Source organism: Bradyrhizobium sp. sGM-13 (assembly GCF_018398875.1).
In the GTDB taxonomy this organism is placed as follows: domain Bacteria; phylum Pseudomonadota; class Alphaproteobacteria; order Rhizobiales; family Xanthobacteraceae; genus Bradyrhizobium.
Map to the genome: position 1 here is coordinate 112475 of NZ_JAGWDK010000014.1, position 56209 is coordinate 168683.

General features: G+C 62.7%; 55 protein-coding genes and 1 tRNA gene (1 of these 56 only partly in view). 33 read left to right on the forward strand and 23 right to left on the reverse strand.

The annotated features are described in order from the left end of the window. Positions 1 to 181 precede the first annotated feature (181 nt). The 8 genes from KJQ96_RS22055 to KJQ96_RS22090 all read left to right on the forward strand — a co-directional run bounded on the left by KJQ96_RS22055 (position 182) and on the right by KJQ96_RS22090 (position 7687). The gene (locus KJQ96_RS22055; protein ID WP_213288634.1) at positions 182 to 1336 is read left to right on the forward strand and encodes a cysteine desulfurase family protein; all 1155 of its coding nucleotides are present in this window, start codon (positions 182 to 184) and stop codon (positions 1334 to 1336) included. Positions 1337 to 1424: 88 nt separating this feature from the next. Continuing rightward, complete coding sequence (sufB, locus tag KJQ96_RS22060) at positions 1425 to 2921, forward strand: Fe-S cluster assembly protein SufB (protein ID WP_028346272.1); 1497 nt, start codon at positions 1425 to 1427, stop codon at positions 2919 to 2921. 125 nt (positions 2922 to 3046) lie between these two features. Next, complete coding sequence (sufC, locus tag KJQ96_RS22065; protein ID WP_213288635.1) at positions 3047 to 3799, forward strand: Fe-S cluster assembly ATPase SufC; 753 nt, start codon at positions 3047 to 3049, stop codon at positions 3797 to 3799. A gap of 17 nt (positions 3800 to 3816) precedes the next feature. Further along, a complete protein-coding gene (sufD, locus tag KJQ96_RS22070; protein ID WP_213288636.1) occupies positions 3817 to 5142 on the forward strand; it encodes a Fe-S cluster assembly protein SufD in 1326 nt (441 codons plus the stop codon). Further along, a complete protein-coding gene (locus KJQ96_RS22075) occupies positions 5139 to 6386 on the forward strand; it encodes a cysteine desulfurase (RefSeq protein ID WP_213288637.1) in 1248 nt (415 codons plus the stop codon). Before sufD ends, KJQ96_RS22075 begins: the two co-directional genes overlap by 4 nt. Further along, on the forward strand, positions 6383 to 6754 hold the full coding sequence (locus KJQ96_RS22080; protein ID WP_028346267.1) for an SUF system Fe-S cluster assembly protein: 372 nt from the start codon (positions 6383 to 6385) through the stop codon (positions 6752 to 6754). The genes KJQ96_RS22075 and KJQ96_RS22080 overlap by 4 nt, the downstream gene beginning before the upstream one ends. A gap of 9 nt (positions 6755 to 6763) precedes the next feature. Continuing rightward, positions 6764 to 7177 (forward strand): VOC family protein, encoded by a 414-nt coding sequence (locus KJQ96_RS22085; protein WP_213288638.1) that lies wholly within the window; start codon positions 6764 to 6766, stop codon positions 7175 to 7177. A gap of 123 nt (positions 7178 to 7300) precedes the next feature. After that, entirely contained in the window at positions 7301 to 7687 is a 387-nt protein-coding gene (locus KJQ96_RS22090) for an iron-sulfur cluster assembly accessory protein (RefSeq protein ID WP_213288639.1), read from the forward strand. On the opposite strand, the gene KJQ96_RS22095 is transcribed toward KJQ96_RS22090, so the two are convergent. Beyond that, entirely contained in the window at positions 7617 to 8579 is a 963-nt protein-coding gene (locus KJQ96_RS22095; RefSeq protein WP_375293196.1) for an SIR2 family protein, read from the reverse strand. The genes KJQ96_RS22090 and KJQ96_RS22095 overlap by 71 nt on opposite strands. A gap of 82 nt (positions 8580 to 8661) precedes the next feature. Between KJQ96_RS22095 and KJQ96_RS22100 the strand changes: the two genes are divergently transcribed. Beyond that, complete coding sequence (locus KJQ96_RS22100; protein ID WP_213288640.1) at positions 8662 to 9090, forward strand: TfoX/Sxy family protein; 429 nt, start codon at positions 8662 to 8664, stop codon at positions 9088 to 9090. A 7-nt stretch (positions 9091 to 9097) separates the two neighbouring features. Here KJQ96_RS22100 and KJQ96_RS22105 read toward each other — a convergent pair whose 3' ends face one another. From KJQ96_RS22105 to KJQ96_RS22115, 3 genes are all read right to left on the reverse strand, one after another. Beyond that, complete coding sequence (locus KJQ96_RS22105; protein ID WP_213288641.1) at positions 9098 to 10165, reverse strand: GGDEF domain-containing protein; 1068 nt, start codon at positions 10163 to 10165, stop codon at positions 9098 to 9100. Between the two features lie 126 nt (positions 10166 to 10291). Then, positions 10292 to 11776: a DEAD/DEAH box helicase gene (locus tag KJQ96_RS22110; RefSeq protein WP_213288642.1), complete on the reverse strand. Its 1485-nt coding sequence runs from the start codon at positions 11774 to 11776 to the stop codon at positions 10292 to 10294. Positions 11777 to 11965: 189 nt separating this feature from the next. Beyond that, positions 11966 to 12166, reverse strand: a complete 201-nt coding sequence (locus KJQ96_RS22115; protein WP_213288643.1) for a hypothetical protein — start codon at positions 12164 to 12166, stop codon at positions 11966 to 11968. Here KJQ96_RS22115 and KJQ96_RS22120 point away from each other — a divergent pair. From KJQ96_RS22120 to KJQ96_RS22130, 3 genes are all read left to right on the forward strand, one after another. Then, a complete protein-coding gene (locus tag KJQ96_RS22120) occupies positions 12165 to 13661 on the forward strand; it encodes a caspase family protein (RefSeq protein WP_213288644.1) in 1497 nt (498 codons plus the stop codon). The two genes, KJQ96_RS22115 and KJQ96_RS22120, sit on opposite strands and share 2 nt — an antisense overlap. Positions 13662 to 13850: 189 nt before the next feature. Next, on the forward strand, positions 13851 to 15116 hold the full coding sequence (locus tag KJQ96_RS22125; protein ID WP_213288645.1) for an FAD-dependent oxidoreductase: 1266 nt from the start codon (positions 13851 to 13853) through the stop codon (positions 15114 to 15116). Between the two features lie 186 nt (positions 15117 to 15302). Then, positions 15303 to 16091, forward strand: coding sequence for an outer membrane protein (locus KJQ96_RS22130; RefSeq protein ID WP_213288646.1), 789 nt, complete (start codon positions 15303 to 15305; stop codon positions 16089 to 16091). Positions 16092 to 16182: 91 nt separating this feature from the next. Here the strand turns inward: KJQ96_RS22130 and KJQ96_RS22135 are convergent, their stop codons facing one another. From KJQ96_RS22135 to parE, 4 genes are all read right to left on the reverse strand, one after another. Further along, positions 16183 to 16953 (reverse strand): SDR family NAD(P)-dependent oxidoreductase, encoded by a 771-nt coding sequence (locus tag KJQ96_RS22135; RefSeq protein ID WP_213288647.1) that lies wholly within the window; start codon positions 16951 to 16953, stop codon positions 16183 to 16185. Positions 16954 to 17101: 148 nt separating this feature from the next. Then, the gene (locus KJQ96_RS22140) at positions 17102 to 17287 is read right to left on the reverse strand and encodes a hypothetical protein (protein ID WP_057844985.1); all 186 of its coding nucleotides are present in this window, start codon (positions 17285 to 17287) and stop codon (positions 17102 to 17104) included. A gap of 309 nt (positions 17288 to 17596) precedes the next feature. Next, positions 17597 to 18409: an outer membrane protein gene (locus KJQ96_RS22145; protein ID WP_213288648.1), complete on the reverse strand. Its 813-nt coding sequence runs from the start codon at positions 18407 to 18409 to the stop codon at positions 17597 to 17599. Positions 18410 to 18635: 226 nt separating this feature from the next. Further along, a complete protein-coding gene (gene parE / locus KJQ96_RS22150) occupies positions 18636 to 20690 on the reverse strand; it encodes a DNA topoisomerase IV subunit B (RefSeq protein ID WP_213288649.1) in 2055 nt (684 codons plus the stop codon). 366 nt (positions 20691 to 21056) lie between these two features. On the opposite strand from parE, the gene KJQ96_RS22155 reads away from it, so the two are divergent. From KJQ96_RS22155 to KJQ96_RS22180, 6 genes are all read left to right on the forward strand, one after another. Continuing rightward, a complete protein-coding gene (locus KJQ96_RS22155; protein ID WP_213288650.1) occupies positions 21057 to 21587 on the forward strand; it encodes a DedA family protein in 531 nt (176 codons plus the stop codon). A 193-nt stretch (positions 21588 to 21780) separates the two neighbouring features. Next, a complete protein-coding gene (locus KJQ96_RS22160) occupies positions 21781 to 22770 on the forward strand; it encodes an MBL fold metallo-hydrolase (RefSeq protein WP_213288651.1) in 990 nt (329 codons plus the stop codon). 319 nt (positions 22771 to 23089) lie between these two features. Next, entirely contained in the window at positions 23090 to 23776 is a 687-nt protein-coding gene (locus tag KJQ96_RS22165) for an FMN-binding negative transcriptional regulator (RefSeq protein WP_213288652.1), read from the forward strand. Beyond that, a complete protein-coding gene (gene argC, locus KJQ96_RS22170; RefSeq protein WP_213288653.1) occupies positions 23776 to 24825 on the forward strand; it encodes an N-acetyl-gamma-glutamyl-phosphate reductase in 1050 nt (349 codons plus the stop codon). Before KJQ96_RS22165 ends, argC begins: the two co-directional genes overlap by 1 nt. A gap of 14 nt (positions 24826 to 24839) precedes the next feature. Beyond that, positions 24840 to 25433 carry a bifunctional 2-polyprenyl-6-hydroxyphenol methylase/3-demethylubiquinol 3-O-methyltransferase UbiG gene (locus KJQ96_RS22175; protein WP_213288654.1) on the forward strand — a complete coding sequence of 198 codons (594 nt, stop codon included), beginning with the start codon at positions 24840 to 24842 and terminating at the stop codon, positions 25431 to 25433. Between the two features lie 171 nt (positions 25434 to 25604). Then, positions 25605 to 27020 (forward strand): outer membrane protein, encoded by a 1416-nt coding sequence (locus tag KJQ96_RS22180; protein ID WP_213288701.1) that lies wholly within the window; start codon positions 25605 to 25607, stop codon positions 27018 to 27020. Positions 27021 to 27137: 117 nt separating this feature from the next. On the opposite strand, the gene KJQ96_RS22185 is transcribed toward KJQ96_RS22180, so the two are convergent. The 3 genes from KJQ96_RS22185 to KJQ96_RS22195 form a co-directional block, all read right to left on the reverse strand. Then, complete coding sequence (locus KJQ96_RS22185; protein WP_213288655.1) at positions 27138 to 28010, reverse strand: ornithine carbamoyltransferase; 873 nt, start codon at positions 28008 to 28010, stop codon at positions 27138 to 27140. Positions 28011 to 28147: 137 nt separating this feature from the next. Then, a complete protein-coding gene (locus tag KJQ96_RS22190; RefSeq protein WP_213288702.1) occupies positions 28148 to 28546 on the reverse strand; it encodes an MAPEG family protein in 399 nt (132 codons plus the stop codon). Between the two features lie 73 nt (positions 28547 to 28619). Next, positions 28620 to 30425, reverse strand: a complete 1806-nt coding sequence (locus KJQ96_RS22195) for an alpha/beta hydrolase (RefSeq protein WP_213288656.1) — start codon at positions 30423 to 30425, stop codon at positions 28620 to 28622. Positions 30426 to 30716: 291 nt separating this feature from the next. Here KJQ96_RS22195 and KJQ96_RS22200 point away from each other — a divergent pair, with 291 nt between their 5' ends. The 5 genes from KJQ96_RS22200 (at position 30717) to KJQ96_RS22220 (ending at position 35703) form a co-directional block, all read left to right on the forward strand. Next, positions 30717 to 31010, forward strand: a complete 294-nt coding sequence (locus KJQ96_RS22200; protein WP_213288657.1) for a hypothetical protein — start codon at positions 30717 to 30719, stop codon at positions 31008 to 31010. A gap of 198 nt (positions 31011 to 31208) precedes the next feature. Next, a complete protein-coding gene (locus tag KJQ96_RS22205) occupies positions 31209 to 32429 on the forward strand; it encodes an LL-diaminopimelate aminotransferase (RefSeq protein WP_213288658.1) in 1221 nt (406 codons plus the stop codon). 27 nt (positions 32430 to 32456) lie between these two features. Beyond that, positions 32457 to 33776 carry a homoserine dehydrogenase gene (locus KJQ96_RS22210; RefSeq protein ID WP_213288659.1) on the forward strand — a complete coding sequence of 440 codons (1320 nt, stop codon included), beginning with the start codon at positions 32457 to 32459 and terminating at the stop codon, positions 33774 to 33776. 77 nt (positions 33777 to 33853) lie between these two features. Further along, entirely contained in the window at positions 33854 to 34855 is a 1002-nt protein-coding gene (gene glpX / locus KJQ96_RS22215) for a class II fructose-bisphosphatase (RefSeq protein ID WP_213288660.1), read from the forward strand. 128 nt (positions 34856 to 34983) lie between these two features. Beyond that, a complete protein-coding gene (locus tag KJQ96_RS22220) occupies positions 34984 to 35703 on the forward strand; it encodes a haloacid dehalogenase type II (protein ID WP_213288661.1) in 720 nt (239 codons plus the stop codon). Positions 35704 to 35720: 17 nt separating this feature from the next. Here KJQ96_RS22220 and KJQ96_RS22225 read toward each other — a convergent pair whose 3' ends face one another. After that, positions 35721 to 36815 carry a methyl-accepting chemotaxis protein gene (locus KJQ96_RS22225; RefSeq protein WP_213288662.1) on the reverse strand — a complete coding sequence of 365 codons (1095 nt, stop codon included), beginning with the start codon at positions 36813 to 36815 and terminating at the stop codon, positions 35721 to 35723. A gap of 224 nt (positions 36816 to 37039) precedes the next feature. Between KJQ96_RS22225 and recJ the strand changes: the two genes are divergently transcribed. Together recJ and KJQ96_RS22235 are read left to right on the forward strand one after the other, a co-directional pair. Then, the gene (gene recJ, locus KJQ96_RS22230; protein ID WP_213288663.1) at positions 37040 to 38881 is read left to right on the forward strand and encodes a single-stranded-DNA-specific exonuclease RecJ; all 1842 of its coding nucleotides are present in this window, start codon (positions 37040 to 37042) and stop codon (positions 38879 to 38881) included. 32 nt (positions 38882 to 38913) lie between these two features. Then, a complete protein-coding gene (locus KJQ96_RS22235; RefSeq protein ID WP_213288664.1) occupies positions 38914 to 39720 on the forward strand; it encodes a glucose 1-dehydrogenase in 807 nt (268 codons plus the stop codon). Between the two features lie 45 nt (positions 39721 to 39765). Here the strand turns inward: KJQ96_RS22235 and KJQ96_RS22240 are convergent, their stop codons facing one another. Continuing rightward, on the reverse strand, positions 39766 to 40662 hold the full coding sequence (locus KJQ96_RS22240) for a LysR substrate-binding domain-containing protein (protein ID WP_213288665.1): 897 nt from the start codon (positions 40660 to 40662) through the stop codon (positions 39766 to 39768). Between the two features lie 110 nt (positions 40663 to 40772). Here KJQ96_RS22240 and KJQ96_RS22245 point away from each other — a divergent pair, with 110 nt between their 5' ends. Further along, positions 40773 to 41462 carry an FMN-dependent NADH-azoreductase gene (locus KJQ96_RS22245; protein ID WP_213288666.1) on the forward strand — a complete coding sequence of 230 codons (690 nt, stop codon included), beginning with the start codon at positions 40773 to 40775 and terminating at the stop codon, positions 41460 to 41462. A 55-nt stretch (positions 41463 to 41517) separates the two neighbouring features. Here the strand turns inward: KJQ96_RS22245 and KJQ96_RS22250 are convergent, their stop codons facing one another. Further along, positions 41518 to 42750 (reverse strand): lytic murein transglycosylase, encoded by a 1233-nt coding sequence (locus KJQ96_RS22250; RefSeq protein ID WP_213288667.1) that lies wholly within the window; start codon positions 42748 to 42750, stop codon positions 41518 to 41520. 165 nt (positions 42751 to 42915) lie between these two features. Between KJQ96_RS22250 and KJQ96_RS22255 the strand changes: the two genes are divergently transcribed. Continuing rightward, complete coding sequence (locus KJQ96_RS22255) at positions 42916 to 43380, forward strand: carboxymuconolactone decarboxylase family protein (RefSeq protein ID WP_213288668.1); 465 nt, start codon at positions 42916 to 42918, stop codon at positions 43378 to 43380. A gap of 81 nt (positions 43381 to 43461) precedes the next feature. On the opposite strand, the gene KJQ96_RS22260 is transcribed toward KJQ96_RS22255, so the two are convergent. Both KJQ96_RS22260 and efp read right to left on the reverse strand, forming a co-directional pair. Next, positions 43462 to 44949, reverse strand: coding sequence for a M23 family metallopeptidase (locus tag KJQ96_RS22260; protein WP_309142449.1), 1488 nt, complete (start codon positions 44947 to 44949; stop codon positions 43462 to 43464). Positions 44950 to 45082: 133 nt separating this feature from the next. Further along, a complete protein-coding gene (gene efp / locus KJQ96_RS22265) occupies positions 45083 to 45649 on the reverse strand; it encodes an elongation factor P (RefSeq protein WP_171710882.1) in 567 nt (188 codons plus the stop codon). 470 nt (positions 45650 to 46119) lie between these two features. On the opposite strand from efp, the gene epmA reads away from it, so the two are divergent. Genes epmA through KJQ96_RS22285 form a run of 4 tightly spaced genes read left to right on the forward strand, consistent with a single transcriptional unit; the run spans position 46120 to position 48758 of the window. Continuing rightward, a complete protein-coding gene (epmA, locus tag KJQ96_RS22270) occupies positions 46120 to 47172 on the forward strand; it encodes an EF-P lysine aminoacylase EpmA (protein ID WP_213288670.1) in 1053 nt (350 codons plus the stop codon). After that, complete coding sequence (locus tag KJQ96_RS22275; protein ID WP_213288671.1) at positions 47169 to 48260, forward strand: lysine-2,3-aminomutase-like protein; 1092 nt, start codon at positions 47169 to 47171, stop codon at positions 48258 to 48260. The genes epmA and KJQ96_RS22275 overlap by 4 nt, the downstream gene beginning before the upstream one ends. Positions 48261 to 48267: 7 nt before the next feature. Continuing rightward, the gene (locus KJQ96_RS22280) at positions 48268 to 48480 is read left to right on the forward strand and encodes a hypothetical protein (protein WP_065744844.1); all 213 of its coding nucleotides are present in this window, start codon (positions 48268 to 48270) and stop codon (positions 48478 to 48480) included. A 26-nt stretch (positions 48481 to 48506) separates the two neighbouring features. Continuing rightward, the gene (locus KJQ96_RS22285) at positions 48507 to 48758 is read left to right on the forward strand and encodes a hypothetical protein (RefSeq protein ID WP_213288672.1); all 252 of its coding nucleotides are present in this window, start codon (positions 48507 to 48509) and stop codon (positions 48756 to 48758) included. A 164-nt stretch (positions 48759 to 48922) separates the two neighbouring features. On the opposite strand, the gene KJQ96_RS22290 is transcribed toward KJQ96_RS22285, so the two are convergent. The 6 genes from KJQ96_RS22290 to KJQ96_RS22315 form a co-directional block, all read right to left on the reverse strand. Beyond that, complete coding sequence (locus KJQ96_RS22290) at positions 48923 to 50011, reverse strand: 3-deoxy-7-phosphoheptulonate synthase (protein ID WP_213288673.1); 1089 nt, start codon at positions 50009 to 50011, stop codon at positions 48923 to 48925. Between the two features lie 222 nt (positions 50012 to 50233). After that, positions 50234 to 50812, reverse strand: coding sequence for an HdeD family acid-resistance protein (locus KJQ96_RS22295; RefSeq protein ID WP_249734351.1), 579 nt, complete (start codon positions 50810 to 50812; stop codon positions 50234 to 50236). 111 nt (positions 50813 to 50923) lie between these two features. Further along, positions 50924 to 51967: a PrsW family glutamic-type intramembrane protease gene (locus tag KJQ96_RS22300; RefSeq protein WP_213288674.1), complete on the reverse strand. Its 1044-nt coding sequence runs from the start codon at positions 51965 to 51967 to the stop codon at positions 50924 to 50926. 110 nt (positions 51968 to 52077) lie between these two features. Then, positions 52078 to 53292 (reverse strand): MFS transporter, encoded by a 1215-nt coding sequence (locus KJQ96_RS22305; protein ID WP_213288675.1) that lies wholly within the window; start codon positions 53290 to 53292, stop codon positions 52078 to 52080. A gap of 18 nt (positions 53293 to 53310) precedes the next feature. Further along, positions 53311 to 54543, reverse strand: a complete 1233-nt coding sequence (locus KJQ96_RS22310) for a Zn-dependent hydrolase (protein WP_213288676.1) — start codon at positions 54541 to 54543, stop codon at positions 53311 to 53313. 761 nt (positions 54544 to 55304) lie between these two features. After that, positions 55305 to 55379, reverse strand: a tRNA-Glu gene (locus KJQ96_RS22315). A gap of 257 nt (positions 55380 to 55636) precedes the next feature. On the opposite strand from KJQ96_RS22315, the gene KJQ96_RS22320 reads away from it, so the two are divergent. Beyond that, positions 55637 to 55891 (forward strand): PilZ domain-containing protein, encoded by a 255-nt coding sequence (locus KJQ96_RS22320; RefSeq protein WP_213288704.1) that lies wholly within the window; start codon positions 55637 to 55639, stop codon positions 55889 to 55891. 69 nt (positions 55892 to 55960) lie between these two features. Further along, positions 55961 to 56191, forward strand: coding sequence for a porin (locus KJQ96_RS22325; protein ID WP_249734353.1), 231 nt, complete (start codon positions 55961 to 55963; stop codon positions 56189 to 56191). Between the two features lie 12 nt (positions 56192 to 56203). On the opposite strand, the gene KJQ96_RS22330 is transcribed toward KJQ96_RS22325, so the two are convergent. Then, positions 56204 to 56209: the final stretch of a glutathione S-transferase family protein gene (locus tag KJQ96_RS22330; RefSeq protein WP_213288678.1), read on the reverse strand. It continues 654 nt past the right edge of the window; only the last 6 of its 660 coding nucleotides appear in the window; the start codon falls outside the window, past its right edge — the gene reads right to left on this strand; it ends in the stop codon at positions 56204 to 56206.

A 56209-nucleotide genomic window follows, 5' to 3' on the forward strand; every position in this document is an offset into this window, starting at 1 on the left:
CGGCCTTCTAGCATGAGGCGAGGGGCAAAAAGCAAGCATCTTGAACATCTCGAAGGCTGTTCAAGGCGTTAGCTTGCGATTGTACGAGACGGCACGATGCCCAATTGCCATAAGGCGCTTTGCGCGGGCACTGGGCCTGCCTCGTGCTGGCCGCCGAAGGTGTAGGTAATATTATACAGACATGACCAACCGGATCTATCTCGACTGGAATGCGACGACGCCGCTTCGCCCCGAAGCGAGGAAGGCGATGGCGGCCGCTTGGGACCTGGCCGGCAATCCGTCCTCGGTGCATGCCGAAGGGCGTCAGGCACGCCGGCTGGTCGAGGACGCGCGGGCTGCAGTCGCGGCGGCCGTCGGCGCCCGTCCGCAGGATGTGGTGTTTGCTTCCGGCGGCACCGAAGCCAATGCTATGGCGCTGGCGCCGGGATTGCGCAGGAGCAAGGGCTCGCCGGTCCAGCGACTGGTGGTGTCGGCCATCGAGCACCCCTCGGTGCTGTCAGGGGGACGGTTTCCGGCCGATACGATCGCGGCCATTAAGGTCTCCCGCACCGGCTTGGTCGACCTCACCCATCTGCGTGCGTTGCTTGCCGGAGGGCCGCCGGCGCTGGTGTCGGTGATGCTGGCCAACAACGAGACCGGCGCCATTCAACCGGTCAGCGAAGTCGCTGACATCGTGCATCAAGCGGGCGGGCTGCTGCATGTCGATGCGATCCAGGCACTCGGCAAAATGCCGTTCGATATCAAATCGATACGGGCCGACCTAATCACCCTGTCTGCGCACAAGATCGGCGGTCCCAAGGGCGTGGGGGCGCTGGTTCTGGCCGAGGCGGTGCAGGGGCTGGAGCCGCTGCTCCGCGGCGGTGGCCAGGAGCTGGGCCGCCGGGCAGGAACCGAGAATGTGGCTGGTATTGCAGCCTTCGGCGCTGCGACCAAGATAGCCACGGCCGAGCTGCCGGCTAGTGCCGCCAGACAGCAGGGCCTGCGTGAGCGCCTTGAGAAGGGGCTGAGCCAAACACCTGAAATCATTGTGTTTTCAGAGGATGCGCCGCGTCTACCTAATACGACGCTGTTTACTGTTCCCGGGCTTCGAGCCGAGACGGCGGTGATCGGCTTCGATCTCAGCGGTATTTCGGTCTCGTCCGGTTCCGCCTGTTCCTCGGGCAAGGTGCAACCGTCCCACGTTCTGGCCGCCATGGGGTTCGACGGCGAGCTGGCACAGGGAGCGGTGCGGCTCAGTCTGGGCTGGTCTACCACGGAGACAGACATTGATTTGGCCCTTCAGGCTTGGCGAAAGCTCGCCGATGCCTTACTTAGAGGGCGACGAAACACGGCTTGAAACGTTCTAAGTAAGTTTCGCCGGAACGTTTCGTCACCGATTTGCAATTGTTCCACCGCGGTCCTTGAAACCGCGAGCGGAGGATGGAATGCCAGCCGTACAAGAGACGGTCGAGCGCGTACGGCGCATCGACGTCGATCAATATCGATATGGTTTTGAGACGCTGATCGAGTCCGACAAGGCCCCCAAGGGTCTCTCGGAAGACACCGTCCGCTTCATTTCCGCGAAGAAGAACGAGCCGGCCTGGATGCTGGAATGGCGTCTGGAGGCCTATCGCCGCTGGCTGACCATGACCGAGCCGACCTGGGCGCGCGTCAACTATCCCAAGATCGACTACCAGGACATCTATTACTACGCGGCGCCGAAGCCGAAGAAGACGCTATCGTCGATCGACGAAATCGATCCCGAAATCCTCAAGACCTACGAGAAGCTCGGCATTCCCTTGCGCGAAGTCGCCATTCTCGAAGGCGTCGAGCCCCCGCCCGGCGGCGAGCCGTCGGCCAACCGCAAGATCGCGGTCGACGCGGTGTTCGATTCGGTTTCGGTGGCGACCACCTTTCAGAAGGAGCTGAAGGCTGCCGGCGTGATCTTCATGCCGATCTCGGAGGCGATCCGCGAACACCCCGAGTTGGTGAAGAAGTATCTCGGCACGGTCGTGCCGACCTCGGACAATTATTTCGCGACGCTGAACTCGGCGGTGTTCTCGGACGGCTCGTTCGTCTACGTGCCGCCGGGCGTACGCTGTCCGATGGAGCTGTCGACCTACTTCCGCATCAACGAGCGCAACACCGGCCAGTTCGAGCGCACGCTGATCATCGCCGACAAGGGCTCCTACGTCAGCTATCTCGAAGGCTGCACCGCACCGCAGCGCGACGAGAACCAGTTGCATGCGGCGGTCGTTGAACTCGTCGCGCTCGACGACGCCGAGATCAAATATTCGACGGTGCAGAACTGGTACCCCGGTAATTCCGAAGGTCTAGGCGGCATCTACAATTTCGTCACCAAGCGTGGCGACTGCCGCGGCAACCATTCGAAGATTTCCTGGACCCAGGTCGAAACCGGTTCGGCGATCACCTGGAAATATCCGAGCTGCATCCTGCGCGGCGACAATTCGCGCGGCGAGTTCTATTCGATCGCGATCTCGAACGGTCACCAGCAGGTCGATTCTGGCACCAAGATGCTCCATCTCGGCAAGAACACGTCGAGCCGCATCATCTCCAAGGGCATCGCGGCGGGCGTCTCGCAGAACACCTATCGCGGCCTCGTCACCGCCCATCGCAAGGCGACGGGCGCACGCAATTATACGGCCTGCGACTCGCTTCTGATCGGCGACAAATGCGGTGCGCATACCGTGCCTTACGTCGAGGCGAAGAACTCGTCGGCGACCTTCGAGCACGAAGCGACGACGTCAAAGATCTCCGAGGACGTGCTGTTCTATTGCACCCAGCGCGGGCTCTCGCAGGAGGAAGCGGTTGGTCTCGTGGTCAACGGTTTCGTGAAGGACGTGCTGCAGCAACTGCCGATGGAGTTCGCAGTTGAGGCGCAGAAGCTGATCTCGATCTCGCTCGAAGGATCGGTGGGATAGCGACCTCATCCTGAGGAGGCCGCGTAGCGGCCGTCTCGAAGGATGAGCGGAAAGATTGTGGCCACGTCCTTCGAGACGCGCCTGGCGGCGCTCCTCAGGACGAGCGGTGAAAACGGAAAAAAGACATGTCATTGCTTGAAGTGAAAGACCTGAAGGTCCGCGTCGAGGATAACGAAATTCTCCACGGGCTGACGCTGACCGTGAACCCGGGCGAAGTCCACGCGATCATGGGACCGAACGGCTCCGGCAAATCCACGCTGTCGCACGTCATCGCCGGCAAGCCGGGTTACGAAGTCACCGATGGCCAGATCCTGTTCAAGGGCGAGGACCTGTTGGAGATGGAGCCCGACGAGCGCGCCGCCAAGGGCGTGTTCCTGGCGTTCCAGTATCCGGTCGAAATCCCCGGCGTCGCCACCATGAACTTTCTGCGCACCGCGCTGAACGCACAGCGCAAGGAGCGCGGCGAAAGCGAATTCTCCACGCCGGACTTCCTGAAGAAGGTCCGCGAGGTCGCAAAGTCGCTCAACATCCCGCAGGACATGCTCAAGCGCGGCGTGAATGTCGGCTTCTCCGGCGGCGAGAAGAAGCGCAACGAGATTTTGCAGATGGCGCTGTTCGAGCCTGCCGTCTGCATCCTCGATGAAATGGATTCCGGCCTCGACATCGACGCGCTGAGGATCGCGGCCGATGGCGTCAACGCGCTGCGTTCGCCCGATCGCGCCATGGTCGTCATCACTCACTACCAGCGGCTGCTCAACTATATCGTGCCTGATTTCGTGCACGTGATGTCGAAGGGCCGCGTCGTGAAGAGCGGCGGCAAGGATCTGGCGCTGGAGCTCGAGGCTTCCGGCTATACCCAGTTCGAAGACGCGGCCTGACGGGAAGCGGATTTGTGATGAATGTAGTTCTGGCAAAAAACGAGACCGGACGCGCGCTGAGCGACAGCTTTGCGCTGGCGCGCGATCGGCTGCCGGGCGGCGGCAAAGTCGCCGAGGCGCGGAATACCGCCTTCGAGGCCTATGAGCGCGTCGGCCTGCCGCACCGACGGCTCGAGGAATGGAAATACACCGATCTGCGCGCGCTGATGCGCGAAGTGCTGCCGCTGGCGGCAGCACCGGATGCGGCCGCGCTAAAGCAGGCTGCTGCCGCCGTGAAGCTGCAGGCGATCAAGGGTGCCCGCCGGCTGGTGCTGGTGGACGGCGTGTTCGCGCCGAAGCTCTCCGAATTGGAGGGGCTGGAGAAGGGCGTTACCGTCCGCACTTTGCGCGACGTGCTGGAAACCGGGGACGCCGCGCTGCAGACGCAGTTGTTCACGCCCGACAATGCCAATCCGATGGTCGCGCTCAACAGCGCGATGATGACCGACGGCGTGGTGATCGAGATCGCCGATGGTATCGTGCTGAAGCAGCCGCTGCAGGTCATTCATGTCGCGAGCGGCGCCACGCCGGCTGCAATGTTTACCCGTTCGCTGCTGCGTCTCGGCAAGGATACCGGCGCGACGCTGGTCGAGAGCTACATCGCGGCCGAGGGTGCGAAGGCCTATCAGGCGCATGACTCCCTGATCGTCGCAATCGGCGATAATTCGCGGCTCGACCATGTTCGACTGGTCGAGGATGGCCGCGACGCGTTCAACATCTCCTCCGCCGTCATCACGCTAGGCGCCCACGCGCATTTCAACACCTTTGGCATGACCTCCGGCGCCGCCGTCAGCCGCTATCAGGCGACGATTGCGTTCGCCGGTGAAGGATCCCGCGTCGAGACCAACGGCGTCAATCTGCTCAACGGGCGCCAGCACGCCGACACCACGTTGTTCATGGATCACGCGGTGCCGCATTGCGCCAGCCGCGAAGTGTTCCGCGCCGTGGTCGATGACCGTGGCCATTCGGTGTTCCAGGGCCGCATCATCGTGCGTCCCGATGCCCAGAAGACCGACGCCAAGATGATGACGCGGGCACTGCTTTTGTCCGACGACGCCGAGGCCGACAACAAGCCGGAGCTCGAGATTTTCGCCGACGACGTCACCTGCGGCCATGGCGCCACGACCGGCGCGCTCGACGAGAGCCTGCTGTTCTACCTGCGTGCCCGCGGCCTTTCCGAGAAGGAGGCCCAGGCGCTGCTGATCCAGGCCTTTGTTGGTGAGGCCATCGAATCCATCGTCAACGACGATCTGCGCGAGCTCGCAATCGCCGCCGCGCAGCGTTGGCTGGAGGCACGGGCATGACCCAGCATCCAGCGGTCAAGAATGGCGCCTATGACGTGGCCCGCGTGCGGGAGGATTTCCCTGCGCTGGCGATGAAGGTCTATGGCAAGCCGCTGGTCTACTTCGACAACGCCGCCTCCGCGCAGAAGCCGACCGCCGTGCTCGATCGCATGACGGAAGCCTACAGAAGCGAATACGCTAACGTACATCGTGGCCTGCACTACCTCGCCAATGCCGCGACGGAAGCCTACGAGGGCGGCCGCGCCAAGGTGGCGAAATTCATTAACGCAGGGCGTAGTGAAGAAATTATCTTCACCCGCAACGTCACCGAGGCCATCAATCTGGTGGCATCTTCCTGGGGCGAGCCTAACATCAAGCAGGGCGACGAGATCGTGCTCTCGATCATGGAGCATCACTCCAACATTGTGCCCTGGCACTTTTTGCGCGAGCGCCATGGCGCCGTGATCAAATGGGCGCCGGTCGACGACGACGGCAATTTCCTGATCGAGGAGTTCGAGAAGCTGCTGACGCCGCGCACCAAGCTCGTCGCCATCACTCAGATGTCGAACGCGCTTGGCACCTTCGTCCCGGTCAAGGAAGTCGTGAAGCTCGCCCATGACCGCGGCATTCTGGTGCTGGTCGACGGCGCGCAAGGCGCTGTGCATTTGCCGATCGACGTGCAGGACCTCGATTGCGATTTCTATGCCTTCACCGGCCACAAGATCTATGGCCCGACCGGGATTGGCGCGCTGTACGCCAAACATGAGCACCTGGTCGCGATGCGGCCCTATAATGGCGGCGGCGAGATGATCCGCGAGGTGGCAAAGGACTGGGTCACCTATGGCGATCCGCCGCACAAGTTCGAAGCCGGGACGCCGCCGATCGTCGAGGCGATCGGGCTGGGCGCTGCGATCGATTACGTCAACTCGATCGGCAAGGAGCGCATCGCCGCCCACGAGCACGATCTTTTGAACTACGCCCAGGAGCGGCTGCGCGAAATCAATTCGCTGCGTCTGATCGGCACCGCGCGCGGCAAGGGGCCGGTGATCTCCTTCGAGATGAAGGGCGCCCATCCCCACGACGTCGCAACCGTGATCGACCGGCAGGGAATCGCGGTGCGCGCCGGTACCCATTGCGTGATGCCGCTTTTGGAGCGGTTCAATGTCACAGCCACCTGCCGGGCGTCGTTCGGAATGTATAATACCCGGGAAGAAGTCGACCATCTGGCACAGGCGCTGATCAAGGCGCAGGATTTGTTCGCATGAGTGACACGGCCGAAGTCAAAACCGCCAACATGGAAACCAACTCGGCGCTGCCGCCGGAGGAGACGGAGCGGCTGGGCACCGAAATCGTTGCCGCGCTGAAGACGGTGTTCGACCCGGAAATTCCGGCTGACATCTACGAACTCGGCCTGATCTACAAGGTCGACCTCAAGGACGACCGCAGCGTCGATGTGACGATGACGCTGACTACGCCGAACTGTCCCGCGGCCGGCGAACTGCCGACCATGGTGGAGAACGCGATCGCCAGCGTGCCTGGCGTCGGCGTCGTCAATGTCAATCTGGTGTGGGATCCGGCCTGGACGCCGGACCGGATGTCCGACGAGGCGCGCCTCGTCCTCAACATGTGGTGAAGGGACCTATTGCCCAAGCTATCCGGCGTCATTGAGACTGCCCTCTACGTCGATGATCTCGACCGCGCCCGCGCGTTCTACGAGGAGGTGCTGGGTCTGGAAGCGCTGACGGCGGATCCGCGGTTCGTTGCTTTCGATGTAGGTGGACAAAGCGTGCTGCTGCTGTTTCGCCGCGGCTCGACGCCTGAGACGATCCAACTCCCCGGCGGCACCATTCCGCCGCATGATGGCAGCGGCCCCATCCATATGGCTTTTGCCATTCCGGCGGCTGAGCTGCCGGTGTGGGAAGAGGCACTCGACAAGCACAACGTCGCGATCGAAGGCAGGACGGACTGGCCGCGCGGCGGGAAAAGCATCTACTTCCGCGACCCGGACAACCATCTGCTGGAACTGGCGACGCCGGGAATTTGGAAGATTTACTAGCGGGCAGCATTTCGTGGGGTTCTGATCGAGTTCATGACGAGAGACCTTCACAGTGGGAATTTCGTTGTTATTTTAATGCCATGATAGTTCGTCGCCGCGATGCGACGCCGGAGATCGACCGCTATGGATACCATCGTCCAGTCCAAGCCGAAGCCGCGGCCGCGCCCGCAGGTGATGAAGCTGACCGAGGCCGCCGCCGCGCGGATTACGGAGCTGACCAAGCGCGCCGATTCCGAGATCGTCGGCTTGCGCGTTGGCATCAAAAACGGCGGCTGCGCCGGGCAATCCTATACGGTGGAATACGCCCACGAGATCCGCCCGACCGACGAAGTAGTCGAGGACAAGGGCGTCAAGATCCTGGTCGATCCAAAGGCGGTCCTGTTCCTGCTCGGCACCGAGATGGACTACAAGGCCGACAAGCTCCAGGCGCAGTTCATCTTCAACAACCCGAACCAGGTTTCCGCCTGTGGCTGCGGCGAGTCGGTTCAACTGACCCCGGCGAAGGGTTGATTTCCTTTGTTGCCGGGTCAGTAGCTGGTCCGGGCAACGTGCGTATCCTCGCCTGAACGTCGCGAAGCAGTGCGACCAGCGCATCGTCCACAGGCGTGTCTCCCTCCGGCGCGAGCAACGTCATCCCCCACCGCGCCAGCAGCGCTTCCTGCACGGGGTTAGGCGAGGGCATAAACACGAACGAGCGCGGACGGTCTTCCTTGCGGCCGGACTTCTCCCAGATCTCCCAGATCCGGTGCAGCAGCAGGCGGATGTTCGGGTCCGACATGCTGTAGCCGATGAATAGGATCGTCCGTCCGAGCGCGTCGGCGCGGAATTTGATGTCGAGCGGTGAATCGAACGATAGGCGATTGAAAAAGTCGGTCTCCGTCAGGACGAGCGAATCATCGTCGTCGAAGTCGCCGTGAAACTTGATGATCTGAGTGACGCCTTCCGGCGCGTCGGCGATCTCCTTGGCGTTGGTGATCTTCGCGTACGGTTTGTGGTGAACGTCGAAGGCGGTTTCAAGGTTGCGGTCATAGTTGGTGGTGTAGATGGCCGGGAAATCGAGCTCGACGATCAGCCGATGCAGTTCCGAAGTGGCCACGCGATCGCAAGCAACTTTCCAGTTTCGGTCCAGCCAACTGCGCAGCGGGCCGATGCTGCCCTGCTTCAGGCGGTAGTATTCGGCAAGCATCTGGTAGCCCTCGTGCATGTCGTCCATCGTGCTACGATCGAGCTCCAGCTCATCGAGCAGATGATCGATCAGCGTCTGCCATGAGGGCAGCCCGACCGACATCGAGACGCCAGCGCCAACGAACAGGATGGCGTGCCGCTCCTTGATCGCGCGTGCCAGGACATCGCGGGGGGCCAACCGCGCCGCTGCACCGCTCTTCGAGTACTTCATGCTCATTCAATTGGCTTCGGTATGTTCCGTTCCAAGTGCTTCTGCTATCACTGGCCGGAACTGCTCCGTCCGCCGCTGCAGGATTGGCATGGATCGCGATTTCCTGATCGACCTGTTTGCCGATTTCGGCCCCGTCACCAGCCGCCGGATGTTTTCTGGCTACGGTATCTCCGCCGACGGCATCAATTTCGCGCTCGCGCTACGCGCCGGGCTCTATTTCCGCGCCGATGAACAGACCATTCCGGACTTCGAAGCGGAAGGCTCGACGCCGTTTCAGTATCAGACGCGAGCCAAGACGGTCACCGTAAACTCGTACTGGCAATTGCCGGCGCGGCTATTCGATGATTCCGAGGAACTGGCCGCATGGGCGAGGGCAGCGCTGGCCGCGGCGCAGCGCGCAGCTCTGCGCAAGCGACCGAAGGCGCGCAGGGCAGCGAAGGCAAAGGTTTCGCGAAAGGCGGGCAAGCCGGCTGCGAAGCGGAAAGCCACGGGCACGCGGAAGGCGCGGCGCAAATAGCGAGAGCCTAGGCGACCTGGCTGCGGGTTTCGGCGGCGTATTCGGGGTCGAGTTCGCAGACCACACGGTTGCGGCCGTTGCGCTTGGCGGCGTAGAGGCAGGCATCGGCGCGCTCGATCAGCGAATCGGTGTCGTCGTCCGGCTTTAGCATGGAGACGCCGACCGAGATGGTGACGCGGCCGAGAATTTCGCCGGTCGATTTCTTCTTCAATTCCTTGGCCATGACGGCGCGGCGGACGTGGTCGGCGACCGTCAGCGCCTGACGCAGACCGGTATTCGGCAATACCACCGCGAACTCCTCGCCGCCATAGCGGGCGGTGATGTCCTGGCCCTTGATGGTTTGCTTCAGCGACATCGCTACCAGCCGCAGCACCTGATCGCCGGTAAGATGGCCATAGGAATCGTTGAATGATTTGAAATGGTCGATGTCGAACATCATCAGCGACAGCGGTTCGCCGCTCGCCAGCGCCGTCCGCACCGCCATCTCGATCGAGCGGTCGAAATATTTGCGATTACCCAATCCGGTCAGCGGATCGGTCAAGCTCTCGGCGCGGATCGCTTCGAGGCTGTGCTGTAGATTGCTGATCTCGGTCCTGGACAGCGTGAGGCGGCTCTCCAGCGCCTTGTTGGTCTCGCGCATCTCGCGCGTCGATTTCACCAGGCCGTCGACGATCGCCTTGATCTGATCGCGGCTTTTGGCGTTCCTGAGTTTTTCGGTCGCGCCGCTCAGCTTGGCGTCATAGCTCTCCGACATGGAGAGCGCCTCGGTAATGAGGGTCATCACGTCGTCGATCTCGCCGATCACACGCGCGCCGACCTTGTCGATGCGGTCGGAGGCCTTGATGTGGGAGAGATAGGTTTCGTAGATCTGTTCGAGATCGGACTCGCTCAGCTTGCCGTTGCGCGCCAGCGTCTCGTTGATGATCTTGTTGAGGGGAGCATTGTATCCGGTCGCGTAGACGTACCAGATTTCATAGTTGCGTGGGACGGCGGTCTGCCTGAGGGATTTGATCTGGCCCAACGCGACTTCGGCAAACGCCATCGTGCGTTCGTGCTCGTCCAGCAGCTTGACCACTGATCCGTTCCCAATAGCGAGCAGCGCCGGTCGTCGCCGTGCAGCAATGATTAAATTATCGCCGCAGGTTAACGGAGGAGGATGAACGGCCGGTAAACGGTTCCGGCCGCAGGAAATCGACGCTTGTCAGATGCGGGCGCGAATGGGCCGCAACAGGAATGCAGGAAGGTGCGAGTGATCGGCCGGCTCCGATTCGACCTCGCGATTAGCGCGCCGCGGTTCGGGTCGCCCGATCGAGGGTACGCGCGAAGGCTGCGCAGGAGCGGGCGGCGAGAAGGCGGCGGCCTCCGGCTGCGGCCTCGCACTGCGGCCCGTGCCCTTGGCCTGCCGCGGTTCACGATCGGCGCGCTTGTCGCTGCGCTTGTCAGGATCCCTGGCGTGTCGCGGCTCGCGTTCGCGCCGCGGCTTGCGCCCGCCGCGCGAGCCTTCCCGCGCGCGATGTTCGCGCGGCTGATCGGACTCCTCGGATGAGTCCGAATGTACCGCGTAGTCACCTTCGGCGGGGGGAATGGTTTGCCCGATCAGTCGTTCGATTGCAGCGATCGATTTACTGTCGAGCGGAGTCACGATCGAGATCGCGGTACCGGCGCGCCCGGCGCGTCCGGTGCGGCCAATGCGGTGCACGTAGTCGTCGGCGTGATGCGGCACGTCGAAATTGAAAACGTGGCTGACTGCGGGAATGTCGAGGCCGCGCGCGGCGACGTCGGAGGCCACCAGCAGCGGAATCTCGCCCTTGCGGAATTGATCGAGCGCCGCGGTGCGTGCTGATTGGTCCATGTCGCCGTGCAGGGCGCCGACACTGAAGCCGTGCTTCTGCAGCGATTTGTGAACGACGGCGACCTCGCGCTTGCGATTGCAGAAGATGATTGCGTTGTTGAGGTCCTTGGCGTCGCGCAACAGGCGGCGAAGCAGCTCGCGCTTCTCGTGCGGCTCACGGCCGCCGCGAACCTGGAACTGCGATACGCCGGCTGCCGTGGTTGCCGGCTTCGAGACTTCGATCCGCTCCGGATTGTGCAGGAAGGTTTCGGTGATGCGGCTGATTTCCGGCGGCATCGTCGCGGTGAAGAACAGCGTCTGGCGCGTGAACGGCACCAGCTTACAGATGCGTTCGATATCGGGGATGAAGCCCATGTCCAGCATGCGGTCGGCTTCGTCGATGACCAGCAGTTCGACGCCGGTGAGCAGGAGGCCGCCGCGCTCGGTGTGGTCGAGCAGCCGCCCCGGGGTTGCGATCAGGACGTCGACGCCGCGGGTCAGCTTGGAGTCCTGGTCGCCGAACGAGACGCCGCCGATCAAAAGCGCGACGTTGAGTTTCTGGCCGGCGCCGTATTTGTCGAAATTCTCTTTCACTTGCGCCGCAAGTTCGCGGGTCGGTTCGAGGATCAGGGTGCGGGGCATTCGTGCCCGGGCGCGGCCCTTTTCCAGAAGTGTGAGCATGGGCAGAACGAAGGCGGCGGTTTTGCCGGTGCCGGTCTGGGCGATGCCGAGGACGTCGCGGCGGGCCAGAACGGGGGGGATCGCCTGTTCCTGGATGGGAGTAGGGGTGGTGTAACCGGTAGCCGCAACTGCGGCGAGGACCTTATCGGAAAGACCGAGATGGGAAAAAGACATTGAGCCTCTAGTCGACACCGCCGTTCGGAATCGAAGGTAACAAAGGCTGTCGCGTTTTGCCCCGAAACGGCGCGCTTTTGAAAAGCTGGGGGCTCTGACTTACGCAGACGAGCGGCTAACCTAAGGAATCGCGTTTCGATCCAAGGCCGCGTTGAGCGCGAACATAGGGTCGAAATGGCCAAAGTCAATCTAGGAACCGGCATTGAAGCCCAGAAAGCTTAATGTTTTCGCACAAATAACGGCAAGAACCGTCATTTGGCCGTCAAATTGAGCCATCTCATTCCCATCGAACGAAGCCGTTGAACCATGGGCAATCGCCTGCCGACTATGGCATTGAAACAGCTTCGCACGGGCCAAATCAGGACGAATCGTGCGCAGGGGGAATTCCATGAAAGGCTGGCTTCTCAGACTGCTTGCGGTGACAAGTCTTGCAACTTGCATCACGGCCTATGCCGTGCCTGCGCAGGCGGAAAAGCGCGTCGCGCTGGTGGTCGGTAACAACGACTACCGGAACGTGCCCAAGCTGCAGAAGGCAGTCAACGACGCCCGCACCATGGGCGATACGCTGAAGCAGCTCGGCTTCACGGTGATGGTGGCGGAAAACCAGAACCGGCAGGCGTTCAGCCAGACGTTGCTGGCGTTCGACAAGGCGGTCGACGCCGGGGATACGGCATTCTTCTTCTATGCCGGCCACGGTTTTGAAATCGCGGGCCAGAATTTCCTGCTGCCAACCGACGTGCCGGCGGCGACCGAAGGCCAGGAAGAACTCGTGCGCGACGCCTCGATCCTCGCCGACCGCATCATCGAGCGGCTGCAGAACCGGAAGGTACGCACTGCCATTCTGGTGTTCGATGCCTGCCGCAACAATCCGTTCGAGCGCGCCGGCACGCGTGCGGTTGCCGGCGGCGGCGGTCTCGCGCCGATGACGCAATTGCCGGAAGGCGTGTTCTCGATCTTCTCGGCGGGGCCACGGCAGACCGCGCTCGACCGGCTTTCCAATGACGACGCCAATCCCAATTCGGTGTTCACGCGAACCTTCGCCAAGGAGATCACGCAGCCCGGCGCGAACCTCGTTCAAGTTGCGCAACGCACGCGGCGCGCGGTCAGCGAACTGGCAGAGACCGTGCGCCACAAGCAGATCCCGGTTTACTTCGACCAGATGGTCGACGACGTTTTCCTGAATGGTTTGGCGAAGGCCCAGCCCGAGGCGGCGACGCCCGCCGAACCGCTGCAAAAGCTTGCAGCTTTGCCTCCGGTACAGCGCCTGCAGCCGCAGAACGATTCCGTCAACGCGCCGATCGCGATGTTCTCGCGCCACAATGGCGGCTGGACCGTGGTGTTCTCGATCGCCGATCCGACGCTCGGCATTTCCTGGCGGATCGGCGACAGCGGCGATTTCCGCGAGACCGGCTTCATGGATACGCTCGATCCGCGGACCCGCAAGCGGATGCCCAACCCGTCGGTCGAGCTGCCGGCCGATGCACCGGCGGCCGTCATCCAGGTGCGCTATGTCGACACCAATGGCGAGTTGCAGGGGCCGTTTCCGATCAGGTTCGATCCCGAAGCCGCACTGATCCGCGACCAGCGCAAGATCCTCGATATGACCGCGACGAGCTGGCTGTCGTTCCGCGAGTACAACGGGCTTCTGGTCTACTATACGCACCTGGTGTCGTACCGCTGCGCGATCCGCGAAGTGCGCCTCGGCATCGACAGTGCGGTGCCCGACAAGGTGCTGAAAATGCCGCCTTGCGACACTCGCGATCCCATCGCCATTCCGCGCGACGCGCAGCCTTATTTGAAGCTCGCGCCGGCGACCAGATCGGTTTCGGTGGAATTGACCTATCGCGACGGCAGCGTCTCCGAGATCAAGAGTTTTAGGCGGTAGCATACACGGCCTCGATTGCATCACAGGCACGTCGGAGCAGCTCTCCTCCGTCGTCCCTGCGAACGCAGGGACCCATAACCACAAATGCACGTTGTTTGAAGGAAGCCGTTATCGATCCAGCACGACAACGACCGCCGCGGCGTATGGGTCCCTGCGTTCGCAGGGACGACGGTTGCCGATGCCTGGCAGATGATCGATGCTGCCCCTCGACGGGAAAATCGGCGACAGGAGCGAGCGGTGAAAGTACGTTGCTGCATCGTCGGCGGCGGGCCGGCCGGAATGATGCTCGGATATCTGTTGGGCCGCGCCGGAATCCATGTCGTGGTGCTGGAGAAGCACGCCGACTTCTTTCGCGATTTTCGCGGCGACACCGTGCATCCCTCGACGCTGCAGGTGATGGACGAACTCGGGCTGATCGACGGCTTCCTGAACCTGCCGCACCAGCGCTTGCAGAAGATGCAAGGCATGTTCGGCGGAGAAACGGTGCGGATCGCCGATCTGAGCAGGCTTCGCGTCAAATATCCCTTCATCGCCTTCATGCCGCAGTGGGACTTTCTCAATTTCCTGCGCGAAAGCGGCAAGCGGTTCGACTCGCTCAAGGTGATGATGTCGACGGAAGCGATCGATCTCATTCGAGACGGCGAGCGCGTCACAGGCGTGAAGGCGAAGACGCCGGATGGCATCATCGACATCGAGGCCGACCTGACCATTGCCTGCGACGGGCGTCATTCGCTGGTGCGCGAACGCGCTGGCCTTGAGGTCGAGGAAATCGGCGCGCCGATGGATGTCTTGTGGTTTCGCGCCGGCAAGCGGGAGAACGAAAACGAGAGCCTGTTTGCCCGGGTCGATCCCGGCAAGATGATGGTGACCTTCGACCGCGGCGACTATTGGCAATGCGCGTTCGTCATTCCCAAGGGACAGTACGACGCGGTCAAGGCGAGGGGACTGCCCGCGCTGCTCGACGACATCGGGCGCATGGCGCCGATCCTGAAACCGGGACTTGCCGAGGTGAAGAGCTGGGACGATGTCAAGCTGTTGACGGTTGCGGTCAACCGGCTGAAGCGCTGGACGCGGCCGGGGCTATTGTGCATCGGCGACGCCGCGCATGCGATGTCGCCGATCGGCGGCGTCGGCGTCAACCTCGCGGTTCAGGATGCCGTGGCGACGGCGAATCTGCTAGCGTCGAAGCTGGTAAGCGGCTGCCCGTCCGAAGACGAACTCGACGCGGTGCGCCGGAGGCGCGAATTCCCGGTGCGGATGACGCAGCGGATGCAGGTCGTCGTGCAGAACAACATCGTGAACGCTGCGCTGAAGCCGGGCAATCAGCCGCTGAAGGTCCCGCTGGTCATGCGGCTGGTCACCGCAGTGCCCTGGCTGCAGGGCGTCACGGCGCGGTTAGTGGGGCTTGGCGTGCGCCCCGAGCATGTGCATTCGCCATGCAGCGCCGGCAATTGAGCTGCGGCCCTGCCGAAACAACCCAAAAGTTGTGTTTTGGTATCCTCAACCGGAGATAACATTGCGCGTAACTGTAGCAATCGGGTGACAGCCAAAGGGCTGGAATCCGGGTAATTTGGGTCATGATTTCGATTTGATGCTCACCCGCTGCTCATCCGCGCAGTGCTCACTAAAGGGGCGAATGCAATGAAGAAACTGGTACTTGCTGCTTCCATCCTTGCCGCCAGCGCGGCGAGCGCGTTTGCCGCAGACATGCCGGCGCGCATCGCGAAGGCGCCCGTGGTGCCCCCGGTCGTTACCTATGACTGGTCCGGCATCTATGTCGGTGGCGCGGTTGGCGGCGCCTGGCACGACACCGCCGGAAATTTCTTCAATGTTCCGCCCTTCCTCTGGGGCACCGGTAACAGCGACACCGCTTTGATCTACGGCGGCTTTGCCGGAATCCAGAAGCAGTGGGGCAACTTCGTCCTCGGTATCGAAGGCGGCTTTAATGCCCTCGACAACGGCTTTAACACCACCAGCAGCGCCGGCTTGATCGGTGAGCGCTGCGGGATAGGTGCCGGCTTTTCCTGCCAAAGCCGCATCAATGACATCTGGTATATCGGCGGGCGGGTCGGTTATGCTTGGAATCGCTTCATGGTGTATGGCCAGGGCGGCTACGCGCAGGCTGACATCGACACCCAGATCCTCCTCAACGGAACCGGCTTTACGTCGGACCATGCCGGCGCTTCGCATGGCGGCTGGTATGCCGGCGTTGGTGGCGAATACGCGGTTCTCGACAATCTGATCATCGGCATCGACTACAAGCACTACGAGTTCGACAGCAAGCAGCACAATTGTAATCTGGCGTTGGTCACCTGCACTCCTGGAGGTGTGACCTTCCGCAACGTCGATGCGGATGTCGACGCTGTGATGGCTCGGTTGAGCTACAAGTTCAACCCGTGGCCGACCGGGCCGGTCGTCGCCAGGTACTGATCCAAGTACTGAAATCCAGAGATGATGGAAAAGCCCCGGCCTTGGCCGGGGCTTTTTTCGTGCAGGCGGAGGATCCGGCAAGTCCTTTTGGCTACCCCATGACGGAATACCCGCCATCGATAGGAATCGCCGTGCCGGTGACAAAGTCGGAGGCAGGCGAGGCGAGGAAGACGGCGATTCCCGCAAAGTCGTCAATTCCGCCCCAGCGCGCCGCCGGCGTGCGCGCCAGCACCCGATCGTGCAGGCCGTCGATCTCCTGGCGAGCGCGCTTGGTGAGATCAGTGTCGATCCAGCCCGGCAGCACGGCGTTGGCCTGGATGTTGTCGGCTGCCCAGGCGCAGGCGCAGGAACGGGTGAACTGCACGATGCCGCCCTTGCTTGCGGCATAGGCTGGCGTGAAGCTGGCGCCGAAGATCGACATCATCGAGCCGATATTGATGATCTTGCCGCCGCCGGCCGCTTTCATCGCCGGATAGACCGCCTGCGAGCACAGGAAGGCGCTGGTGAGGTTGGTTTGGATCACGCTGTTCCACTCGGCGATATCAAGCGCATGCGGCGGCTTGCGGATATTGATACCGGCATTGTTGACCAGGATATCGATGCGGCCGAGATCGCGGACGACGCGCTCGGCCATCGTGGTGACCGCCGCCTTGTCGGTGACATCAGCCGCCACCGCAATCGCTCTGGCGCCGCCTTGCGTAAGATCCGCGACCGCGTCGGCCGACTTGGCTTCGTTGCGGCCCACCACGGCGATCGCCGCGCCGGCCTCTGCGAGGCCCCGGGCCATGCCGAGCCCGATGCCGCCATTGCCGCCGGTGACGATAGCTACCTTGCCGGAGAGGTCGAAGAGTTTTGTGGTCATTGTTGTTGTCCAGTTTCTGTAGGATGGTTGGAGCCAACGGATCGCGCGAATGCGCGCCCGATGACAGCTCCGCGATATCCATCATCAATCACAACGCGTAAAGTCGATGGGTATCGCTGCGCTCCACCGATACTACGCATCTACGAGCCTAGCGGTTGCCTAGCCAGATCAGGATCAGGCCGATGGCGGCAAGCACTGCGCCATATCCTGCCCATTGCAGTTGATTAATCATGAAGCTCGATGGCGGCCAGCGAATGGCACCTGTGCCTTGACCGATCCACAACAGGCCGATGGCAAGCGCCAGAAAGCCGATGATCGAAAGCGATCTGGCCATGGATCCTCCTGCTGCCGTTTCGGCCTCTGGACGCCCCGCGGACATAGTCGGCCCCGGCAGGAAATCGTTGCCGGTGGAGCGGCCGTAGCTTCCGATCGAATACAAAGCCAGCGGGCTTCGCAAGGCTGGAAGTCGCGGCGTCGCCATCTCGACGGTCATCATGCATGGACCGCCGGACGGTCATTCTCACGCTTGCCCTGGCGATCGCCGCCGCCCTCATTCGAGACCGGTCGGGGTGGCGCGGCACCCCGCAGACGCAAAAAAGCCCCGGACGATGCCGGGGCTTTTGAGCTGTCGAGTTGGCAGAGATCAGTACCTAGCGGCAACCGGAGGGCCACCCCAGTTGAAGCGATAGACCAGCGAGGTGCTGATGGTCTGCGTCCAGGGCTTGAAGGTAATTGCAGTGCCGGTCGGACCGCCGCCGGCTGCAGGCGTGAACGTCGTCGGCAGGGCAATGCGATCATAGAATGCAGAGCGATACTCTGTCTTCATGAACCAGCCGGGAGCCGAGATACCGAAAAGGTCCAGATTGTTTTCGACGCCGCCGCCGATAAACCATCCATTGCGATCGAAGGAAGGCGTAGTGGTGAGGCCGACGCCGCCGAGGCCAGCCACGAGACTGCTCTGAGTCGTACCGGACCACTCCGAACCAGAGTAGCCAGCATTGACGTAAGACAGCACATTGGGGGCAACGAGATAGCCCAGCCGCACACCGGCGGCATAGCTCGTCTCAAGTTTCATACGACCTTCGGTGCCACCGATGAAGAGGAAGGGATCGCTGACTGAGCCCCGGATATCTCCGAATTGCGCGTCGCCGAAAATACCGGCCACCCACCGGCCGCCGAACTGCCAGTCATAGCCGCCACCGACCGTTCCGAACCAGCCGCTGCCGCCATGCCGCTGGTCGCGGGTGAGGGCTGCTCCACCGGGGAAGGTCTGCACGTTGCTATCGGCGCTCCACAGTCCGCCGCCGCCACCACCGAAGATATAAAAGCCGGTCCAGTTGTATGCGGCAGCCACCGGAGCCGGGGCCTTGGCATAGGGACGGGCCCCGAGGTCAGCCGCAACGGCCGATCCAGTCATTGCCGCCACGGCAGTCAGAGCGAGCAGTACCTTTTTCATTTTCAAGTCCCTTACCCTAGGTGCGCCACCGCTCTAGAGGTGCGCGAGCGCCGATTCCCAAAATCCAGTAGCGTGACTATACGCAGTTCCGGCCAAATTGCTGTTGCGGGGGAAGCACACTGGGGCGAAAAGGGATGACCGGCAAAAGCCCGAAAAACGGGCAAGTTCCGGCAATAACCGGCCAAATAGGCCGAAGATCGCCGGAAAATCGCCTCTTCTGATGAGATCAGACGTCCAGCAGCTCGTCGCTGGCGAATTCCGCCTTGTCCGAGATGAAGGCGAATCTGGCCTCGGCCTTGGTTCCCATCAGCCGCTCGACGGAATCAGCCGTGCCTTCGCGATCGTCGGCCAGCAGCACTACGCGGAGCAGCGTGCGCTTAGCCGGGTCCATGGTGGTTTCCTTGAGCTGCGCCGGCATCATCTCGCCGAGGCCTTTGAAGCGGTTCACCTCGACCTTGGCGTTGGCGTTGAACTCGCTCTTCAGCAGCGCGTCCTTATGTGCATCGTTGCGGGCATAGACCGACTTGCTGCCGTGGGTCAGTTTGTAGAGCGGCGGCACCGCCAGGTAGAGATGGCCTTCGTCGATCAGCCGCGGCGTCTGGCGGTAGAAGAAGGTGATCAGAAGCGACGCGATATGCGCGCCGTCGACGTCGGCATCCGTCATGATGATGATGCGGGAATAGCGCAGATCCTCTTCACGATAATGAGCGCCGGTGCCGCAGCCGATCGCCTGCATCAGGTCCGAAAGCTGCGCGTTCGCCGTCAGCTTGTCCTTGCCGGCAGAGGCGACGTTGAGGATCTTTCCGCGTAGGGGAAGCACGGCCTGGGTCTTGCGGTCGCGCGCCTGTTTGGCGCTGCCGCCGGCCGAGTCGCCTTCAACGATGAAGAGTTCGGAGCCTTCTGTCGCGGTGTTGGTGCAATCGGCGAGCTTACCGGGAAGCCGCAGCTTCTTCACCGCCGTCTTGCGCGAGGTTTCCTTTTCGGCGCGTCGGCGCAGCCGCTCGTCGGCGCGCTCGATGACGAAATCAAGCAGCTTATTGGCCTGCAGCGGATTGCCCGACAGCCAGTGATCGAACGGATCCTTGATCGCCTGTTCGACGATCTTCTGGGCCTCTGCGGTGGCGAGACGATCCTTGGTCTGGCCCTGGAATTCGGGTTCGCGCACGAACACGGACAGCATCACGGCAGCTCCTACCATGACGTCTTCCGACGTGACGGGCGCGGCGCGCTTGCCCTGGCCGATACGTTCGGCATGATCTTTCAGGCCGCGCAGCATCGCGCTGCGCAGGCCGGACTCGTGGGTGCCGCCATCCGGCGTCGGCACGGTGTTGCAGTAGGAGGAGAGGAAGCCGTCGGCATCCGCGGTCCACGCCACCGCCCACTCGCAAGCGCCATGGGCGCCGTTGCGGCCCGACTTGCCGGAGAAGATATCCGGGTGCACCAGCGTATCGGCGTGAATCGCGGCGGCGAGATAGTCCTTCAGGCCGCCCGGGAAATGGAAGCTGTCCTCGGCCGGCACGTCTTCGACGCCCTTCAGCAGCGCGGGATCGCAGCGCCAGCGGATCTCGACGCCGCCGAACAGATAGGCTTTCGAGCGCGTCATCTTGAACAGGCGCTGCGGCTTGAAAGCCGCCTTGGCGCCGAAGATGTCGGTGTCCGGCTTGAAGCGGATGCGGGTGCCGCGGCGGTTGTTGATCTTGCCGAGATCCTCGAGCTTGCCCTTGGGGTGGCCGCGCTCAAAACTCATCCGGTAGAGCTTTTGACTGCGCGCGACTTCGACCTCGAGCCGCGAGGAGAGGGCGTTGACCACGGAGACGCCGACGCCGTGCAGGCCGCCCGAGGTCTCGTAAACCTTGGAGTCGAACTTGCCGCCGGAATGCAGCGTGCACATGATGACTTCGAGCGCCGACTTCTTCGGAAACTTCGGATGCGGATCGACCGGGATGCCGCGGCCGTTATCGGTGACGGTCAGAAAGCCATCTGCGCTCAGTTCCACCTCGATGAACGAAGCATGCCCTGCCAGCGCCTCGTCCATGGCATTGTCGATGACTTCGGCGAACAGGTGGTGCAGCGCCTTTTCGTCCGTGCCGCCGATGTACATGCCGGGGCGGCGGCGCACCGGTTCCAAGCCTTCCAGCACCTCGATGTCGGCCGCGGTATAGCCAGCCTCGGCGCTGGTTCCGCGCGAGGCGGCCTTGGGGGCCGCGCGGCTTTTCCCTTCCGCGGCGAACAGATCGTTGGCGGATTTGGCTTTTGTAGCTGATTTCAATGACTTGGACATGGCTCTTTAGGTGTTGCGCGCGATCTCGCGCGAGCGAATCGGTCGCTGTGACTATGCCACGGATGGGCTGAAAAGGTGACGGCGGGGCTAGCGCGTGCGCTTCTTCCCTGCTGTTGCACCGGATTGCAAGGCCGTACCAGTCTCGCGCCGCTCTGAACAGAGGACCGCAACACCCTCGGCTATGGCCCGGACAGACAGGGTTTTTCGCGGGCATTGATCGCGGTTGCGGCAGCCGGCACGGGGCAATCACATCCCGTGCCAGCCCTTGTGACTTGAAGTCACGCAAGCGGCTAGCTTAGTTGTCGCATAACCTTGAATCAGACGAAAGTTCAAGGGTGTGAACGGGGCGGGGAAGGCACTCAATACATGGAAGACTATGTGCGCGCCCTCGCTGATTTCGTGCGCGACAACCAGGCGTGGGCGGCACCGATTGTCCTGGTGCTGGCATTCGGCGAATCGCTTGCCTTCGTCTCGCTGCTGGTGCCGGCCTGGGGGGCGCTGGTCGCGATCGGCGCGCTGATCGGCGTCAGCGGCATCAGCTTTTGGCCGGTCTGGCTCGCCGGCGGCATCGGCGCGGCGCTCGGCGACTGGGTCTCTTACTGGATCGGCTTCAAATACAAGGAACACGTCGCAGAGATGTGGCCGCTGTCGCGCTATCCGGGAATCCTGCTGCGCGGCGAGGACTTCGTTAAGAAATGGGGCGTGCCTTCGATCTTCATCGGCCGGTTCTTCGGACCGCTGCGCGCCTCGGTGCCGCTCGCAGCCGGCATTTTCGAGATGTCATATTGGCCCTTTCAGATCGCCAATTTTGTCTCGGCCCTGGTCTGGTCGGCCGTTCTGCTGCTGGTAGGCGACGTCATGGGGAAGATCGCCGAATGGCTTTGGCGGGTGGTGTAGCATCGAACGGAATAAGCGGATGACGGGGGTGTTAGCCCCAGCATCGATAGACAACAGCCCCTTCGCATTGCCGTCGTGTCGTCGCGCTATCGCAGAAGTGCGGATAGGTCCAGCGGCGACCGCCCAAGGGCACGCATCAAAGCGGGGTGAATCCCGCGCTCGTATCCATCATCTCACTGGGGAGAACATCACCATGGAACTGACACGTCGTCACGCACTCACTGGCGCCGCGGCGCTCGCCGCCACACCGCTCTTGCCGCAGGCGTCCGCCAGGGCGGCCGCCCCCGTGGCGGACAAGCAGGCGCCGAGCTTCTATCGCTACAAGGTGGGCGATGCCCAGGTGACGGCCATTTCTGACGGCGTCAACAATTTCGCGCTGCCCGACACGTTCGTGCTCAACGCCAAGAAGGACGAAGTCAACGCGGCGCTCGAAAAGGCCTTCATGCCGAAGGACAAGATGTCGATCCGGTTCGCGCCGCTGGTCATCAATACCGGTGGCAAGCTCGTGGTGGTCGATACCGGTAACGGCGCCGCAGCCTTTGCATCGAGCAAGGGCAATGTCGGCCAGTTCGGCGCCAACATGGTTGCCGCGGGCTTCGACCCCAAGGCAGTCGACATCGTCGTGATCTCGCACTTCCATGGTGACCACATAAACGGCCTTTTGACCGCGGAGAACGCGCCGACTTTCCCCAATGCCGAGGTGCTGGTGCCGGCGGCGGAATGGAAATATTTCATGGACGACGGCGAGATGAGCCGTGCGCCGGAAGGGCGGATGCAGACCGTCTTCAAGAACGCCCGCCGCGTGCTCGAGGCGGGACTTAAGACGAAGGTGACGCCCTATGAATGGGGCAAGGAAGTAGCTCCCGGACTGACGGCGGTGGAAACCATCGGCCACACGCCGGGCCATACCTCCTATGTTCTCGCATCCGGCTCCGACAAGGTGTTCATCCAATCGGATGTCACCAACCTGCCGGCGCTGTTCGTCACCAATCCGGGCTGGCACCTGATGTTCGACCAGGATCCGGCATTGGCGGAAAAGACCCGCCGCCGGGTCTATGACATGCTGGTCGCCGACAAGATGCGGGTCCAGGGCTTCCATTATCCATTCCCGGCCAACGGCTTCGTCGAGAAGGACGGCAATGGCTACCGGCTGATCCCGGCGCCGTGGAGTCCGGTGATCTGAGGCGCGATGTCATTCCGGGGCGATGCGCAGCATCGAACTATGGTGCGCAAATATCTCGAGATTCCGGGTCTGGTCCTGACGGACCATCCCGAAATGACGTGTATCTCTTGACGACAGCCGGGGGCGGCCTTATAGCCGCGCCCATGACTATCGCCGTGACCATCTCCATCGCTCGCCGCCGCCGCGCCATCATCGCGGTATGGGCGGACGTCTGCGTTTGAGACTGTCGCCTCTGCCGCCGGATCCGGTCCCGCGGCTTCTCCCTTTTCCAGAAAACGCGGTCTGAACTGGCGGCTCCTACGTCAATCAGGAGTTTGAGATGTATACGCCACCACCGTTCAAGTCCGACCGCGCCGCGAGCCTGGCGTTTGCGGAAGCGCGCGGCTTCGGTCTGGCCTGCGCGTGGAATGGCAACAAGCCGGTCGCCTCGTCGCTGCCATTCTATCTGACCTCGGCCAGTGACGGCACGCCGCACGCGGCGTTTCACGTTGCGCGGCAAAATCCGCTGGTGAAGCTCGCTGACGGCGCGACCCCGTGGCTGTTGGCCGTCAATGGCACCGATACCTATGTGTCGCCGGACTGGTACGTGTCGCCGGATCAGGTGCCGACCTGGCTCTATCAGGCGGTGCATCTGACCGGCCCCGTGCGGGTGATGTCGGATGATGAACTCGCCGCGCAGATCGATACGCTGAGCGCGAAGTTTGAGGAGAGGCTATTGCCGAAGAAGCCGTGGCTGTCGTCAAAGATGACGGCGGGGCGGCTGGTGGCCATGAAAAAGGCGATCGTGGGACTCGAGATGACGGTCGAAGAGGTGGAGGGCAGCTTCAAGCTGAACCAGCACAAGTCGGACGCCGACTACACCGCGTTGGCCCAGGCGCTCGCCTCGCAAGGCGACGCCGACGCGCGCGAAATCGCAGCCCTGATGCGCGCGGCACGGCCGCTGGCATTCACGGCGGTTACGGTACAAGACAAGCAAACGACGACGCCCGAAGAAAGGAACGCGTGATGAGCTCGAAAAAGAAGATCGGCATTCTCGGTGCCTCCGGTTACACCGGAGCCGACGCGGTGCGCCTGTTGGCGCGGCATCCGAACGCCGAGATCACCGCGCTCACCGCCAACACCCACGCCGGCAAGTCGATGGGCGACGTGTTCCCGCATTTCTTCATGCTCGATCTGCCGAAGCTGGTCGAGTGGGAGAAGGTCGACTGGACCACGCTCGACGCGGTATTCTGCGGGCTGCCGCACGGCACCACGCAGGAGATCATCGCCGCCGTCCTCAGGGCCAATCCCAACATCAAGGTGCTCGACATGTCCGCCGATTTCCGGCTGCGCAACAAGGACACCTATGCGCAATGGTACGGCCATGAGCACCGGGCGCTCGAACTGCAGGGCGAAGCGGTCTACGGCCTCACCGAATTCTACCGCGAGAAGATTGCGGCCGCGCGGCTGATCGCATGTCCCGGCTGTTACCCGACCGCGGCGCTGCTCGCGCTGGTGCCGCTCGCCAAGGCAAAACTGATCGACGTCGACGACATCGTCATCGACGCCAAGTCGGGCGTTACCGGCGCCGGGCGCGGCTTGAAGCAGAACACGCTGTTCAGCGAGGCGGGCGAGGGGCTGTCGCCCTATTCGGTCGGCACCCACCGGCACGCGCCGGAGATCGAGCAGGAGATCGGCATCGCCGCGGGCGCTGCGGTGACGGTGAATTTCACGCCGCATCTGATCCCGATGGCGCGCGGCGAACTCTGCACGTCCTACGTCAAGCTCAACGGCGCGACGCCGGACGATCTGCGAGCCGCACTGGAGAAGGCCTACGCCAACGAGCCGTTTGTACATGTCGCCAAGAAGGGCGTGCTGCCGCAGACCCAGAACGTGCGCGGCTCCAACTATGTGCAGATCGGCGTCGTCGCCGACCGCATCAAAAACCGGGCGATCGTGATTTCCACGCTCGACAACCTGGTGAAGGGCTCGGCCGGGCAGGCGATCCAGAACATGAACCTGATGTTCGGATTGCCCGAGACGGCCGGGCTGGAGCAGATCGCGCTGTTTCCATGATGTGAGGTGCTGCGGTGGACGAGCAAACCCTGCAATTCTACCGCGGCAATGCCGAGGCCTATTCCAGGCGCACGTTCACCTCGCGGCAGGCGCGTCTGACGGCCTTTCTGGCGCTGCTGCCGCCGGGCGCTTCCATCCTCGAACTCGGCTGCGGCGCCGGCGGCGACACAGCGGAAATGCTGGCGCGTGGGTTCGATGTCCGTCCAACCGACGGGTCGCCCGAAATGGCGGCTATCGCCTCAAAGCATCTCAACCGCAGCGTCGAGACGCTGCTGTTTCATGATCTCGACGCGATCGAGGCGCACGATGGTGTCTGGGCCAATGCTTGCTTGCTTCACGTTCCCCGTAACCAGCTTGCCGATGTTGTCAGACTGGTCTGGCGCGCGCTGAAGCCCACAGGCTATTTCTTCGCAAGCTACAAGGAAGGCGATGGCGACGGCCGCGATACGCTCAATCGCTATAACAATTATCCGTCGCCAGACTGGCTGCGCGCCACCTATGCCGAGGCAGGCAAATGGAGTTCGCTGACGATCGAAAGCGGCGAAGTCATCGGGTTCGACGACAAGATGGCGTCGATGCTGTTCGTGGTTGCCAAAAAAGCCGGCTGATTGCCATCTTGCAGTCATCGAAATTGCCGCCCGTCGCGCGGGGAATTCCCCGGATATGTGGCTGCCGGGCTACAGAGTTGTTATGAGAATCCAGTAAAGGTGCCTTCCGACTGCTGACAGCGCGTGTGTCGGATGTTCTGGGAATGCCGGACTGGGAATGCCGTAATGAAAATGAAGAAGTACCTGTTGGCAACCGCTCTCGTTGGCCTCGGATCCGCTCCGACGCTCGCCGCAGACTTCGCCGCTCGTCCCTACACCAAAGCCCCAGCACTCGCAGCCGTCTACGACTGGACCGGCTTCTATGTCGGCGTCAACGCCGGAGGGGGGCTCGGACGCGATCGGACGCAACATCAGCCGCTTCCGGGGCAAAACTATTCGCTTTACCTGCAGCCTCAAGGCGGGCTCGGTGGCGGGCAGATTGGATACAACTGGCAGACGAATTCCGTCCTCGGGCCGATGGTTTTTGGTGTTGAAGCGGATCTCCAAGGAGCCGGCCTCAGCGACGACCGCACCAATCTGAATTTCGCCGGCGGCTTGCTTACGAACTACAGCCAGGAGCTCGACTGGTTTGGAACCATTCGCGGGCGTATCGGCCTGGCCAAGGGACCGGTGCTGAGCTACGTCACGGCCGGCTTTGCCTATGGCAACGTCAACACCACGATAACTCAATCGGGGCCGGGTCCGGTTCCGGCGACGTTTTCAACCGATCGCACCCAGGGTGGATGGGTGGTGGGCAGTGGCGTGGAGGCTGCGCTCGGCGGCAATTGGACCGGAAAGATCGAACATCTTTACCTGAATCTCGGCAACCGGACCGACTTCGCCGCGCTCTTGTTCTTCCCAAGCAACGTGAATACCGAGATCCGCCAAAACATCTTCCGCGCCGGCCTGAACTACCGGATCGGCGGCAACTCGAATTATCAGCCGGTGGCCGCGGCCAATTGGAGCGGTTTCTATCTCGGCGGCAATTTCGGATCCGGCTACGGCCGTGACCGAAGCTCGCTGAGCGTGCTGGGCCCGTTCGTGGACACCTTCAACCTGGCCCCCGACGGTTTCATTGGCGGCGTGCAGGCGGGCTACAACTGGCAGGCCGCTAACTGGGTGTTCGGCTTGGAAGCCGATATCCAGGGGGCCACCCTGCAAGACGACAAGACGTGCGTATTGGGCTGCGGATTAGCAGGAGTGAGCGCGGCTTACGATGCCACCCTGCCATGGTTCGGCACGGTTCGCGGGCGGCTGGGTTATTCGGTCGGCTCGACCTTGTTCTATGCGACCGGCGGTCTCGCTTATGGCAGCATCAAGACCAAGATCGACACGAACTCCTTCGTTGGCCCGGTGACGCAATCGTTCTCGCACACCAATGCCGGCTGGACCGCGGGCGCGGGCATCGAGACGCCCTTTACACTTCTAGGATTGCTGGGCCCGAACTGGACGACGAAGACCGAATATCTCTACGTCGACCTCGGCTCGACGTCGGACTCTTTCATCTTCGGCGCGGTTCCGGCGACGACAACCCGTTCGGTTACCGAGCACGTCTTCCGCACCGGCATCAACTACCACTTCAATTCGCCTGTCGTTGCGAAGTACTAAGCGCTGTTTCAAAGGCGCCACCGAGAACCCCCGGGGCGAAGCCTCGGGGGTTTTTCATTGATATGCGGGATGCGGAAGGGCCTTCAGCCACCACATGGCTGCAGGCGGCTCATATGGCTATGTGGCGATCCATTCGAGCAGCGCGTTTTGCGCGTGTAGAAGATAGGCCTTTGCTGCCGTGCTCTGGCAGGTTGGGTGACGTATTGCATCAGCAGTAACTTCTTTTTCCCTGGAAACGGGTGGGCAGGGAAGGAAGATGGCGTCGGGACGACATTTCTCCAGAATAGACGTCGAGATCTGGTATTCCAGCATCTCTTCTTCATTTGCATCGCTTGGCCATGAGTCAGTAACGATCACGTCCGCGTCCCATAGCTCTGCAAGATCAGTGCTTGCAGCGAAGTTTGGACCCAATAGCGACACGTCTTTGACGTGCCAGTTCTCCGGATAGACCTGTCTCACTTGGATAGGAATCGAGATCGAAGCTTCCACCCACGATCGGAAGATGTTGGCGTCTGGCGCAACGCCAACGACCTTCATTCCCTCAAGAGTTCCTCTCTTGCTTTGGACATAGGCGAGATCGCCAAGTGTTTCGCAAGGGTGATTGGACCTCGTTCTCGCATTTATCACGGCAGCTTCGGCAATTGATGCGAGTTCTTTCAAGGCCGACAGCTCTTTGGTGCGGACGACCAAAATGTCGAACCAGTCGTCGAGATATCTCGCTAAATCCGCCGTGGCTTCAAGGACATTGAACTTGATTGGCGATTGGACACAGATGCCGCCCATGGCCTGTATGCCCAGATCAAACGCGGTCGTATTTCTCCATCCACTATCGTCGGCAATGAGGGCAATGCGTTTGCCGGACAAGCTCTGAGGCATGGCGCGATCGTGCCAAGCTGTCGCCAACGACTGCGCGCGATCAATGAGGGATAAGATGACCTCTCTTGGCAATCGGTGGAATTCAAGAAAGTCCTTATTGGATCTCATGCGCATTCTCGCCTCACGGGGACGCTACGGCTAGGCCCGGAATTTCAAGATTCTCAGGTGCGCAATTGCGCACCGTAGTTCGCCCTTCAGCGTTCTCGATGAGGGCGCAAGGAGAAGAATGTCCTAAGGATAGGATAGTTGCCTCAAACCACCCTGAAGATCGCCAGCGCTAGCACGGCTTGCGCCAGGAATCCGACGGTGAAGGCTACCGTTCGGAACACCGGCAGGCCCAGCGTGTAGAATATCAGATGCGCGACGCGCGACCAGAAATACACGGCACAGGCGAGCACGGTCCATCGGTCGGAATAGTCGATTACGTTGAGGATCAGGACCAGCGGCGCGAAAATCACGAGGTTCTCGACCGCGTTGTCATGTGCGAACATCATCCGATTGGCCCAATCCGCGTGCGGCTTGTCGTTGCGCGAGGGGTTGGCCATGGCGCCGGAGAGGCCGCGCACCTGACAGCGATTGATGATGTAGGGGATCCACATCAGCCCGGTCAAAATCACGGTCAGAGTCAGCCAGAACAATTCACGCGTTATTGGTTGCGTCATGGTTTCCCCTCAACGATCCCGCCATGGGATGGCCGGTTATACCCAACAGCGCGCCTCAATGCTACGCGCGGACCTTGACGTAGCTGCCGGGTGCGTCCTCGATCGGCGGCATCTCCTCGGAACCGACGGCGCGCGCGGGCACGCGCTCGGCGTCGATGCCCTCCAGCCATTGCAGCCAGTCGGGCCACCACGAACCCTTGTGCTCGGTGGCGTTCTTCAGCCAGTCGGCGAGCGTGACATCCTTGATGTTGTCGTTGGTCCAGTATTGGTATTTGCCCGCGGCCGGCGGGTTGACTACGCCTGCGATGTGGCCCGAACCGGACAGCACATATCTGACCGGGCCGCCGAAGAACTGCGAACCGTAGAGCACCGAGTCCGCCGGCGCGATGTGGTCCTCGCGCGTCGCCAGATTGTAGATGGGCACCTTGACCTTCGAGAGATCGAGCAGGGTGTTATCGAGCACCATGCTGCCGGAGGAGAGCCGGTTCTCCAGGTAGCAGTTGCGCAGGTAATAGGAATGGTTGGCCGCCGGCATCCGCGTGGCGTCGGAGTTCCAGTGCAGCAAGTCGAAGGAGGAGGGTGGCTGGCCCTTCAGGTAGTTGCTGACGACATAGGACCAGATCAGGTCGTTGGAGCGCAGCATGTTGAAGGCCATCGCCATCTTGCTGCCTTCGAGAACGCCCCGTGCTTCCATCTCGCGCTCCAGCGTCGCGATCTGGTCTTCGTCGACGAACACGAGCAGATCGCCGGCATGGGTGAAGTCGACCTGCGCCGCAAAGAACGTCGCCGAGGTGACGCGCTGGCGGCGCTTCTCGGCGAGCCAGGCAAGCGTCGACGCCAGCAGGGTGCCGCCGACGCAGTATCCGGCGGTATGGACCTTCATCTCGCCCGTCACCTTTTCGATGACGTCCATCGCGGTCAGCGGGCCTTCCTTCATGTAGTCGTCGAAGGTCTTCTTGCCGAGTTCCTTGTCCGGATTGACCCAAGAGATCACGAACACCGTGATGCCCTGGTCGACGCACCATTTGATGTAGGACTTTTCCGGCTTGAGATCGAGAATGTAGAACTTGTTGATCCAGGGCGGCACGATCAGGAGCGGCGTGCGCAACACCGTCTCCGTGGTCGGCGTGTACTGGATGAGCTGCATCAGCTCGTTCTGGTAGATCACCTTGCCCGGCGTCGTCGCCATGTTGACGCCGACTTCGAGATTCGACGGATCGGACTGACGGATGCGCAGCATGCCGCGCCCGGCCTCGATGTCCTCGGCCAGCATCTTCATGCCGCGAACGAGGTTGTCGCCGTTCGAGGCCAGCGTCTCGCGCAGCACTTCCGGATTGGTAAGCACGAAATTCGACGGAGCGATCGCGTTGGTGATTTGCTGAACGTAGAACTCGGCCTTCTTGCGCGTGTGCGGATCGACGCCTTCGGCGTTCTTCACCAGTTCTTGCGCCCATTGCGCGGTGAGCAGATAGAGCTGCAGCACGAAATCGAAGAACAGATTCGATTTCCACTCCGGATCCTTGAAGCGCTTATCGCGCGGCGACGGCTCGATCGCAGGCTTGGCCTGTTCGCCGGCCATGCGGCGCATCGCAGAGCCCCAGAGATCGAGATAGGCTTTGCCCATTCTGGTCTGCAGAGCTTCGGCGCGCTCCTTGTCCGTCAGCCAGTATTCCGCCACCTTGGTGAAGGTCTTGATGACTTCACCGAGCTCGCTCGGCGGCTTGTCCTTCGGCTCCCCGTCCTCGCGCGGCTTGAGATAGGCCGCGAGCGCCTGGCCGCTCGTCTCCATCGCTTTGGCGATGTTCATGGCGAAGGCTTCGGCGTTGAAAGTTGTCGAAGCCTGGGTTTCGGTGTTGACGTCACTCATATCAGAGACACTATAGCTTCATTTTGCGTTCGTCACCGCGTGGATTGGTGGCGACAAGTTTGGGTTAACCCTGTTGCACTGCGATAAAGTTCTTGTGTTCTGACCGACACATTGCAGCCGCATCGGCTCGGTTTGCTCTTTGGGCTTTAATCGTTTCGGGCAACAATGGTTTGAACGGTTCTGGCGAAATCAACGCCGCGGGACGATTTTGCGTTGCAAGGCTCGTACCAGCACATAGATGTCGTCGCGATGCGCGTGCACTGCATCAGGTAGTTGGGGATTCCGGAACGGATGGCGGTGGATCGAACGATAAGGCTGTGGTCGGTTGCCACGCTGCTTGCGGCGACCATTGTGCTCGGCGGCTGCTCGACCCAGATCGCCGATATGCCGGGCTTCGGCCTGCCGGCTGACGCGCCAGAGCGCCCGAAGGAAGCTGGTGGTTATCTACCGGTTCACGACCTGCCGCCGGACCGCAACGAGGAGGCGATGAAGCCGGCCGAGTTGGCTAAAATCCAGGCAGAATTGACCGCCGCTCGCGACCGTCAGGCGGCCGCCGCTACCCCGCCAAAACCCGCCAAGAAGTGACCTAATTACTGGCGCTGCCGGGCTCCCGTGCTAAAAGAACCCAATTCAACCGCATTGCGGGTCCAGAGCCTTAAGACCTCGCGCCTGAATTCGCTCCAAATCCTTGATTGGACGCGATTTTTGGACGAAGCCGATCGGGTTTCGTAGCGCGCAGGTTCCGTTCGATTCTGTCCTGCCGGTTGTCGGAGCAAGGGTCCCATGGAAGATTTTTATCGCATTCGCCGTCTGCCGCCTTACGTGTTCGAGAAGGTCAACCAGGCCAAGGCGGCCGCGCGCAATGCCGGGGCCGACATCATCGACATGGGCATGGGCAATCCGGATTTGCCGACGCCGCCCCATGTGCTCGAGAAGCTGAAGGAGACGCTGGGCAAGCCGCGGACCGATCGCTACTCGGCCTCGCGCGGCATCAATGGCCTGCGCAAGGCGCAAGCCGCCTATTACGGACGGCGGTTCGGCGTAAAGCTCAATCCGGATACCCAGATCGTTGCGACGCTGGGTTCGAAGGAAGGCTTTGCCAATGTGGCGCAGGCGATTACCGCGCCCGGCGACGTCGTGCTCTGCCCCAATCCGAGCTACCCGATTCACGCCTTCGGCTTTCTGATGGCGGGCGGCGTGATTCGCTCGGTGCCCTCGGAACCGACGCCGCAGTTTTTCGAGGCGGTGGAGCGCGCGATCATTCATTCGATTCCGAAGCCGATTGCGCTGATCGTCTGTTATCCCTCCAATCCGACCGCCTATGTCGCCGAGCTCGATTTCTATAAGGATCTGGTGGCGTTCGCGAAGAAGCACGAGATCTTCATCCTCTCGGATCTGGCCTACGCCGAAGTTTATTTCGACGACCGGCATCCGCCGCCCTCGGTGCTGCAGGTTCCCGGCGCAATCGACGTTACCGTCGAATTCACCTCGATGTCGAAGACGTTTTCGATGGCGGGCTGGCGCATGGGCTTTGCCGTCGGCAACGAGCGGATCATCGCCGCGCTGGCGCGGGTGAAATCCTATCTCGACTACGGCGCGTTCACGCCCATTCAAGTAGCGGCCACCGCCGCGCTGAACGGACCGGACGATTGCATCAAGGAGATGCGCGACACCTACCGCAGGCGCCGCGACGCGCTGGTCGAATCGTTTGGCCGGGCCGGCTGGGAGATCCCGCCGCCGCAGGCCTCGATGTTCGCCTGGGCGCCGCTGCCCAAGGCATTTGAAGGCGTCGGCAGCATGCAGTTCGCGACATTGATGGTGGAGAAGTCGGGCGTGGTGGTTTCGCCCGGCGTCGCCTTCGGCGAGCATGGCGAGGGCTATGTCCGCATCGCCATGGTAGAAAACGAACAGCGTATCCGCCAGGCCGCGCGCGGGGTGCGCCGCTTCCTTGAAAGCGGCATTGAAACGTTGCACAACGTGGTTCCTCTCGCCAACCGGCGCTAATTCCTTTTATTGCAGGTTCTCTCATTCATGGTCGCACCCCTGAGAGTGGGTATCGCGGGGCTCGGCACTGTTGGTGCCGAAGTCGTCCGCCTCATCGAAGAGCAGTCGCGGACGCTTGCCGAGCGCAGCGGGCGCGGGGTGCGCGTCGTTGCCGTCACCGCGCGCTCGAAGACAAAGAGGCGTTCGCTCGATCTGCGCGGCATCGATTGGGCGAAAAGCCCGCTTGATCTGGCAAGCGACGCCAACGTCGATTGCTTCGTCGAACTGATAGGCGGCGCCGGCGATCCGGCGCTGTCGGCGATCGAGGCCGCGCTGAAATCCGGCAAGTCGGTTGTAACCGCCAACAAGGCGCTGATCGCCAAGCACGGCGTGCGGCTGGCGAAGGCGGCCGAGAAGCACGGCGGCGCGTTCAACTACGAGGCCGCCGTCGGTGCCGCCATTCCCGTCATCAAGACCTTACGCGAAGGGCTTGCTGGCACCGGCGTCAACCGCGTCTATGGCATCCTCAACGGCACCTGCAACTACATCCTGACCCGGATGGAGCAGGAAGGCTTGTCGTTCGCCGAATGCCTGAAGGACGCGCAGCGGCTGGGCTATGCCGAAGCCAATCCGTCCTTCGACGTCGATGGTCATGACACGGCGCAGAAGCTCGCGATCCTGGCGAGTCTTGCCTTCGGCACCAAGGTGGCGCAGAGCGCGGTCTATGTTGAAGGCATCTCCTCGATCGCGCCGGAGGATCTTCGCGCCGCCGAAGAACTCGGCTACCGCGTAAAGCTGCTCGGGGTCGCGGTGCGCACCGCCAAGGGCATCGAGCAACGCGTGCATCCGACCATGGTGCCGAAATCGTCCTCGATCGCGCAGGTGATGGGCGTCACCAACGCGGTGACCGTCGACGGCGAGGGCATTCCCCCGATCACCCTGGTGGGGCCGGGCGCCGGTGGCGCCGCGACGGCGTCCGCTGTCGTCGCCGACATCGCGGACGTGGCGCGCGGCATTCGCGCAAAGCCGTTCGGCCGCCCGGTGGAACGGCTGCGCGACACCACCAAGGCGCCGATGGAGCGGCATGAGGGCGGCTACTACATCCGCCTGATGGCGCGCGACCTCGCCGGCACCGCCGCCACCATCGCCACCCGCCTCGCCGAACAGAAGATTTCGCTGGAATCGATCGTGCAGCGTCACCCCGAAGGTGTCGACGCGAACGGTGCAACGAAGAAAGGCGCGCCGGTTCCGGTCATTCTAATTACCTACGCCACTTCCGAGGATGCGGTGTACCGTGCGCTGGAGGCCGTGCAGCGCGATAAGGTGATCAGCGGCCGGCCGCAGGTGATACGGATCGAAAAAAACTAGCGCGATTTGCAAGGGATTGCGCGCTCAATGGTTGAAGACGGGCCGGGGGCCCGGTGAAGATTTAAGGAGTGCTCGCTATGTCGACCCATATTTCCGTTCCGCCGCAATTGCTGCTCGAGCGCATCCTGACGCTTGAAATCGTGCGGGTGACGGAACGTGCAGCCGTTTCGGCCGCACGGCTGCGCGGCCACGGCCAGGAGAAGGCGGCGGACCAGGCCGCGGTGGACGCGATGCGCCGCGAGCTCAACAAGCTGCCGATCGAAGGCACCATCGTGATCGGCGAGGGCGAGCGCGACGAGGCGCCGATGCTGTTCATCGGCGAGAAGGTCGGGCTGAACGCAGGTCCTCAGGTCGATATCGCCGTCGACCCGTTGGAAGGCACCACGCTGTGCGCCAAGAACATGCCGGGCGCGATCGCGACCATGGCGATGGCCGATGGCGGTACGCTGCTGCACGCGCCCGACGTCTACATGGAGAAACTTGCGATCGGCCCGGGCTACGCCAAGGGCGTGGTCGAGCTCGACGCGTCGCCTGCCGACAATGTCCGCCGGCTCGCCAAAGCCAAAGGCGTCGAGCCTGGCGCGATCACAGTCCTTGTGCTCGATCGGCCGCGCCACGCCGACATCATCGCCAGCATCCGCTCGACCGGCGCCGCGGTACGGCTGATCACCGATGGCGACGTGGCCGGCGTGATCCATTGTGCCGACCCCGACAACACCGGCGTCGACATGTATATCGGCACCGGCGGCGCGCCCGAGGGCGTGCTGGCGGCGGCGGCGCTGCGCTGCATCGGCGGCCAGATGCAATGCCGGCTGATCCTCGACAGCGAGGAGAAGCGCGAGCGCGCGCACAAGATGGGCGTGACCGATCCAAAAATGATCTACGGAATCGAGGACATGGTGCGGGGCGATTGCCTGTTCGCGGCAACTGGCGTCACGACCGGGTCGCTGCTGACGGGCGTCAAGTTCCGCAAGGATGAGGTGATCGAGACCGAAACGGTGGTGATGCGCTCGGTGACCGGCACGGTGCGCTACATCAAGGCGGAGCACCGGCAGTTGGACAAGTTTCATCTCGACTAATGAGCCGTCGTTCCGGGGCGATGGGTAGCATCGAACTACGATGCGCAATTGCGCATCTGAGAACCTCGAGATTCCGGGCTCGCGCTACGCGCGCCCCGGAATGACAAGAAGAAACGGGAGGGGCTCGCATGTCCGACGTATCAGCCGTGAAGGCGCTGGTGTTCGACGTGTTCGGCACGGTGGTCGACTGGCGCACCAGCCTCATCAACGATTTCACACAATGGTCGAAAACCACCGGCATCAAGGCCGACTGGACCGCGCTCGTCGATGGCTGGCGTGCCGTCTACATGGCCTCGATGGACGAGGTGCGCAAACATCCCGAACGCGGCTATCAGATCCTCGACACCCTGCACCGCCGCTCGCTCGAAAAGCTGGTCGCGCAATTCGCGATCAAGGGACTGAGCGACGCCGATCTGCACTATTTGACGATGGGCTGGCACCGCCTGCATCCGTGGCCCGACAGCGTGCCCGGGCTGACGCGGTTGAAGAAGAAGTACATCATCTCGCCGCTCTCCAACGGCAACGTCGCGCTATTGACCAACATGGCAAAATTCGCCGGCCTGCCGTGGGATCTCATCATGTCGGCGGAATTGTTCGAGCACTACAAGCCCGATCCCGAAACCTATCTCGGCGCCGCCAAATTGCTCTGCCTGTCGCCGGGTGAGGTGATGATGGTCGCCGCCCACAATGGCGATCTGAAAGCCGCGCAGCAAAACGGCCTGAAGACCGCGTTCGTCGCGCGCCCGACCGAATACGGCCCGCACCAGAAATACGATTTCGAGGCGACGGGCAATTGGGACATCGTCGCCGAGGATTTTGGCGAGATCGCCGACCGGCTGGGGTGCTGACGATTGGCGAGGCGGGCTTATCCCGTGCCAGCCTGGATCACACCGAACCAGCCGAGGCCCTTGTAGGTCTCGTAGCCGGGCGTGGCGTGGAACGCGATCATCGTTCCGGAGCGGTCCTGATAGAAGCCGGAGCGCCTTCCTTCGAGCTGGAGCGAGAGGCGCTCGGTGAGCAGGCCTTGGCCGTCGGAGGCGGCGATCACCCGGAAATTCGAATCGACCAGCAGCACCCGCGCCTGGTCGGCCGCGCCGACGCGCACGCCCTGGACGATGGCGCGGGCCTGCGGTTCCCAGTCGAAATGAATGGCCAGCACGCCGGTCGGTCTGCCGTGCGCCTTGCCGCCTTCGCGGACACTGGCGCAGTAGGTCACGACCTGGGCGTTGCCGAGCAAAGGTTGGCATTCGACGTCGCCGACGGCGTAGTCGTCGCCGGAGCGCAGGGCTCGCGCGGCGCGAAACCACTTGGTCTGCGCCACGTTCTGGCCCACGACGCCAAAGCGATCGGCACGGCCGTTGGCCAGCACATTGCCGTCGAAATCGCAGAGCCAGAGATCGAGATAGACGGTATAGGCGCCGAGGATCACCGCCATCCGTTCCGACACATGATTGACGGCGGCAGCCTGTGGCGCGGCCGCGCAATCGACCACGGCGGAATCGGTTGCCCACCAGCGCACGTCACAGGTGCGCTCATAGAGGTTGCGGTCGATCAGCTCGATGGCGTTGAGCGATAGATCGACCATGCGTTCGCCGCGCGAGCGGTCGGCCATCTGCGCGATCGAATTCATCAGATTGCCGGTCCGGTTGGTGAGCTGGCTTTCGAGCTCGCGGGCAATCGTCTCGACCTGCTGGCCGACGTTGCGGACCTCCTGCGCCACCACCGCAAAGCCCGCACCTTGCGCGCCGGCGCGCGAACTCTCGATCAACGCGTTCAGCGCCAGCATCTTCATCTGGTTGGTGATCTTTTGGATCGACTTGGTCTTCTCGCAGGCGACCTGGTTGACCTCGGCGGTCAATCTCGCGATCAGCGCGGAAACGTCGGATTCGTCCTCGGTGCCCGCTGATTTGGCCGGCTGTTTTGCGGTCGTTGCGGTTTGGGAGCGAAGCGCGACGGACATTGGCGGGAATTCCTCAGTCTTTGTGCGGATGTCGATCTTCTGCGGATCGGCGGGACTCAAATGAGAGCGTATTCGACTCCTTTGTCGGGGATCATGGCTAACGATTGGTTTAAGTTCCGGCGGCTTGCGGGTAGTTTTACCTGATGAAGTTGCATCTTCTTTGTGCAAGTCGCATTTGTCGGCATGGCCCACAACCCGCTTAGCCCCTATCTTTCGAAGGCATCATGATCCTTCCCGCATCCGCACTTCCCGTTGAACTGCCGCCGGCGTTTCTCGGCGTGGCGCGTTCGGCGACGGGCAAATTGTGGCGCGATCGGCTCGACCTCAGGGGAGCGGCGCGGGCGCTGGCGATCACTCAGCGCTATCAGTTGCCGGAAATGCTGGCCCGCGTGCTGGCGGGCCGCGATGTCGGGATCGACGAGGTTCAGGACTTCCTTGATCCGACCATCCGCAAACTGATGCCCGATCCACACACCGTGACGCAGATGGAATTGGCGGCCAAACGCATCGCTGACGCGGCCATCCGTGGGGAAAAAGTGGCGATCTTCGGCGACTACGACGTCGACGGTGCCACGTCCGCGGCGCTGCTGGCCTGGCATCTGCGCCATTGTGGGCTGGATCCGCTTATCCACATCCCGGATCGGATCTTTGAAGGCTATGGCCCCAATGTCGAGGCGGTGCGGGCGCTGGCCGCCAAGGGCGCAACGCTGCTGGTGACCGTCGATTGCGGCACCACCAGCACCGAGCCGCTGGCGGAAGCGCGAAAGCTCGGCCTATCCGTCGTCGTCATCGACCATCACCAGACCGGCGATGAATTGCCCGAGGTCGACGCGCTGGTGAATCCGAATCGCCCGGACGATCTCTCCGGCCTCGACCATCTCGCCGCTGTCGGTCTCGTGCTGATCACGCTGGTCGCTGTGAACCGCGAGTTGCGCGGCCGCGGCTTCTGGAGCGCGGAGCTGCCGGAGCCGGATCTCTTGGGCATGCTGCACCATGTGGCGCTCGGCACCGTAGCCGATGTCGCGCCGCTGATAGGCCTCAACCGCGCCTTCGTCGCCAAGGGCCTGATCGCAATGCGCCGCCGCGACCATGTCGGGCATACCGCGCTGATGGATGTGGCGCGGCTGAACGGCCCGCCCGAAGCCTGGCATCTCGGCTTCATGCTGGGGCCGCGTATCAATGCGGGCGGCCGGATCGGGCGCGCCGATCTCGGCGTGCGGCTCTTGCTGGAGGGCGACGTCTCGGAGGCCGCGCGGATCGCGGCCGAACTCGACCGGCTGAACAACGAGCGCCGCGTCATCGAGCAGGCGGCCGAAGCGCAGGCTGAGGCCGAGGCGCTGGCCTCGCTCGGGCTCGAAGACAAGGGCGCGGTGATTGTGACCGCCGCCGAAGGCTGGCATCCCGGCATTGTCGGTCTCGTCGCCTCGCGGCTGAAGGAGAAATTTGCGCGTCCCGCCTTTGCCATTGCGCTCGAGCCGGGCGGCATCGGCACCGGCTCGGGCCGCTCGATCTCGGGCGTCGATCTCGGTAAGGCCGTGCGGCAGGCGGTGAAGGAGCGCCTTTTGATGAAGGGCGGCGGCCATGCCATGGCTGCCGGCGTGACGCTGCGCAAAGAGAAGCTCGCGGAGTTTCGTGCCTTCATGGAAAGCGCGCTGGCCGAGGACGTCGCCAATTCCCGTCACGAGAACGAGCTGTTCATCGATGGCGCCGTCAGCGCGCGCAGCGTGACCGTGGAATTCGCCAATACGCTGAACCGCGCCGGGCCGTTCGGCGCGGCCAATCCGGAGCCGGTGATCGCGCTGCCGGCGCATCAGCTCGTCTATGCCGACGAAGTGGGGCAGGCGCATCTGCGCGTGCGCTTCAAGTCGGGCGACGGCGCGATCGTCAACGGCATCGCGTTCCGCGCGGTCGGACAGAAGCTCGGAGACGCGCTGTCACAGAACCGCGGCCAGCTTTTGCACGTGGCAGGATCGCTCGCGGTCGATCGTTTTCAAGGTTCGGAACGGGTGCAGTTGCGCGTGCTCGACGTCGCGGTGCCGGATCCTGGACCGGCCGTGATCAGATAGTTCGAACCCAATAATAACAAACGGGAGGCGAAATGGCAGGGCAGGTTCAGAGCAAGGTCGCGCTGGTGACGGGCGGCGCATCCGGTATCGGCGAAGCGGTTTGCGAGTTGCTGGCGCGCGAGGGGGCGTCGGTCGCGGTGACCGATGTCGACGATTTGAGAGGCCCGGAAGTCGTTGCGCGGATCAAGAAGGCGGGGGAAGCGAGCTTCTGGCATCACGACGTGACCAGCGAGGAACGCTGGATCGAAGTCGTGGCCGATGTCATGAAGCGCTACGGCCGGCTCGACGTGCTGGTCTCGAACGCCGGCATCGGCATTTCGGTGCCGTCGATCACCGAGATGTCGCTTGCGGACTGGCGGCGGCAGACCGCGATCAACCTCGACGGCGTGTTCCTGTCGGTGAAGCATTGCCTGCCCGTGATGCGCAAGACCGGCGGCGGCTCCATCATCATGATGTCGTCGCTGGCGGGCCTGCGTGGCGCGGCCGGGCTTTCCGGCTACTCCGCGACCAAGGGCGGTGTGCGGCTGTTCGCCAAGTCGATCGCGATGGAATGCGCAACGTTTGGCGACGGCATCCGCGTCAACTCGGTGCATCCCGGCATCATCGACACGCCGATCTGGGGCAAGATTCCGGTGGGCACCACAAGTAGCGGGCAGAACGCGCCGATCGATCCGGAGGAGCGCGCGAAACTGGCCACGCCGCTCGGCCGCGCCGGGCAGGCGGCGGAGATTGCGCAAGGCGTGCTGTATCTGGCGTCCGATGCGTCGCGCTACGTGACGGGAACGGAGCTTGTTATCGACGGCGGCATGAATGCAGGTGGGGTGGCGCGACGCGCATAGACGAAAACGTGGGCAGCAGTATCGACTGCGCTACGCGCGCGTGCATCAGCGTGAAAGTGAGCTTTTGGCGAATTGTGCGCGCAACCAGGCTTGCGTTGCTTCGATCGGTTCGGTCAGGGGTCTGCGGGAGCCGCGCGCTAGATGCAGGGTGAAGCCTTCGATTTCCGGGCCGAACGGTACGACCAGCGTTTTGGTCGCGAGTTCCTCCGACACCAGCAGCAGACTGTGCAACGCAACCCCGGTGCCGGCGACGGCGGCCTGGATCGCATGGGTCTCATCGCTGAAGCGGAGCCCGGCCCGAGCATCGACACCGTCGATACCCGCGATCTTCAGCCAGCGCCGCCAGGTCGGATTGCCGCTATCGCTGCGGCGCCAGTCAAAATGCAGCAAGGTCGCTGAGCGCAGATCGGCCGGCTTCTTCAGACCAAGACGCGGACTTGCCACTGGCGCAAAACGATCGATGGCCAACGGTTCGGCGCTCAGATCGGGATAAGGGCCAGGGCCATAGCGCAACGCGAGGTCCGCGACACCCGAATTAAGGTCCATGACCTCCAGGGTCGCCAGCAGCGTGAGATCGATGTCAGGTCTTGCGTTGTGAAAGCCCGCGATGCGCGGCACCAGCCACTTGGCGGTGAACGCGGGAGTGGCCGAAAGTGTCACGGTCGCGCGGCGCTGCCTGCGGCTCAATCCTTCGATGACACGTGCGAAGGAATCGAAGCCGTCGCGCAGAACCGGCAGCAAGACTTGCCCTTCCGCGGTCAGCAGGACCTGACGCGTCCGCCGTTCGAACAGGCTCACGCCAAGCACCTCTTCCAATTGCCGAACCTGATGGCTGATGGCGGTCGGCGTCACGTGCAACTCCTGAGCCGCACGCTTGAAACTCAGATGCCGCGCGGCGGCTTCGAACGCCCGCAGCCCAGACAGCGGTGGAAGACGTCTCATCGGCCAGACCTAACAGATGAATGCAATTCATCCATGTGATGAGCAATTTGCTTTTGTCAATGCATTCTTCCTGATCCATCTAGTCGAACAAGGATGAAAGGAGATATGCCATGAACTTGCTACGGATTGACGCCAGTGCGCGGCCTGACAGATCGGACCGGTTCCCTCGCGGGTCGCACACGCGCCGCCTCACGGAACGCTTCGTGCAGCGTTGGCTGCAATACCGGCCGAGTGACCTCGTGACCGATCGGGATGTCGGCCAATCACCACCGCATCACGTCACCGAGAAATGGATCGGTGCGGCCTTCACCAAACCTGAACTGCGCGAACCGTGGATGAATGATGTGCTGGCGGAAAGCGACGCATTGGTCGATGAACTCATCGCCGCAGATTTGATCGTGGCTGGCGTGCCGATGTACAATTTTGGAATGCCGGCGCAGTTCAAGGCGTATGTCGACAATGTCGTGCGGGTCGGTCGCACTTTCGGCTTTGACCGTGCCCGGCCAGACGATCCTTATTCGCAGCTACTGGCTGGAAAGGGCAAACGTCTCATCATGCTCAGTTCGCGGGGTGACTACGGATACGATCCAGGCGGACGGATCGCGCACATCAACCATGTCGAAGGGTCGGTGCGCGACGTGTTCGGCTTCCTCGGCGTCACCGACTTCCACAGCATCGCCATCGAATATGACGAGTTCGGGGGTGAACGCTTGAAGGCGTCGATCGCTGCGGCCGAACGCGCAGTGGATGATCTTGTGGATCGGCTGGCGAAGGAAGCCGAACCGCTGGAAGCAGCTTGACTGCAGACTCGATGTAGAGGACGCGGCCGAACCGTGCGAGGTTGAAGCTGCGTCGCTATCCGCCCTGCCTCAATCGCGCCAGCACCTTCAGCCCGCCGTAGCCATCCGCCGGCAGCAGGCCCATCTTGGTCTGATAATCCTTCACCGCCTTCATCGTGTCGTTGCCGACGCGGCCGTCGGTGCCTCCGGTATCGAAGCCGGCCTTGGTCAGCCGGGTCTGCAGCTCCTGCACTTCGGCGAGCGTCAGCGCGCGCTCCGAGCCGGGGAAAGGTTGGATGAAGGGCGGTGCACCCAAAATGCGATCGCCGAGATGGCAGATCGCCAGCGCGTAGTTCATTGACGGGTTGTAGCTCTTCACCGAATAGAAATTCGGGCCCAACAGGAACGAAGGTCCCCCGGCGACCGGCACCCACATCTGCGCCGACGCGTTCGGTTGTGGGAACGGCTTGCCGTCGGCGCGCGTGACGCCGGCGCTAGCCCATGCCGCGTAGGTACGGCTGCCGCTCGAGGCCCCACCGGATGCGCGCACCTCATAGCCCCAGTGCTCACCGCGGTGATACTTGCCGCGGTTGAGCAGATAGCGCGCGCTGGAGCCGAGCGCATCGTCGGGCTTGCCGAACGGCGAGACGCGGCCGTCCTTGTCGTAGTCCATGCCGACATTGAGCCAGACTTCCGGCATCCACTGCGTGTGCCCCATCGCGCCGGCCCAGGATCCCCGCATTTCCTCCGGCGTGCCCCAGCCGCGATCGACGATCTTGAGCGCGTTGATCAGCTCGGTCTCCCAATAGGCGCGGCGGCGCGGCTCGTTCCAGGCCAGCGCTGCGAGCGCCGGAAAGATCGGGCGCATATGGTTCTGCTGCACCAAAGGATCGCCATAGGCGGATTCGACGCCCCACAGCGCGAGCAGCGTGCCGCGCTCGACGCCAAAATCCTGCTCGATCCGCGCGAACAGCGGCTCGTGCTTCTTCAGGGCTCCGCGGCCGTTGATGATACGCCAGTCCGAGACGCGGCGATTGATGTATTGCCAGATCTGCTCATGGAATTCCGGCTGCTTCTGCATCTGCCGGAATACGGTCATATCGGGCTCGATGCGCCCCATCACCCGCGTCCAGGTCGCGTCTGAAATGCCTTTTGCCAGCGCACGCGCGCGGAAATTGTCGCGCCACTGGTCGAAGCCGGCCGGTGCGGCAAATGCAGGAAGCCCGGTCGCGAGCAAGGCGCCGGCACCGAGGCTGCCTTGCAGCAGGGCGCGGCGGGTCGGCGCAGTCTTGGAATCAGGCTGTTTCATGCGCTCAGTCTAGCGGCGTTGCGTGCCTGCGCCAAAAGCTATGACGCCGCGGGAACCGGCTTTTTCGGCAGAAATCCGCGGCAGTTTTGCCGATGCGGTTAGCCATGGACGGGGTGCGGGGTCTCTTATAATCAAGCAGAGTACTGACAACAGAAGGCAGGAAGAATGTCACACGCCCGCAAAGAGTACAAAGATTTCATGTCGCTGACGCCCGACGCCTACGCGGCTGTACTGGCGCTCGGCCAGGTCGCGGGCAAGGCAGGCATGGACAAGCAACTGCTCGAGTTGATCAAGCTGCGTGCCTCGCAGATCAACGGCTGTGCCTTTTGCGTGCAGTATCATATCCTGGAGGGCGAGAAGCTCGGCGTGCCTACCGACAAGCTCAATCTCGTGGTGGTCTGGCGCGAGGCGCCGCAGTTCACCGCGCGCGAGCGTGCGGCGCTGGCCTGGACGGAAGCGCTGACGTTGCTTAGAGACGGCGTCAGCGATGAGGTCTATGCGCAGGCGAGCGCGGAATTCTCCGAGAAGGAGCTCGCCTATCTCACCTCCGCGGTCGCCTCGATCAATGTCTGGAACAGATTCGGCGCCGCATTTCGCTGGACGCCGCCGGCCCGGAAGCAGGTCGCCTGAGCGCGCCGCCAGCCGTTAATGCCCACGGAATCCATTGCAGAGGTTTGAACGGTTTCGCGGCCGAAGCGAACCGGTTGGCGGTTAGTTAGCGCGGCCTTCCGCTTGTCGCGCGACGTGACGCCGTACATTCTTCGGCAACGCATGCGCGACGGCGGCCGGCGGCTCGGTCCCGATCTCGTGGCCGCGGCCGCGGATGAGCCGCTCGTAGGAGGCGATCAGGGTGGTGTAGGGGTTGACCCAGATCCAGCCGTCACGCGTGAACACCTGCACGTCGAAGTGGAGGTGGTATGACGTGCCGTTCGGGAAATCGAGATAGTTGGAAACCACGCCGATCTTCTCGCCCTCGGCGACCCGGCGCCCGTTGAGGATGCCGTCCGCATCCATGGCTGACGGGTTCATGTGCATGTAACGGAAACGGATGTGCTCGTTGCCTGTGTTGATCTGCAGCGTTGCCGCCTGTTGCTTTAAGGAACGGATGACGACGCCGTCGCGGACCGCGACGACCGCCTGCTTTCTCGGATGGCAGGCGTTGTCGGCGCTGCTGTTCGGCGGGCAAGGCGCGGGGCGGATGTCCTGGCCCTGGTGACCGAAGCCGGCCGCGCATTGGCCGACCTGGAAACTGCGGGCTTCGCAAAAATTGTCCCGCCACGGATAGACGCCGCCGGATTTGCGCTTGGTGAACTGCTGCGAGCTGACCCGGGCCGGAGCTCTCTCAAGCGGAAAGCGGATCTGCGAATAGGCGATCAGGTCGGCGCGGCCGCCGCGCCTGCGCGCGCCGCTGTTGGCAATGATGTCGCCGCTCGGGCGATAGGTGAAGTCGGGCGAAAGGGTGGCCGGCCGTTCAGCAACCCCGGAGGGCACGTCGAAGCGCGGTCGTGCCGGCTGGCCTCCGGCGATGCGCAGCGCCTTCAGGAAGCGCTCGGCAATCGGGTAAGCCTCGCGGCAGGCCAGCCGCCGCGCCCGCGGCGCCGAATCGAGGCACTGGATCGACACCACATAGGGCACGCCGAAACGGGTGAAGGCGTAGCGGACGTAACCTTCGCGAATGAAACGGCGCATGTCCGGAAATTGCGACGCCAGCGCCTTGACCGGCTCGCCCTTGCCGCTGAGCGGATCGGCAAGATCGTAGACAAGGATCGAGCCCGTAATCTGCACCTCGACCGGACGGGTGAACGTCCGAGACGGCAGGCCGTCACCGGCGTCGGGATCGAGTGAAAACACCGCGTCGTAGCCGGAGGGGCCGGCGTGAAACAGATCGACGGGGCGGAAGCCGGCCTGGTGGCGTGACACCGACGGATGGCGCGCGCCGCTGGCCTCGGCCTCGAGATAGGCCGCGGTATCGAACGGCAACAGCACCGGCACCGGACTGCGGCCGATTGCTGCGAACATCGCCGAATTGATCGCGTTCAACTGCACCAGCGCGGGCGCAGAGCGCGGATCCCATGCCGGCACCCGCCGCTGGCCTGCGAAGGTGAAGCGCTGCGCGATCGCCGGCCGGGAACTAATCTCGCTGCGAAGCTGATCCAGAACGGCGCGCCATTCGACGCGAACGGCCGACATCGACGGCATTCTGAACTCATTGGCGGAAACGCCTGATATCCCGGCGGGGAGCAAACAAAAGGCTGCCAGCCAACGCGAGAGCAAGCGGACAGCCTTCGTACCCAATGCATCGCCCCCCGGCGTATGCTCCTATGGCGCGGTCTTAATCCTTTGCGCGTTCGACGTAGGAGCCGTCCTCGGTCATGACCACGATCCGTGTTCCCGTTCCAATGTGCGGCGGCACCGAGGTGCGCACGCCGTTGGAGAGAATAGCAGGCTTGTAGGAGGAAGACGCGGTCTGCCCCTTGGTGACCGGCTCGGTCTCCACAACTTCGAGGGTTGCGCGCTGCGGCAACTGGATGGCGACCGGATTCAGGTCGTGCATCGACAGCTTCACCGTCATGTTTTCCTGCAGGTAGGGCGCAGCCGAGCCCACGATCTCCTTCGAGACCTGGACCTGGTCATAGGTCTCGGCATTCATGAAGTGGAAGCCGTCGGCATCCTCATAGAGGTAGTTGAAATTGCGGTCCTCGACGGTGGCCTTCTCAACCTGGTCAGTGGTCTTATAGCGTTCCGAGACCTTCACGCCGTCGCCAATGCGGCGCATTTCGATCTGGCTGACCGGGGTTCCCTTGCCGGGATGGATGTTTTCGGCCGACAGGACGACATAGAGCTTTCCGTCTTGCTCGATGACGTTGCCCTTGCGAATAGAACTGGCGATAACTTTCAAAGCTGTTTTCCCGAATTTCTGGCCTTTGGCCAAACCGGACATTTGTGTCCGCAGGGCCAATCAGGCGGTTTCGGGCTGCAACATACTGATTTTGCCCGTCGATGCCAGCGTTTTACGGCCATTCCGGCGAGCTGCTTGAAGCCGCAAAAAGCCGGATTTCGCCGTGTTATATGACGCGTCTGGCAAGCAATTGAACGATGCGCCGACCGTTGCTGATAGGCTTGAAAGCAATGGTTTAAGCGGTTCGCGAAAACCCGCAGCTTCAGCGGGATGCGGCGATATCGATCGGGCGAATGGACAAGGAGAGCGTCTTTCGACATGAAATGACGAAGCTGGAGCTGGATCTTGCCGCTTCCTCCGGCTCGCCATGTCGAACGTAAAGAAAGTCAAACAATATCAATGGTATTTGCCGATTCCCTGAACGCCTTGATTGGCTCCGCGGATGCCCGGTGGATTCGGAACCGCCTGTGATGGTTGATATCGACCAGCCCTCGCCTTGGTGGTCGGCCGCGCGGCATGCCGATCGAAAGCCGTTCCTGATGGCGCGTGCCGCGATCACGAGGGCCGTGCGAGGTTGGTTCGACGAGCGGGGTTTTACCGAGGTGGAAACCGGCATCCTGCAGGTCTCGCCAGGCAACGAGACGCATCTGCATGCCCCACGCACTGAAGTCATCAGCCACGATGGCACGCGCGCGACGCGCTATTTGCGAACGTCGCCGGAATTCGCCGCCAAGAAACTGCTCGCCGCCGGCGAAGCCAAAATCTTCGAATTGGCGCGCGTGTTCCGCGACCGCGAGCGCGGCGATCTGCATCTGCCCGAATTCACGATGTTGGAATGGTATCGTGCCGACGAAGGCTATGATGCCGTTATGGCCGACACCACCGCCGTGATCGCACATGCGGCGCAGGCGACCGGGATCGGGCAGTTTTCGTTCCGGGGCAGAACGGCCGATCCCTTCGCCGAGCCGGAACTGCTGACGGTGGCATACGCGTTCGACCGCTTCGCCGGGATCGATCTGTTGGCCACGATCAGCAATGGCGAGGGCGATCGCGCGGCGCTTGCGGCGGCAGCAAGACCGCGGGTGCGGATCACCGATGACGACACCTGGTCGGATATTTTCAGCAAAGTGCTGGTCGAACACGTCGAACCGAATCTGGGGCAGGGGCGTTTGACTGTCTTGTTCGAATATCCGGCGCCGGAAGCAGCCCTTGCTCGGGCGAAAGCGTCCGATCCGCGCGTCGCCGAACGTTTTGAGGTCTATGTCTGCGGCGTCGAACTCGCCAACGGATTTGGCGAATTGACCGATGCCGGCGAACAGCGCCGCCGTTTCGCCGCTGATATGGACGAGAAGGAGCGGCGCTACGGCGAGCGCTATCCGCTGGATGAGGATTTTCTCGCAGCGGTTGCCGCGATGCCGCCGTCGAGCGGCGTCGCGCTCGGTTTCGATCGGCTGGTGATGCTGGCAAGCGGCGCGTTGCGGGTGGACCAGGTGGTGTGGACGCCACCGGCAGGAGAGACATGAACAAGATCGATCCGAAACTTTTGGCAACGCTGCGGCAGCCCGCCGATCTCATCGAGCGGGGGTTGGCGAAGCCGGCCGATCTCGCCGACCTCGAGCGGGTCGCGGCGCGCTACGCCATCGCGGTGACCCCTGATATTGCGAACCTGATCGACACGGAAAATCCTGACGATCCGATCGCGCGGCAATTCATTCCGAGCGCGCGCGAATTGTCGAACGCGCCGGGCGAGAATGCCGACCCGATCGGCGACGACGCGCATTCGCCGGTCACCGGCATCGTCCATCGCTATCCCGATCGCGTGCTGCTCAAGCTGGTGCATGTCTGCGCGGTGTATTGCCGCTTCTGCTTCCGCCGCGAGATGGTCGGGCCGGGCAAGGCAACGGCGCTGTCCGAGGCCGCCTATCGCGACGCGCTGGGCTATATCCGCAAGAACAGCGAAATCTGGGAAGTCATCCTGACCGGTGGCGATCCGCTGATGCTGTCGTCACGGCGGCTGGCTGAGATCATGACGGACCTCGCCGCCATCGATCACGTCAAGATCGTTCGCATCCATACTCGCGTGCCGGTGGCTGCGCCTGCGCGCATCGATGGCGATGTGATCAGGGCGTTGAAAGTCGAGGGCGCAACGACCTGGATCGCCGTCCACGCCAATCATGCGCGCGAATTGTCGGGCGAGGCCCGCGCCGCCTGCGCGCGGCTGGCCGACGCCGGTGTTCCGCTGGTGAGCCAGACGGTGCTGCTTCGCGGCGTCAATGACGATGCCGCGACGCTGGAAGCGCTGATGCGGGCCTTTGTTGAAAACCGAATCAAGCCCTATTACCTGCATCATGGCGATCTGGCGCCGGGGACCGGCCATCTGCGCACCACCATTGCAGAGGGACGGGAACTGATGCGCAAGTTGCGCGGTCGTGTCTCGGGCCTGTGCCAGCCGGATTACGTGCTCGACATTCCCGGCGGCCATGGAAAGGCGCCGATTGGACCGAATTATTTGTCGCATGCAAGTTCCGGGGAATGTGAACTATCCTCGGAAACGCAGTATCGTATCGTCGACTATTGCGGAGAGGTTCACCTCTATCCGCCAAAGCCGTGATCAGGCGATGACGGAACACGGCGAGGAGAAACGGGAGCCGCCGGAAGATGAGGGCCATCGCGGAATCGAAAACGCCGTTCTGCTCGGCTTCTTCGTGTTGTTGGTGGCCGCCGGAATCTGGTTGCTCGGCACCATGGCCGATGTACGAAAGGCACAGGACTGCGCTGCCCAGGGACGGCGAAACTGCGCAACGATCGACGTGCCCGAACGGACACGATAAAGGAATCTGAAAGGCGGAGAATCAGGATGCAAAGAACAATCTTGTCAGTCGCGCTGATGGTCCTGATCGGCATGCCTGCTGCGTTCGCGCAGGGCGGGACGTCGACAATGCCAAAGAGCAACCCGAGTGCCGGAGGCATTCCGGAGGCGCCGATCGGACACCGTCAGCCCCGTCGCAGCGATGTGCCCGAAAAGAACCAGCCCGACCCGAACGATCCACTGAGCAAGGAAAACGCCGCGCTCGACCGCAAGATCAAAAGCATCTGCCGCGGCTGCTAGGCAGGGTATTCGCAATATGAAGTCATTCTGCTGGTTCGGGTAGCTGATCGTTCCACAAACTGGTCATGCCGGGACAAGCCCGGCCATGACGGTGCGGAAGCTTCAGCGCTCCCGAGCTCCGCAACGCCATATGCGATTGGCTCCTGCCATCATTCGGCCAGTGGCTACGCCGAGCGCTCCTCCCGGAAACTGCGCGATGGCCCGTTCCGGCGCGTCGCCACGGCATCAGCCAGCATGTTCAGCGCCGACACTGTCGTCTCCCAGTCGATGCAGCCGTCGGTGATGCTCTGCCCATAGGTGAGCTGTTTGCCCGGCACGACGTCCTGGCGGCCGGCGACCAGATTGCTCTCGATCATGACGCCGGTGATGCGCTGCTCGCCATCCGATATCTGGCGCGCGATGTCGGCGACCACCAGCGGCTGGTTCTCCGGCTTCTTGTTGCTGTTGGCATGGCTGGTGTCGACCATGATCCGCGGCGTGACGCCGGCGCGGACAAGCTCGACGCAAGCGGCATCGACGCTTTCCCGGTCGTAGTTCGGCTTGTTGCCGCCGCGCAGGATGATGTGGCAGTCCTCGTTGCCGGTGGTTGCCGCAATCGCCGAGCGCCCGCCTTTGGTGACGGCCATGAAATGATGGGGATGCGAGGCCGACTTCACCGCATCGGCCGCGATGCGGATATTGCCGTCGGTACCGTTCTTGAAGCCAACCGGGCAGGATAGACCGGAAGCGAGCTCGCGATGGATCTGGCTCTCGGTCGTACGCGCCCCGATCGCCGCCCATGCCATCAGGTCGGCAATGTATTGCGGCGTCGTCATGTCGAGGAATTCGGTCCCGGCCGGCAGGCCGAGATTGTTTACGGCCGATAGCACGTTGCGGGCGAGCCGCAGGCCCCTGTTGATGTCGAAGGACCCGTCGAGATTGGGGTCGTTGATCAGTCCCTTCCATCCGACCGTGGTGCGCGGCTTCTCGAAATAGACACGCATCACGATTTCGAGTCGGTCGGAGAGCTTTTCGCGCAAGGCGGCGAGCCGCTCGGCGTAATCAACGGCCGCGGCGGGATCATGGACCGAGCAGGGGCCGACGACCACCAGCAGGCGGTCGTCGGTGCCGTGCAGGATGCCGTGGATGGCATTGCGCGCCGCCATCACGACCCGCGTCGCGGTCAAGGTGCGCGGTATCTCGCCCATCACCTCCTGCGGCGTACTCAGCTCTTTTAGTTCGCTAATTCGAAGGTCGTCGGTGGTGCTCAACACGGCTGTGGCTCCTGTTTGAAAGGAAACCTGCCGGCCAATAAAAAAGCCGCCAGGTTTGGCGGCTGTTCGGATTTCTTGGCTTCAATTCGTCAGATTGAGCGCGATCCTCCCACCGCCAGCGAGCTGTCGTAGCTAAAGTACCAAAAGTTGCTGGCGGCGATCATGATCATGGCGGGCTCTATAGCGCACCTGCCGGGTCTTGTCATCCCATAATCGGCGGCATCAGGATTTGCGGGCGGCGAGCGCTATGCCGACCAGTGACGCGCCGCCGAGCACGAGATTGATCCCGGCCAGGAGGCCGATCGCCCATTCCGCCGAACCCGGCAGGCCGGCGATGATGATGAATGCGATCAGGAGGTCCATCACGCCTGAGATCAACAGCCAGGACCAGCGCTCCGACAATTCGCGGCGGTTGTTCAGTGCGTACATGATGCTGACGACGCCCTCGGCCAGAAAATACGCGCCGACCACGATAGTGAGCGTGAGGACGCCCTGCGCGGGCCGCGCCAGCAAAATCCCGCCGGCGAGAACGGCCAGCGCGGCGGAAAACAGCGACCACCAGAAGCCCGGCATCTGGCGCGCCCAGTAAGTGACGAACAGCCCGGCAATGCCGCTGATCAGAAACATCCAACCGAGGAAGATGGTGACGGCGAGGCTTGCCAGCGGCGGCACGATCATCGCAGCCAGGCCGAGCAGGGCGAGCACGATGCCTTCGAACAGAAAAGCCTTCCAGTGCGCCTTCACCGCGGCGTTCATTTCGGACTGCAGCTTGCCGATATCAGGGGGAATATCTTGGGTCATTGGAAACTCCCGATGCCTGCCGCGCCGAGTATCCAATATACCCCGTAAGCCGCCTGCGGGTAAAATTGCTGGCTAGCTTTTTTAGCGAGATCAACGACTGAACGATAACGTTCAGCCCGGCTCAGGCGCGGACGAAAATCCGTCCGAGGATGTTCTAATGCGATTGCGGCCAAACACATACACAGCCGACGTGGCCAGCAACAGCGCCAAGCCTATCAAGATGGAGGTCATGCCGAGCGGAATGAGAAGTAACGAAGCATTGCGCTCCGGACTGACGAACCAGTGATGAAGCGAGGTCAGGACGAAAGCCGCGCCGGCGAAGCCCGCGCCGCTGCCCACGAGCAGCAGGGCCCACATCCGCCGCAACTGGCTCAGCCGCTCACGCGCGATCTCGGTGCGCGGCGCATGATGGCGGCCGACGCGCCGTACCAGCCGTATGGCAAACCCGATCGAACTGAAGCCGATGAGCAGGCTTGCCGCCCCCAGCAGCATTCGCACGTTGGGACCGAGATCTGGGTGTTTCTGCAGCGTCAGCAGTGGAAAATCGAATGCCGCATGCAGCGCGACCGGCGCGAACAGCGCCAGCACCCAGCTCGAGATCCGCGCCCAGTCGCGATGATGGCGATGCGCGCCGAGCGCGGTGCCGGCGCGCGCGATCGCGATATAGGCGCCTGCGATGATGCCGAGTGCGCCATGAAACGGCACCGTCAACACGCTTCGCAAAGCGGCCAGCGACCGCCACATGTCGGCGTGCTGCACGAGATAGGCGAGGTTTTCGTAGGCCGCGAAGCCGAGGCCTGCGGCCGCACCGTAGACCACCGTATCCATTGGGTCTGCAAACGCACGGCGGCGCACCGGCAATGACACTAGAATGATCACGAGGACCTTCACGATCTCTTCGGGCGCGGCGACCCCGAATATCGAACGCAGGCCTTGCGTCATCCAGGGGTTTCCAGGCACCGCAAGGATCGCGGCAAACGGAGCGCGCGCAACGCCCAGCAGAGAAATGCTGGCGGCCCCGAGTACGAAAGCGAGCCACACCCGCGCCGGCGGGCCGGGGCGCTCGTCCGCGGCAATGACGAGCCAGAGGATCAGCAACGCCGGCGCGATGGCGGCAACGCCGATCGATGTAGGGAGGGCCTGCAGCAGCAACATCTGGGGAGCTTTTACCTCGTGCGAGCGTAAATGGCCGCAAACTCAGCCGTTTGCAAGAAAGTCAGACGCGACTCCTTGTCACCAAGGAACCCGGCCGAATCCGGCGCCGCTTAGGCTGTGGTCCGTTTGCCGATCTTGCCCTGCACCACCAGCAATCCCGCCAGCGCGATCAGCGCGAAGCCGGCGCCGGCCAGGAACGTGCCCTGCGGCCCTGCGATATCCCAGAGTGCGCCGGCAATGACGCTGGCCGCGAGCATCGCTACGCCGCCAAGCAGGTTGAAGAATCCGTAAGCCGTGCCGCGCAACTCGGCCGGCGCGGTATCCGCAACGAGCGCGGCCAGCAGTCCCTGCGTCAGTCCCATGTGGAGGCCCCAGAGAATGACGCCCAGCGCAACACCGCTCACCGACGGCAACAAGGCCAACGCGATGTCGGCGGCAACCAGCACCAGCATGCCGCTCGCCAGCACGGCCGTGCGGCTCATGCGATCCGAGATGACGCCGGCGGGGTAGGCTGCGAGGGCATACACGATATTCATGGCTACCAGCACGGCCGGGACGAGCGCGATCGGCACTCCAACATTCTGAGCGCGGAGAACGAGGAAGGCCTCGCTGAAGCGCGCCAGCGTAAACACGCTCGCGACCGCCACCACCCACCAATAAGCCGGCCCCAGGTTTTTGATCTCGGCCAGGCTGATCGGATTGCGCACCGTGCGCAGCGCCCGCGGCCGCTCCGGCTCACGCACGGCGAAGACGATCAGCGCCAGCGCCAGGAAGGCAGGAATTACGGCAACCCAGAACACCGCCTTGAAGTTGTCCGATGTCGACCACATCAGGGTGATGGCGAGCAGGGGGCCGACGAAGGCGCCGACCGTGTCGAGCGATTGGCGCAGCCCGAAGCTCGCGCCGCGCAGATCAGCCGGCGAGAGATCGGCCACCAGCGCATCACGCGGGGCGCCGCGAATGCCTTTGCCGATCCGGTCGACGAAACGCGCGGCCACCAGCCAGCCGACGGTTGGCGCCAGCGGAAACACCGGCTTGGTGAAGGCCGCGAGACCGTAACCGATGGCAGCTAACCATTTGCGTTTGCCGAGCCAGTCCGACAGCGCACCGGAGAAGATTTTTGTGATGGAGGCGGTCGCCTCGGCGATGCCTTCGATGACGCCGACCGTCACCATCGATGCGCCGAGGACCGAGACCAGGTAGATCGGCAGCAGGGCGTGGATCATCTCCGACGAGATGTCCATCAGCATCGAGACGAAGCCCAGCACCCATACGCTGGCCGGAATGTCCCTGATCGAATAGGCCGGCCTGGTTTCAGCAACCATGTCGCATCTCGCGTCGCCTCATTGGGCCAACAGCCGCCGGCAGGCGTCAACAAAGACCTCTGCCCCGGTAACGATGTCGGCGTCGGCGGTGTTCTCGGTCCAGTGATGCGAAATGCCGCCGATCGAGGGCACGAACAGCATGCCGGCCGGCATGACGGTTGAGAGAATCTGGGCGTCGTGGCCGGCGCCGCTCGGCATGCGAAGCGACTTGCCATCGGCAAAAGCTGCGCTGGCAGCCTCGATGGCCTCCTGGAACGAGCCATCCATCCGCGCGGGCGTCCCGGTGCGGATGCGCTCCACCGCGACGGCGCAGCGGCCTTGGGCGTTGACCTCTGCGGCCATGCTGTGGAGCAGTTCCTCCAGCCGCGCAATCACGGCAGGATCGTCGTCGCGAATCTGGAACAGCATTTCCGCTGCTCCCGGGATGATGCTGGGTGCACCGGGATCGAGCGTAATGCGGCCGGTGGTCCACACCGTGCGCGGGCCGCAGGCGGCAGGAAAACGATCGTCGATAGCGACGCAAAATCTGGCGAGCGCGAGGCCGGCGTCCCTGCGAATGGCCATCCGCGTGGTGCCGGCGTGGTTTTGTTCGCCCGTGAAGGTGATGCGATATTGCCATATCCCGACGATGGACGTGACGATGCCGATCTTGAGGCCGCTGCTTTCCAGCGTCTCGCCCTGCTCGATATGGGCTTCCAGATAGCCGATATGCCGCCCTTGTTCGCACCGCGCACGGGCGCGGCCGGCAAGGCCCGCGTCGCGTAGCGCGTCACGCATGCTCCTATCATTGTTGCGGTCGCGCGCGGCGTCGATATCGGCTTCAGTGACGCCGCCGACATAGGACCGGCTGCCAAGGAAGTGTCCGAAATGGCCTTCCTCGTCGCACCATGAAGCGACTTCGACGGCGCCCTCTATATTCGGATCGGGATTGATGACGCGGGCGGCTTCGAGCGCATACATCACGCCGAGCGGTCCATCGAGCCAGCCCGCGTGATTCTGGCTTTCCAGATGCGATCCCGCCAGCAGTCTCGGCCCGCTTTTCGTGCTGGTGCCGAGCACGTTACCGATGCCGTCGATCTCGCCGGTGAGGCCGGCGTCGGGAAGCCGCTGCACCAGCCACGCCAGCGAGCGCAGATGTGGTTCAGAGAAAGTCGGCTTGTGAACGCCGGTCTTGTAGGCGCCGATGGCGCGCAGCTCGTTGAGATCGGCGAGGACGCGTTCGCCATCGACGCGCGAGGATATGTCAGCCATGCTTTCCGTAGTTCTCCGGAGTAGAACAAAGTTCCCGCTGCCGTTCTCGGAGTAGAACAAAGTTCCGTGAACGTCGCCAGCAGCTTTACTTATCTTCCGGAAAGCAACGTCAATGCAATGATTGCTGGCCATACACGATCACGAGCGCCGTCACCGGCCAGCGGCTATTCTGGTCTTCTCCTTAAGCGTGTAGTCACGCATTCTTTTCGCATAAGCTGTGGAGTGTCCAGACGCTTTGCGTCCGAGAGCCGGCGATATCATTATTATGGCTGCAGCAGTTATCGCGACGGCCGTTTCGACCTGTCCGGTCCGGGAAACTCGACAGCCTGGTTCGAGGCGAATCGAAAGGCGTCAGGCGTCGAAAGTCGTGTCGACGGGCTAGGAGATATTGCGGGGGAGGCGCAAAGCGATTGGGCATCCCCCTACGCGAACGAAATGTCTATTTCGATCTTCAGCAACTTGATCGCGCCGGCGACGATGCGTTTCGCGTTCTTTCCCGCATAGGATGATCCAGAAATTCGCGACGAGCTCCGGTCAGGTATCCGGCGGAAAGTAGCACCGCAACGTAAAGCGGAGTGCGACGTAAAGCGCGACACAAGTTGTGATTGCGATAGCGGCCGTATCCATTCCCCTGTCCCTTTCTACGTACGCGCCGCGGTCCGTTTTACGGAACCTGCGGACGACGGGAACCTGAGCTGGGAAAATGGTTGCCTTAAGCCTGAAAATGGTCGGCTTGGGCTTTGAAAGTGGTGGCAACGTGTTGGCGCTCCCTAGCGGAATCGAACCGCTCTCTCCACCGTGAAAGGGTGGCGTCCTAACCGATAGACGAAGGGAGCAAGAACAACAGGAAAATCAAGATGTTAGTGCTTGATGGGCCGTGTTGGCCGCCGGCCGTCCATGCTTGATGGGGGCGGCGACGGGCGAACGTATAGTGGCGTTTGAGCGGGCGGGCAAGCCGCTCGGAAAGACGTTTCTGCCGCCGCTTTGCGGCTCCATCAGCGTCCCGGTCGCGCGACGAGACACGCCGTGCCGAGCAACGGATTCTAAAGCCACATGGCGTAGGGTTGTCTCGGGAGGGCTTTTCGACATGGCTTTGCAATCAAGCAAGAAGCGCGACGCGCGCAAATCATTGAGTCAACCCGGGTGGATCACGTTCGAAGGCGGTTTTGCCGCGCGCCAATGCGTGGTGCAAGATTTGTCCGCAACGGGGGCGAAGGTCACGATCGACGATCCCAACACGTTGCCGGCGAAATTGCGGCTGGCGTTTTCGCGCGACGCCAGGACCGGGCGCCGCTGCGAAGTGGTCTGGCGCCGCGGCAAATCGGTCGGCATCAAGTTCATCCGCTAATCTGGCACCGATCCGCGAGAGACGATAAAAGGCGGGATGCGAAAATCCCTCCTGGTAATGATCGGCATAATGATCGTCTTGGCGCTGTCTTCGGTTGCCTCGGTCGCGGAACAAACCCGTCCTCAGAAGCTCGACAAAGCTCCCGCGTCGGGCAAGTCGCTTCCGCTGAAGCGCCCAGGTTCGGCCAATGCATGCGCGGAATATGGCGCGGGCTTCGTCAGAATCGAAGGCTCCAACACCTGCATGAAAATCGGCGGCGCGGTGAGCGTTGGAGCGGGGGTGTCCGGCGGCTCGCGTTGAGAAGATTCGCGCTTACGT

Bases quoted from the DNA above. Each gene is read 5' to 3' on its own strand.
- KJQ96_RS22055 (WP_213288634.1), top strand. From the start codon at position 182: ATGACCAACCGGATCTATCTCGACTGGAATGCGACGACGCCGCTTCGC.
- sufB (WP_028346272.1), top strand. From the start codon at position 1,425: ATGCCAGCCGTACAAGAGACGGTCGAGCGCGTACGGCGCATCGACGTC.
- sufC (WP_213288635.1), top strand. From the start codon at position 3,047: ATGTCATTGCTTGAAGTGAAAGACCTGAAGGTCCGCGTCGAGGATAAC.
- sufD (WP_213288636.1), top strand. From the start codon at position 3,817: ATGAATGTAGTTCTGGCAAAAAACGAGACCGGACGCGCGCTGAGCGAC.
- KJQ96_RS22075 (WP_213288637.1), top strand. From the start codon at position 5,139: ATGACCCAGCATCCAGCGGTCAAGAATGGCGCCTATGACGTGGCCCGC.
- KJQ96_RS22080 (WP_028346267.1), top strand. From the start codon at position 6,383: ATGAGTGACACGGCCGAAGTCAAAACCGCCAACATGGAAACCAACTCG.
- KJQ96_RS22090 (WP_213288639.1), top strand. From the start codon at position 7,301: ATGGATACCATCGTCCAGTCCAAGCCGAAGCCGCGGCCGCGCCCGCAG.
- KJQ96_RS22095 (WP_375293196.1), bottom strand. From the start codon at position 8,579: ATGAGCATGAAGTACTCGAAGAGCGGTGCAGCGGCGCGGTTGGCCCCC.
- KJQ96_RS22100 (WP_213288640.1), top strand. From the start codon at position 8,662: ATGGATCGCGATTTCCTGATCGACCTGTTTGCCGATTTCGGCCCCGTC.
- KJQ96_RS22110 (WP_213288642.1), bottom strand. From the start codon at position 11,776: ATGTCTTTTTCCCATCTCGGTCTTTCCGATAAGGTCCTCGCCGCAGTT.
- KJQ96_RS22120 (WP_213288644.1), top strand. From the start codon at position 12,165: ATGAAAGGCTGGCTTCTCAGACTGCTTGCGGTGACAAGTCTTGCAACT.
- KJQ96_RS22115 (WP_213288643.1), bottom strand. From the start codon at position 12,166: ATGGAATTCCCCCTGCGCACGATTCGTCCTGATTTGGCCCGTGCGAAG.
- KJQ96_RS22125 (WP_213288645.1), top strand. From the start codon at position 13,851: ATGATCGATGCTGCCCCTCGACGGGAAAATCGGCGACAGGAGCGAGCG.
- KJQ96_RS22130 (WP_213288646.1), top strand. From the start codon at position 15,303: ATGAAGAAACTGGTACTTGCTGCTTCCATCCTTGCCGCCAGCGCGGCG.
- KJQ96_RS22135 (WP_213288647.1), bottom strand. From the start codon at position 16,953: ATGACCACAAAACTCTTCGACCTCTCCGGCAAGGTAGCTATCGTCACC.
- KJQ96_RS22140 (WP_057844985.1), bottom strand. From the start codon at position 17,287: ATGGCCAGATCGCTTTCGATCATCGGCTTTCTGGCGCTTGCCATCGGC.
- KJQ96_RS22145 (WP_213288648.1), bottom strand. From the start codon at position 18,409: ATGAAAAAGGTACTGCTCGCTCTGACTGCCGTGGCGGCAATGACTGGA.
- parE (WP_213288649.1), bottom strand. From the start codon at position 20,690: ATGTCCAAGTCATTGAAATCAGCTACAAAAGCCAAATCCGCCAACGAT.
- KJQ96_RS22155 (WP_213288650.1), top strand. From the start codon at position 21,057: ATGGAAGACTATGTGCGCGCCCTCGCTGATTTCGTGCGCGACAACCAG.
- KJQ96_RS22160 (WP_213288651.1), top strand. From the start codon at position 21,781: ATGGAACTGACACGTCGTCACGCACTCACTGGCGCCGCGGCGCTCGCC.
- KJQ96_RS22165 (WP_213288652.1), top strand. From the start codon at position 23,090: ATGTATACGCCACCACCGTTCAAGTCCGACCGCGCCGCGAGCCTGGCG.
- argC (WP_213288653.1), top strand. From the start codon at position 23,776: ATGAGCTCGAAAAAGAAGATCGGCATTCTCGGTGCCTCCGGTTACACC.
- KJQ96_RS22180 (WP_213288701.1), top strand. From the start codon at position 25,605: ATGAAGAAGTACCTGTTGGCAACCGCTCTCGTTGGCCTCGGATCCGCT.
- KJQ96_RS22185 (WP_213288655.1), bottom strand. From the start codon at position 28,010: ATGCGCATGAGATCCAATAAGGACTTTCTTGAATTCCACCGATTGCCA.
- KJQ96_RS22195 (WP_213288656.1), bottom strand. From the start codon at position 30,425: ATGAGTGACGTCAACACCGAAACCCAGGCTTCGACAACTTTCAACGCC.
- KJQ96_RS22200 (WP_213288657.1), top strand. From the start codon at position 30,717: ATGGCGGTGGATCGAACGATAAGGCTGTGGTCGGTTGCCACGCTGCTT.
- KJQ96_RS22205 (WP_213288658.1), top strand. From the start codon at position 31,209: ATGGAAGATTTTTATCGCATTCGCCGTCTGCCGCCTTACGTGTTCGAG.
- KJQ96_RS22210 (WP_213288659.1), top strand. From the start codon at position 32,457: ATGGTCGCACCCCTGAGAGTGGGTATCGCGGGGCTCGGCACTGTTGGT.
- glpX (WP_213288660.1), top strand. From the start codon at position 33,854: ATGTCGACCCATATTTCCGTTCCGCCGCAATTGCTGCTCGAGCGCATC.
- KJQ96_RS22220 (WP_213288661.1), top strand. From the start codon at position 34,984: ATGTCCGACGTATCAGCCGTGAAGGCGCTGGTGTTCGACGTGTTCGGC.
- KJQ96_RS22225 (WP_213288662.1), bottom strand. From the start codon at position 36,815: ATGTCCGTCGCGCTTCGCTCCCAAACCGCAACGACCGCAAAACAGCCG.
- recJ (WP_213288663.1), top strand. From the start codon at position 37,040: ATGATCCTTCCCGCATCCGCACTTCCCGTTGAACTGCCGCCGGCGTTT.
- KJQ96_RS22235 (WP_213288664.1), top strand. From the start codon at position 38,914: ATGGCAGGGCAGGTTCAGAGCAAGGTCGCGCTGGTGACGGGCGGCGCA.
- KJQ96_RS22240 (WP_213288665.1), bottom strand. From the start codon at position 40,662: ATGAGACGTCTTCCACCGCTGTCTGGGCTGCGGGCGTTCGAAGCCGCC.
- KJQ96_RS22245 (WP_213288666.1), top strand. From the start codon at position 40,773: ATGAACTTGCTACGGATTGACGCCAGTGCGCGGCCTGACAGATCGGAC.
- KJQ96_RS22250 (WP_213288667.1), bottom strand. From the start codon at position 42,750: ATGAAACAGCCTGATTCCAAGACTGCGCCGACCCGCCGCGCCCTGCTG.
- KJQ96_RS22255 (WP_213288668.1), top strand. From the start codon at position 42,916: ATGTCACACGCCCGCAAAGAGTACAAAGATTTCATGTCGCTGACGCCC.
- KJQ96_RS22260 (WP_309142449.1), bottom strand. From the start codon at position 44,949: ATGCCGTCGATGTCGGCCGTTCGCGTCGAATGGCGCGCCGTTCTGGAT.
- epmA (WP_213288670.1), top strand. From the start codon at position 46,120: ATGGTTGATATCGACCAGCCCTCGCCTTGGTGGTCGGCCGCGCGGCAT.
- KJQ96_RS22275 (WP_213288671.1), top strand. From the start codon at position 47,169: ATGAACAAGATCGATCCGAAACTTTTGGCAACGCTGCGGCAGCCCGCC.
- KJQ96_RS22280 (WP_065744844.1), top strand. From the start codon at position 48,268: ATGACGGAACACGGCGAGGAGAAACGGGAGCCGCCGGAAGATGAGGGC.
- KJQ96_RS22285 (WP_213288672.1), top strand. From the start codon at position 48,507: ATGCAAAGAACAATCTTGTCAGTCGCGCTGATGGTCCTGATCGGCATG.
- KJQ96_RS22295 (WP_249734351.1), bottom strand. From the start codon at position 50,812: ATGACCCAAGATATTCCCCCTGATATCGGCAAGCTGCAGTCCGAAATG.
- KJQ96_RS22300 (WP_213288674.1), bottom strand. From the start codon at position 51,967: ATGTTGCTGCTGCAGGCCCTCCCTACATCGATCGGCGTTGCCGCCATC.
- KJQ96_RS22305 (WP_213288675.1), bottom strand. From the start codon at position 53,292: ATGGTTGCTGAAACCAGGCCGGCCTATTCGATCAGGGACATTCCGGCC.
- KJQ96_RS22310 (WP_213288676.1), bottom strand. From the start codon at position 54,543: ATGGCTGACATATCCTCGCGCGTCGATGGCGAACGCGTCCTCGCCGAT.
- KJQ96_RS22325 (WP_249734353.1), top strand. From the start codon at position 55,961: ATGATCGTCTTGGCGCTGTCTTCGGTTGCCTCGGTCGCGGAACAAACC.